Genomic DNA, 57,671 nt, shown 5'->3' with positions numbered 1-57,671 from the left:
AGGCGGCAATGCGGGGACAAATGCGTATGCGGCGATTCTTGCCGGGGGCTCGGGCGCTCGCATGGGCAACCCCGAAAAGCCCAAGCAGTTTTTCATGCTGGGTGAAAAGCCCATACTTATCCATACCGTAGAGAAATTCTGCGCCTTCCCGGATTTTCAAAAAGTACTGGTCATGTGTCCCCAGGTGTGGTTGCAGCAGACGCAAGACCTGATAAGGCGTCATTGCCCGCAGTACGAGGATCGGATCGCGCTTGTGGCCGGCGGTGTCGAGCGTAACGATACGGTGATGAACGCTATCGCTTACGTGGAGCAGAACTGCCCGGCCGACAACGACACTATCTTGGTAACGCACGATGCGGTGCGACCGTTTGTGTCACACCGCATTATCCGGGATAACATTGCAGCTGCGCGCGAGCATGGCGCGTGCGATACGGTCGTGCCAGCTACGGATACCATTGTAGAGAGCATGGACGGTTGCGCTATTTCGGCCATTCCGAACCGAAGCGTGCTTTATCAAGGGCAGACTCCGCAATCGTTCAACTTGCATAAGCTCAAAGAGCTTACCAGTAGCTTGACCGATGAGGAGCGCGCTACGCTAACCGATGCTTGCAAGATATTTGTTTTGCGAGGCGAACGCGTTGTCCTGGTGGAGGGCGACGTTGCGAACATGAAGATCACGTATCCCCAGGATATGCGTGTCGCGACTTCTTTGATGGGCAAGTAGATGCTGAATTGTGCCTACAGATTGGTTGCTCCACGAATGTTCGAGCCCGTGGTTTTGGAGATGCCCATGTTTCCTAACCGGGTGATTGTCAGGCCGACCCATTTGTCTATCTGCAATGCTGATCAGCGCTACTACCAAGGCCGACGCAGCGCCGAAGTGTTGGCGAAAAAGCTCCCTATGGCGCTTGTTCACGAAGGGATCGGCATGGTTGTCGAAGACGCTTCGGGTGTGTATGCGCCGGGAACCAGCGTGGTTATGCTACCAAACAGCCCGCGTGAAAAGGACGACTTCATAGCGGAAAACTATCTTCGTTCCAGCGAGTTTTGCGGCAGTGGCTTCGATGGCTTTATGCAGGAGTACGTAGCTCTTCCGCCTACGCGCGTGGTGCCGCTTCCTGCGGGCGTCAATAAGAACGTTGCAGCGTTCACCGAGTTAGTGAGCGTAGCCGTTCATGCCGTTACCCGCTATGAGGCCATAGCGCACGGTCGGCGCGAAGTCGTGGGTATTTGGGGCGACGGGAACCTGGGGTTCATCGTTGCGCTGGTGTTGCGCATGCTTCATCCCGCGACGTGCCTGGTGGTGTTCGGGCGCAATGTGGATAAGCTGGCTGACTTCACGTTCGTGGATGAGGCGTATTTGACGTACGACGTATCTCGCGCGCCGCTGGTCGATCACGCTTTCGAGTGCTGCGGAGGAGACGGCTCGGCTTCGGCTATCGACCAGATTATCGATCGAATCAAGCCCGAAGGTTCCGTTTCTCTTTTGGGCGTGTCGGAGAACCCCGTCCCCGTGAACACGCGCATGGTTTTGGAAAAGGGCCTGCGTTTGTTCGGCAGCAGCAGAAGCGGCAAGGACGATTTTCAGCGGACGGTACAGATGTACTACGACCATCCGGTGGTTTTGGATTACTTGACGTCCCTGGTGGGGGCGATTCTGCCGGTTGGTTCGACGCGAGATATGGCGCAAGCTTTCGAGGCCGATATCCGCAAGTCCATGGGCAAGACCATCATGCTTTGGGACGTGTAATCGTATGCGCTTTGCACTGAAAGCGGGCATGGGAGAAGCGGTGGAGAAGGCCGTGGTAGCCGTTGCTCGCTTCTCCATCAATGCTTTGTACTTCGCATGCTGCGCCCTTCCGCGCAGAGACGAGGCAGTGTTCGTATCGCGCCAGGCCAATGAGCCATCTTACGATTTCAAGGCGATCGGTCGTGAATTTGAACGCAGAGGGTTTCGCGCGGTGTTTTTAACGCGAAAGCTGCAGAAAAGAACCATCGTAAGGTACGCATTTCATGCGGTGCGCGAGATATACCATCTTGCACGCTGCAGGATATGCTTTGTCGATCGATACGATCCGGTTATCAGCCTGATGAACTTCCAGTGTGAGCCGCAGCCTGCTTCATGCGACATCCCTGTGGGGGTGTATCGCGAGTTCCCTGTTCGACCGGTGGTGGTTCAGCTGTGGCATGCGTTCGGTGCGTTCAAGTGCTTTGGGTTTCAGTCTCACGATACGGTGGAGGGCCATACATCCAAGGCTATGGAGCTTTATCGCATCCATCGCAACTACTCATGGGTTCTCTGCTCGGGCGAGGGGTGTCGCCAGGCGTTTGCACGGGCGTTCAACTGCCCGGTGGAGCGTGTTGTCGCTTTGTTGAGGCCCGGTTATGACGAGTTTGCGCGGTTACGTACGGCGGCTTTTGCCGAGCGCGGTGCCGGAGAAGAGTCAGGGCTTTTGGTGCTGTTCGCTCCCACGCTGCGTAAAAGTTCGGAGTCTCGGCACCCGTTTCGCGATCTTGCTCAGGAGGGCGGTTGGAAGAACTTGTCTGACGTGGCTCGAATCGAGTGGGCTTTTCACCCGCTCGAACAGGAGGGCGTGGCTGCGGGGACGGTGAACCAAACGCTTCTGGATGCGTCGATTGTGGTTACGGATTACTCGTCTATTGCGTATGAAGCGTATTTGCTTGGAAAGCCGGTGGTGTTCTATGTGCCGGATATCGACGAGTACCGCGCGTCTCCTGGCCTTAATTCCGACCCGCTCAAGCTATGTCCGCGTATTGCTTTTACGGACGAGTGGCGCCTGTTTGCGTTTTTGGAGGATTGTTTAAACGATCCGGAGCTGTATCCCTGGGATGCGTTCGAGGCTTTTGCCGGTTCCGCCATCGACGAATGCGATGGTCGTGCGGTCGATGTATTAGTGGAGGCTGCTTTTGGGTGGCTTGGGCGAGGAAGATGCGAGTAGTTTCATGAGTGATGTGAGTGCTCAAAAGAGAAGTGCGTTGAGCAAAGCAAAAGACGCGGTCAAAGGATTGGTGAAAGACGCGACGTTGGGCTTTGCGTTCCCGCGCTCGTACGCCCATGCTGCAAAGGACCCTGTCGATCCTCGCAAAGTGGTGTTCTTGGAATCGAAGCAACAAGAAGTACCGGATAGTTTTCGCGTCCTGCTGGATCGGCTGGACGCCGATCCGCGCTTCGAGGTCTACTATATTTCTTTGGGACAGCATCGTGTATCCCGAGCGCGGTACTTGGCGAATTGCGCCAATGCTTTGAGGCAGATAGCCACGGCTCGATGCGTGTTTTTGAACGACGCCTCCGATGTGGTGAGTTGTGTGGCCTTGAGGCCTGAGACTCGGGTGGTTCAGCTATGGCATGCTTGCGGCGCGTTCAAGAAATGGGGTATGAGTACGGCCGACCTTGAATTCGGGGGTTCGCGCGAACAGATTTTACGACATCCGTTCTATGGGAATTTATCACTGGTGACGGTGAGCAGTCCTGAGGTGATATGGGCGTATACCGAAGCTATGGTGCTAGAGGACCGCCGGGATATCATTAGGCCCTTGGGCGTGAGCAGAACGGATGTGTTTTTTGACGAGTCGTTTCTCTCCTGTGCTCGAGCGCGCGTGTGCGAGGCTGTGCCGCAAGCGCGTAGCAAGAAGGTCATGTTGTACGCCCCCACGTTCAGGGGCCGTGTATCAAAGGCCCTGGGCCCCGATCAGCTTGATATCGAGGCGTTCTGTACAGCATTTAACGATGAGTACGTACTGCTGATAAAGCATCATCCGTTCGTCAAGGAGCGGCCTGCTATCCCTGCAGGATGCGAGTCGTTCGCGTTTGACATCTCAGATGCTGTATCGATAGAGGATGCCCTGATTGTGGCCGATGTTTGCATATCGGACTATTCCTCGCTCGTGTTCGAGTATTCTCTTTTCGAGCGCCCGATGGTGTTTTTTGCGTACGACAAGGAAGAGTACGACGATTGGCGCGGGTTCTACTACGAGTACGAGGACTTGACCCCGGGACCGGTGTTCTGCGAGAACGAACCGATGATCGAGTATTTGCAGCATGTTGAGCAGCGTTTCGATAAAACGCGCGTGGCGCAGTTTCGCCAGCGCTTCATGAGCGCATGCGACGGTCATGCGACGGATAGGATAATCAAGGAGGTATTCGAAATTAAATGACAATAGGGATGTGGAATTGAGATGATGCAATAAGCTTCGTTGATTCACAGTTCTTCTTTGAGTAGTATGGATAGATAAAACTTGCTTTCTGGGCGTTTCTGATGCTTTCGAATGTGATAGGGGAGATACGACCCATAGCGAGGGCTTCGGGAGCAAGCCCACCCAATTCTTTCCGCTGATGACGCATGACGTATGAGGCGTGTTGGCGCAAATGTGCATTCGATCTTTTGTCGACCTATAGGTACAATTTTCTTGGGTGAATGCGGTTTTTGGAGCGGTGATTCAAAGGGGATCGTATGGCGGCAAATGAGTATATTAATTGAAGGAGTTGCTTCGCATGTCGAAAAGTGTTCTCTTGTTGATGATGGGTGGCTCAGGGACCCGCTTTGGATCTGAGATACCGAAGCAGTTTACCTTGGTTTCTGGTCGGCCCATATTTAGTTACATTGTCGAAAAGTATGCAGCTTTAAATGCAGTTGACAGTATGATTTTGGTTTGTCATGAAGAATGGGTTCGCTATTCTGACGATTGGACGAAGGATCTCGAACTCGACGTCCCCGTTCACGTGGTTGCTGGCGGCTCTACTAGGTCGGAATCGGTGAGAAATGGGCTGGAAAAAGCAGCCAGCTTCTCCGACTACTCGGATGTAATTTTGATACATGACGCGACGCACCCTTATGTTGACGAGGAGGGCGTCCTTCGGGTCATTGAGGCTACGCGCAGATGCGGCGGGGCGACTTTGGGCGAATGTCAGTATGACACTGTTTATAAAATGGACCCAGAATCGCATATGATGCAAGAAGTGGTTCCTAGGGAGTCTATTGTGTCGGGTGCAAGTCCAGAGGCTTTCCTGTTTGGACGCATCTGGGAGGTTTATCGATCTACAGCCATACTTGATTTGGGGAAATTCACTTCTGCCGGCGCTTTGGCTTTAGAGTACGGGATTCCCATGGAGGTTGTGCCGACGGATCTGATCAATTTGAAAATTACGTATCGTCGTGATCTAGAAGTGTTTCGGAAGCTATTCCATAATTACTACTTTTAGAAAGGGATCACGATGAAAGCGGCGATATTGCGCAAAACTGGTTCTGTGGTTGTCGAATTCGTGGACAAGCCGGTGCCGAAAGATGACGAGGTACTTGTACGAGTTAGCTATACGGGGATATGCGGATCCGATGTTCCAAGGGTGCTTGAAGGTCGGGTTCATGATTTCCCTATCGTTCTTGGGCATGAATTTTCGGGTACTGTTGAATCCGTAGGCTGCAATTGCGACAGTAATTTAGTGGGAAAGAGAGTTGCAGGCATCCCGTTGGTTCCATGCAGGAAATGCGAAAGCTGCCTTAGTGGCAATTATTCCCTTTGTGATCGATATGGGTTTATCGGTTCGCGTCAAATGGGGAGCATGGCCGAATATGTATGCGTTCAAGCTTCCAATGTGTTTGTGGTTGATGAAGAGGTTTCCGATCTCGAAGCGGCTTTTTTCGAACCCATGACAGTGGCTCTCCATGCAATGAGCCTAGCCGGGTTTGAATCCGGATCCTCCGTTGCGGTTTTCGGCGCGGGAACCATAGGGGTGCTTCTTGCGCAAGCTTTAGTTGCTGAAGGTGCGGAATTAGTTGTCTTGTGCAATCGGAGCGAAGAGAGATTGAGGCGCATCGGGCAGATTCGCGGCGTTTCTTCTTTATCCACTTCTTGCTCCGGTTGGCGAGAAAAGGCTTGCGATCTTTCGGGTGACGGATTTGATTTTGTGTTCGACACCGTGGCTTGCTCAGCTACTGTTGCCGATGCAGGGTTTCTTGCCAAGAAAAAATGTACGGTTTGCTTTATTGGAACCCCTAAGGAGGGTGTTTCTTTAGGGGTTAATGACTGGGAGCGTTTAAACCGGAAAGAACTGACATACATAGGATCTTGGATGTCTTATTCGAATCCATGGCCGGGTTCTGAATGGAAGAAGGCGGCAGAACTGCTTGGTTGTGGGAAAGTTAAAATAGACAATGGTCTGATAGATCGCATATACGGTCTGAATGATACGCAGGTCGCTTTTGATAGATTTAGATCAGGTTCTGCAGTTACAGGTAAGATTCTAATTGATTCCCGGAGGGTTTGAAGTGCATATTGTCCAACGGATAGTTCGTGAGAATAAGCTCGGGCATCATGCTGGCATTTGGTCATGTTGTTCGGCGAATGAGGATGTCATACGTGCGGCACTGCTCAAGGCTAGGAAGACGGGGACTCCCGTGCTGATTGAGTCAACATCCAATCAGGTTAACCAGATGGGTGGTTATACGCATATGACTCCTGCCGATTTCTCCTCCTTCGTTAGGCGCATTGCTCAGGAGGTCGGGTTGGCTTCTTCGAAGGTTATACTTGGCGGAGATCATTTAGGTCCGCTTCCTTGGGTCGATAAGACAGAGGCCGAAGCTATGAAGAATGCTGAGGATCTGGTAAAGGCTTGTGTGGAAGCCGGTTACAGCAAGATTCATCTGGACACTTCGATGAGGGTGGCATCCGACAACCCGAACGAACCCTTTTTGACGAAGGTATGCGCAGTCCGGGGGGCAAAGCTTTGCCTAGCCTGTGAAGTGGCTTTTGAGGAGTATAGAAAGTTTCATCCGGAGGCATGTGCGCCAATTTATGTCATCGGAAGCGAGGTCCCAGTGCCGGGTGGCGATCTCAACTCTGGACTCGTTGACGTTACGGCTCCTGAAGATGCTCTGACAACCATCGATGTTTACAGAGAAGCTTTTGAGGAACTTGGAATAGGCGATGTATTTTGTCGGGTGGTTGGGCTTGTCGTCGAGATGGGGATAGAGTTTCATGAATTTGATCTTGAAGAATACGACAGAAGAAGAACCGTCAGCCTCGTGAAGGCGATGCGAAATGTTCCTCTTTGTATCGAGGGGCATTCGAGCGATTACCAGACAGTGGAAAACCTTGAACGTATGTGTGAAGATGGTGTTGCCGTGCTTAAGGTTGGACCCGCTCTCACGTTCTCGCTGCGGGAGGCGTTGTTTTCTCTCGAACAAATCGAACGAGAAGTGTACGCGGATAAGCCGGAATTGTTTTCGAATTATCGGCAAACGCTCGAGCAGGTTATGCTGGAGAATCCTGTTTCATGGGAGCCGTATTATAGGGGAAGCGGAGCACAGCAAAGAATAGCGAGGGCTTATAGCTTTTATGATCGAAGCAGATATTATCTATCGGATGAGCGAGTAGCTTCAGCTCGTGCGAAGCTACTCGGCAATCTGTCGGGGAATTCCATTCCGCTTTGCTTGTTGAGCCAACATTTACCTACTCAATACTTTAGGGTAAGAAGCGGAGAAATTCGCAACGAAGCGATCGATATTGTTTTGGATAGGATTGGGGATAGGATTGATTGTTATCTGCGGGCTACTAATAATTGCGGGAATGGCGTAGGGTAGCAAGAGGCCGGAGGGGTGCTGATTAATGATTACTGCAGACGAAATGACTCTAGTTAAAGATCAACTAGGGTATTTGGATGCAAAAAGATGTTACGAAGCCTTTGTTAAAGCTGCTGAATTGGCATCTCGAAAGAATGAGGCGGCGAAGCTTCTTGCAGATTTCGATACTTTTTGCTCCGAGGCAGATGTTAAGTACTTCTTGTTTGCGGATTCTTTGAAAGGAGCAGATGTTTACGAGGATTTTATTCCTGGCGAATCGAAAATTCAGATTGGTATTCTGAACTCTCAACTGGATCGTTTGCAAACCTACGCCGAGCAGCCTGTGGGAAAAAATGCCCTTTTGAAGAAGGATATGAATCTATCTTTCTATGGAAATGATTCTTCCGCGAGACGTCGGTTTCCTCTCGTCGAGCGAATATCGACGGTTGAAGTGAGGTTTAACGACGAGAACGTGTTCAATCGGGATTCTTTTCCGATAGAGTTTAAGCCATGTTTTGAATTGTCGATATTTTCAGCGATGCCGGACGATTTTCTTGTAAAGCGTGGATTTGTCCGAGCGATGAGGCGGCGAAACCTCTTGCTTGATCGAGTGCGCAGGGCAAAAAAGGAAGTAAGAGAATCAAAGAGGAAGTTTTTCGGAAGCAATGCCCTGTTCATGCTCTTCTCAGAAAAAATGATCATTGATGCATTGTTCAGATGCTCGATGAGATATGAAGGCCCAGGATCTTCTTGTGTTTCTCGAATGTTCGGGTCGAGAACTAAGCAAGTATCGTTAGAGGCGTTGGGGGAATATCGTAGGGTTTCGTTTCATGGTGTTGAGGCATGGGCGCCGGAAATGCCTACATCTTGGGATGTCGAGCCCCTCGAAGAGCCGACTCCTGAATTGCGACACTTGCAAAATAAGGCTTTGCAAGTAGTTTCGGAGATTCATAGGGTTTGCAAAGTGTTGGGCATTGGTTATTTTGTTTGCGGGGGGACCATGCTTGGTTATGTGCGTCATGGTGGGTTCATTCCTTGGGATGACGACATTGACGTGGGAATGCTTCGCGAAGATTACGACCTATTTCTAAAAGAGGCGCCAGCGATTCTGGATAGAGATCGGTTTTTTTTGCAGACCAGGGGAAGCGATCCCTCTATTCCGTACCTTTTTTCTAAGGTGAGGATGAACGGTACGCTGTATGTAACTGAGTACAATAAAGATAGAGATTTTCATAAGGGAATCTGCGTTGACGTGTTTCCTTTTGATGCTGTCCCGAACGAGGTGTCTCGTCAAAAAGCCATGAGACAAAAGGCGAGATTGCTTGAAAGAAGGCATAATCGCATCGCCAATCACCAGTACACGCGAGAAATGCTGAAACGGGATGAATCCCTTCCGCGTTCTTGGCATAGTGTCCTGGCTCGATTTGTTGGGCTTCTCGCTACGAAATGGTATCAACGAACTCCCCTTTCTAAGACGCAATCGGAGTTCGAGGCATGCGTACGGCAATATAATGATGCTTGCAGCCAAGAGGATTTAAGGTATGTCGCTTGCTTCATTCCTTCGTTTACCATGGTACGTAGGGATGATCTTCTTCCGTACAAGGAAGTTTCCTTTGAGCACACGCAGGTAAATGTGCCCTCTAATCCCCATATTTTTTTGCGCATGCAGTATGGAGACTACGCCGAATTGCCTCTCAGACATCAGTGCGTAGGGCATAGTTTGCTCGAATTTGGAGAAGATGAAGTGGATTAGGGAAGCTCTATCCGGTGCTCTTGGCTTTATGGGAGGTGGTTTTTTGAAGCAGCGTGTCGCATATTACGACAATCTCAAAGGAATCCTTATTGTGCTCGTTGTTGTCGGACATTTGCTGGAGCCTGTTGCGGTGTCGGCCAATATGACGACAATGCAGTTCGTTGATTTCATATACTTGTTTCATATGCCCTTGTTCATATTCGTTTCGGGTCTTTTTTGTAAGAGTATTTGTAAAAAAGGTATTTTCCGAGCTGATGTGGCATTGTTCTATATGACTGTTTGCTTTCTGCTGTATTCCGGCTTGCAGCTCGAGCGAGTTTTGCTGGGCACATTTAAATCGTATGATTTATTTACATTGAGCAACGGGTCTATACCTTGGTATCTCATGGCGCTTGCTGCATATGTTGTTGCGGTTCCATTGTTTTCTCGGATCAAACCTACCGTGGCGCTTGCGGGGGCGTTCTTTTTGGCGATCGCCTCAGGCTTCTCTGATGCGGGGGATTTTTTGACGGCTTCGAGGATTCTTGTGTACCTCCCTTTTTTCCTACTGGGGTTTTACATGCGTCATGAATGGATTCTGCAAAGTTTGGAGCGATTTGAAAATAGCACTTTTCTTTGGTCTAAACTCACGGCTTTGAGAGTTGTGGCGGTTGTGGGACTGGGGATCCTTCTTATTGGATTCTTTATGCTCGATGAAGAAATGCTGGTCTTTTGTAAGAAGTTATTTACGGGCAGAAACTCATACGAATCAATATCCTCATCGTCGGGATTGGATGTATCGGTTGTGGTATGTTGCATCGCGCGTGCGTCCTACTATGTCGTCGTTTGCTTGGCTTCGGCGTGTGTCATGGTCCTCACCCCACGCCGCAAACTCTTTTTGCTGACTGGGACGGGCGCGCATTCTCTTCAGACCTATATCTTGCATCCGTTTGTTTATTATGCTTTGAATAAGTATGGCTTTTCCAGCGGGCTATACAATGCTCTTCCTGATTCCGTAGCGTTTGCTGTCTTGATTGCTATAGGAGGTTGCTTAGCGCTGCTTCTAGGCGCCCCCAGCTTTCCCCAGCGTGTTTTGGATAGATTGAAGGCGTCGATGAAGATGGCTTTGGTGCGATTGCCTGAGAGGCATTGCGAGCGGGTGCTGTAGGAAGGGGCGCGTAGCAGGTGCGCTCGTCTCGCACGGGACGCGCGGTCGCTTCTTCGTTTCGGCGAGGTACGGTGGAGTTTCGGCCTGGGTCGAAACGTGGGGGCGGCTGACGGGCGATTCGTCGGGCTGTAACCATGCTGGATCAAAAGTTTGCTGGGTTGTTGATCCAGCATGGCTGCCAAGCTCCTGGCTGCATTCGGTTGGGATTGATCCCTGCTGTAATGAAAAGAATGCTTTTTTGGTGCGCTTGCTTAAGTAGCAACTGTGATGTTGTGTGCCCGCTATCGTTTTGTTACGCGCGCTGCTTGTTTTCCTATCGATCGATTTCGTACAACCGCATGTTTTCCTCGCTCATAAGGAGCGTGAATCCGGGGGTCTTCTCGTCGATGGATTCGATGCCTTCCCAGTTCTCCTTTTTGTATCGCATGCCAGTGGTCGTGCGGTCGTTGCTTGTGATTTCGTCCAGCAGGAGGACGTATCGTGCGTCCAGTCGATTCACAACGCTGCGCACTTCGTCGGATGTGTCGATGTCGCAAAGTTGCGTTCGGATGATCTTGCTGTCTTCCGCTCCGCTCATGCCGGTGTTTGCCGAGCGGCGGAAATAGGTATTGATCCCTTCCACGCCATAACTCCAGCAGCTGCCATCGCTTGGCACATTGATGACGAGCGCGCCCTCGGGAATCTGGCTCATGATTTCCTTGATGAACGCGTCTTCTTCGCCGGTTAGAATACGATCCCAGGAATAGCGGGCGGCCACTTCGCTGCGAATCTTTGTCAAGCCTGCTGCCAGGTCTACTTTTTCAGTCAGCTTCACGTTGCCGGGAAGGAACTGGCAGGCTGCGAACAGGATGAGCAGCATGCCCAGAGACAGGCCCGCGTTCATGTCTGCGGAGCTGCCTTTGAATACTATTCCTAGCCAGGTTTTCAAGGTTTTCAGCATCCAAGAGAATCCCAAAGCGGCAAGGGGTATGGCGAAGAACGCAGCCATGGCCCCCAAACGGTGATAGTCGGTGTACCAGAACCCCGCAATCACATGCTTGAACACGCCATCGGTCGATATGCTGACAAGATACGATAGCAAGGCGAACGCATAAGCTACACTAAGCCAGAGGTACCGCTTGCTCCTGCACGTGTAGATGATGCCAGCAAGCACGACGACGCTGAGAAAGGGCTGCACGCCGCCTCTTGACGTGAACATGAAGCTCAGGCCGCTTGCAAGCGCCACTGCAGGAGACAAGGTCGCTTCCCAGGTGTATTGAACAACAGTTTGCATGAAGGGAGCGAGGTACAGGATCGCCCAGGCGGCGCATGCCGCGGTGAAAAGCGCAACGGCACCTGCAATGCGCTTGCGAGATAGGTTCGGCTGTTCGCTGCCGGGTGCGTAAAAGATTCGATTCACGCAGTACAACACGACCCAAATTCCGAATGTGAATGCTCCGTTTGGTTGGCAGAGCGCAACGGCTACGAGTCCTACGGTCGATATTGCGGCGAGTTTGAGCTTATCGGACGCGCGCTTCGCCTCAATTGCTTCTGCGAAGGGGATGAACGCTAGGGGTATGAGCATGAACGAGACCATATTCGAAAACAATTGACCGAATACGATGAATCCCCAAGGGAACCCGCAGAACGCTACGGTGAAGAGCGACCCTGTCAAGACGGTGCGTTTGTGTTGCCCGAAGATCTTCAAGAGCAGTAGGCACATGCCCAAAGGAAACACGATAACGACGAACGTCACGACCGAGGCGTTCGCGGCCAGCGCGACATTGTTGTCGAATAGCGATGCGACAACGGCTGTTACGACGTGCCATCCGGCCGGGTAATACCAAGAATCGGGGTTCTGCGCTAAATACGAACTGACATGGAGGGTGGAGTAGGTTCCCGTGTCTAGAAACGAGCGCACCACGGAAAGATGCACAGTGGTGTCGTCGTTTCTGGAGAACGACTCCGGGCCATCGATGGGCAAAAGAAACGTCAGGGTTGCGATCGCGAAGGCCACGGTCAGATAAAGGGCTGCTGTTTTGCATGCTTCTTTGGTATCGCCGACTGTTGCGAGACATTCTCGATTATCGACGCCCCGAACCTTTCTCAAGCACCTCGCACCGAGCATCGCGATTAAGCAGATACCCGCTGTCATTGTAAGCAGGCCGAAGCCGGAAGACGCAACGTCCAGTTCGAAGAGAGCAACGCCTAACACCGTAAAAACGAAGATGGATAGGGCGGGGGCGATAACGGCGGCGGCAAATCGGTCGATCGAGAATGCTCGCGCAAGCATGAAGCCGGGTACGTACAGTGCGATGGCGTAAGCCAAGATGGCAAGGGCAAGCGTAAACCACATGACGGGACTCCTTGAGGGGACGTTCGGTCTCGATCGTAGGAATAGGCGAGACAGAAAGCCATTATAGATGCTCCCATGGATCCTGTCTGCTCTTTTCGTTCTGGAGACTGTATCCAAAACGAAAAGCAGCAAGGATCCCCATGCTATTATGGTTCGTCGGTTATCGGGAAATGCGAGAGGGGTGCGTGCTTGTCTGGTTCGGACAACGGGTCGAGGAGGACGCAGTACCGGATGACGACTGGATCTCCGGGGTTGAACCGCGCTCGAGAAGAGCGTCGGCTCGAAGAATCTTCGCGTGTTTCGCAGGGGGCCTCGCGCCATGCTCTGATGCCTTATCGGCCGAATGCCCGAGTTCTATATCCCGACTACATAAGGAAGCGCAAGCGGAGGAGGATTGCAAAGCGGATCTCCTTGTGCGTGCTTGCGATTCTGCTGGCGGTCGTTTGCGCGACGGGCGGCTACGCGGCTTGGTATTCGTCGGCGCTCGATAGCGCTCTGTCTATGGGTTCCGAGCAAGATGCTTCCGTGGACGAGGCGCTTTCCCCCAGCGTGGCCGATCAGCCGTTCTACGCGCTTGTGCTGGGGTCGGACTCGCGTGAAGGGTCTGGCACGTCCAGCAAAGAGGCGGAGTCGGGTGGTAATCAACGCTCCGATGTGATGATTTTGCTGCGTGTGGACGCACGTGCAAATCAAGTCACTATGGTGTCGATCCCGCGTGATACGCCGTATGCGCTCGACGATGGCAGAGTCGTCAAGGTTAACGAAGTGTACAACATAGGAGGAGCTGCTGCTTCCATCAAGGCGGTTTCCAAGATAACGGGCGTTCCCGTCTCCCATTATGCTGAAATTCATTTTTCCGAGCTTCAGTCCCTTGTTGATAAGCTGGGCGGCGTGACGGTGAACGTGGATGTGGAGTTGTCGTACAAGGATGCTCTTACGGGCGAGAAGGTTACCGTTTCTCCAGGAGTCCAGACTATCACCGGGCAGCAAGCGCAGATATTTGCTCGTGCGCGGCATGAGTACGTTACCGACCAAGATGCCCATCGTCAAAACAATGTGAGGTCGTTGGCGATGGCTATCGTGAAGAAGGTTCTCGACCGGCCTGCTTACGAGCTTCCGGGCACGGTGCTGGATCTGGCCTCGTACGTTGGCACGGACATGAAGACTGGCGATATAGTGTCGCTTGCTCTGGCTTTTTCGAAAGGGTCGGGCGCTCCGGTTATGTACAGCTGTTCAGGGCCGGACAAGGGGGACATCAACGAAAGCGCAGGCGGAATATGGCTGTGTTACGAGAATCCGCAAGGATGGGCCGATCTTATGGCGGTGGTTGATTCTGGCAGGAATCCTGAGGGAATGGACGTGAACGCGACGGCGATCGTTCCCGAATGAGTCGGCGAAGAATTTGAGGCGCCGTGAAATGAAGGCGAAAAGCGTCTCGCCCGAAAGGGCGTAGAGTGATAACCTGATCCGGTTGCTTGTACGAAGGGTGGAATTATATGAGTATTAAGAAGAAGGCTGTCGCGCTTCTAGGGTGTGCGGCTCTCGCATTCTCGCTGGTCGGATGTCAGCAAAGCGAGACAAAAGAGCCTGAGCCAACGGACGTTCAATTGATGCAGGATGCGGGCGATACGCGCATGGATCAGCCGTTCTACGTTCTGGTGGTGGGCAACGATTCGCGCACCGGGACTGTTGAAATCGACAAACCTGATTATGCAGACGGATCCGGCCGGTCGGACACTACGATGCTTGTGCGTGTCGACCCTACCACCTATCAAGTGGGGATCGTCACGATTCCTCGCGATACCGCTGTCTCGCTTAATGGGCAGACCATGAAGTTCAACGAAGCCTATCATGCTGCCGGCATCGAAGAAACCTTGCATCAGGTCAAATTGCTTACCGGCGTCTCTCCTTTGTACTATATGGACATGAGCTTCGTCCAGTTCGAGAAATTCGTGAATGAGCTTGGCGGGCTGACGGCAAATGTGCCCATCGATATGGGGTTGCAAGATATTGTGTCCGGCAGCAAAATCTCGCTTTCCGCGGGCGTGCAGGATCTCGATGGCGCGGAATCGCTTGTTCTGGCGCGCTCTCGCAAGGTGTACGAGGTTGATCAGGATGCTTGTCGTCAGATCCAGGATCGCCAGCTGGTGGAGGTTGGCATTAAGAAAGTAGCGGCTGACCCTGCGGGTGCTGCGGCGCACGTGCAGGCGCTCATGTCCAATGTGAATACGAACTGGCCTGCCGACGATTTGGCTAAGACCGTAGCGGACTTTGCTGCGAATGCGGATAAGATTGCATTTGTATCCGGCACGGGGCCGTACGGCGGCGATATTGATGAAGCGGCTGGTGGTATATGGCTTGCTACGCGTGACGAGGCTGCGTGGAAGCAAGTCATCCAAGCAGTCGAGGCGGGAGAGGATCCCACCACCGTAGTTCCTTTGCCTCAGATTATTGCCAAGAACTAAACCCTTTGCTTGACGAAGGGCGGCCGAAGCGACCGAGAAGGGCGGTTACCGTCCCTCTCGGTCGCTTTTCTTCGCCAGATATTCACGCAGCGTCTTCCAGGTGAATGCGGGTCCGACGTTCTTGAGGTTGTAGCAGCCCTGCTTCACGAGACCCCATGCGTAGGGGAGCTTGCTTGGATTGGGGTCGGGCAAACCGCGGAGCTCTGCGAACAAGCGCTTGCTGCCGGGAGATATTTCCGAATCGGACAGTACCAGATCGGCATTCATGCGTGCGAACATAGAGGCTGCTTCGGCTCGCAGTTCGGGATTGTCGAGGCTTACCTCTTCCAGGACCCCTCCCAGGTACGTGAATCCACGGCTGTTGTGCGCGCGCAAGATACTTTCGTCGTGAACATGCAGGTTTTCCAGCACATCCATCATGTCGTTCCAGCGCGCGAAGGGCAGCATCGTGTTGTTGAGGGCGAACGCCTTCGATTTCTCCGGCGTTTCTTCGCGATAGCAGTAGTAGGGCGTATCCAGGTACCCGATGCGGTCGGTCTGGCATAGGGTTTCCAGTAGGAACGGGTTGTCGGCCCAGCCAGCTCCTGGATATTCGCGAAAGCGTATGCCCCGATCGTCCAGGAAGCTTTTACGATAGATGGCTGACCAGATGGAAGGGTGGTGCGAGAGCAGGTGGGCTGCCTCTCGTATGGCGAAAGGCTGGCGTGCCGGCTTGATGCGGCTGCGGTAACTGCAGTTCAGCTTACGCTGCTCAGACGTGTCGGGCATCCAAATGCGCCAATAGGGAGTTTTCACGATGTCGAGTTCCTCGTTGAACCCGTTGGCGAATGCGAGCATGTCGGCATACATGCCGGCCTCGATCCAGTCATCGGGCTCCACGATGGAGATCCACGTTCCGGTCGCTTCCCTGAGGCCGCGGTTGCACGTTGCTCCGTACCCTTCGTTTTGCTTGTCGATCACGCGAACGCGGTCGTCTTGGGCGGCGTACGCTTGCATGGTCTTCAACGAGTCGTCTGTACTGCCATCGTTCAGACAGATAACTTCAAGGTTGCGATGCGTTTGCGCCAGGATGCTGTCCAGGCACTGCTCGAGGTACGGCCCCGCGTTGAAGATGGGGACGATAACGGAGACCAGCTCGTTGTTCGCGTTATGCATGAGGGTCTTTCCTTCTCTCGTTAGCGATTGGTGCATGCGCCCGAGGCGTCGAATACGTACTGTGTCTCATCGATGATGACGCTGCCTGTAGCCATAGCGCCCGTCGAAGGGTCAAAATAGTACCATGTTTCTCGGTCTTGGAGCCAACCTGTTACCATCCTGCCGGACTCGGGGTCGAGCCAGTACCACGTCCCGCCCAGGCTCAGCCAGCCGGTCTGCATGGCGCCGGAGGCGGCCAGGTGGTACCAGGCCCCGCCCGAGCTCATCCAGCCGCCCGCGCGCATGGCGCCCGACCCCTCGAAGTAGTACCACGTCCCGCTCGAATCCTTCGCCCAGCCCGTTACCATCCTGCCGGACTCGGGGTCGAGCCAGTACCACGTCCCGCCCTGCTTGAGCCAGCCGGTCTGCATGGCGCCGGAGGCGGACAAGTAGTACCAGGAAGCCCCGTCCTTGAGCCAGCCGCCGGACCTCATCGCGCCGGAGCCGTCGAAGTAGTACCACGTCCCGTCGGGCGTCTTCGCCCAGCCCGTGGCCATCCTGCCGGACTCGGGGTCGAGCCAGTACCAGGCCCCGCCCTGCTTGAGCCAGCCGGTCTGCATGGCGCCGGAGGCGGCCAGGTGGTACCAGGCCCCGCCCGAGCTCATCCAGCCGCCCGCGCGCATGGCGCCCGACCCCTCGAAGTAGTACCACGTCCCGCTCGAATCCTTCGCCCAGCCCGTGGCCATCCTGCCGGACTCGGTGAGCCAGTACCATGCTCCGTTCCGCTTCAGCCATGTGCTTTCGGATGCCGCTGCGCTGTTGTCGAACCAGTACCATGAATCGTCAACGTCTCTCCATCCCTGCTGCTTTTGTTTGAGACCCTGATGATAGGCGGCCATGTACGGGGAATGGTTAAATGAGTGGAACGTTGTGCCGTCCTGCATGGTGTTGAGCTTGATGCCGTTTTGAGTGAACGTTGCTATTACGGCTTCGAGACCGCTTGCTGAGGCTTCCGGTGCGGGGAAATACCGGATGCGGAGCGCGTCAAGCGTACTCGTTACGTATTCGGGAAGATTGGCGCCGTACCCGGTTTGGACAGCGTATGTAGGGGAGAGCGCCGCCACATAGCGAGGCGTGTTCGATCCGACGGATCCGTGGTGGGCTAGCTTGAGCAGGTCGACATGACCGATCGCGCCTGCAAGCCGGTCTTCGTCCCCGTCGTAGTTATTGATATCTCCTGAAAGGAATGCGGTCGATTCGTACGTCTGTACCTTAACGCCCCAGGAAAAGTAATTTGCATCGGGAACCGGATTGAACTTGTAATCGTCCCCGTAATTAACGATTTCGATGTTCATGTCTCCCAGTGCGAAGCAGGGATTTCCCGTGGTTGATGGGTTGGGCTCGTGCTCGTGTATAAGGTTGGAGTCATTCGAGCGGGTTACGGAGATGCCGGTTTCGGGTAAAGTTTCGGAGTTGTAGGGATCTCGTTGGTCGGTGGGGTCTATTCCGAACCTTTCGATGATTGCAGCGGCGTCCAGCACGTCGGCTTCGGGCGTGCTCCCAATGGTGCTGAGAGTGCCCTTTTCTTCGCCAGACTCGTTGGACGATGGTTCAATAGGTGCGCTTGGGTTGAGGTTCTGAATGAGGACGGCTCCGGTTTCTTTCGCCGCCGCGATCGCTCTGTCGTAGACGTATTGATTGTCCCAAAGCCGGGTTTCGTCTGATATGAACGAATCCTGATACTCTGGTATATACACGCGTCGGGGGTTGAATTCCCGGATGACCTCGTCAGCGGAGCCTATGTGGTCGCTATGCGGATGCGTTCCCAGGTAAAACTCGAGGTTGCCCGAATTCACCCCAAGGCTTTTTAGATACGAGATCACGCTGTTCTCGACGCCCTCTCCTCTTGTGACGCCTGGGCGAAGCGGGTAGCGGACATCAGTGCCGTCTGGGTAATCGTTGTCTTCCCCGGAATCGACTATACCGAAACGACCATTGCTTTCTAGCACGATGGCGTCCGTGTAAGGGAATGGTAGGATGTGGATTCGCGTGATGTTCTGCGCAGGTGCTTGCGTGCCAAATGCAGCTTGAGGTGTTGTGAATGCCGAGAGTCCGAGTTGCCACAAAAGAGCCAAGGCTATAGCGATGCTCACGAGTTGAGATTTTTTAGAGACGGGATGAAGGGGTCGGTTCACGGTTTCCTGCCTTGTCGGTTTGCGTGTGACTTCCGCTTATTCTTATCGTTCACGTTAAGTATACGCTATCTAAAAGGTGCTTTGGAATTGGCGCGTCGTTTGCTGGTATACTCGGTCATTGCGGAATTTATGAAAGGGTCCACCGTTGTTTTAAAGTACGGAGGTGCGCTATGCACCAGGTTGTATCTAAGTTGGCAAAACTATCCTTGTCTTTGGCGCTCGCCTGCGCGCTTGTTCCGGTTGCGCCTCTTTTGGCGTCCGCTCGTCCTCAGGATGGCGAAGCCGCATCGGGTGCTGTTGATCAGGAGGCGTCGGGTGAACGGGGCGTTTCTGAGGACTTGTCGGGTGCTTTGGACTCGCGGGCGGATGGAACTGTAGCGACTCCTGAGGCTGAAGACGGCGGATTGGGCGTGCAGTCGTCCGAGGCGGTCGCGGTCGACTCCGTTGAGTATCAACGCGTAGGTTTTGTCTATTTCGACCAAAGCTCTCCGTGTGTGGGGGACTCCCAGCTTGTTGTTGTGGCGTTTGACGATGAGTCGATTGCGCTGTCGTCTGCGGAATTAACCCTGATTGCTCCTTCAGGCGAATCGATTAAGGTGGCAGCTTCGGAATTCGTTGGAAACGCAGCGCTTTTTTCTGTGGGGCTTGCGGAATCGGGTGAGTATCGACTTGATCGGATGGGGGCTTCGACGATGTCCGACGGTCGTTCGTTGGCTGTTGATTTGTCTTCATGGGAAGGCGAGCCGTACGCGTTTACGGTCAAGCCTTCGAATGCTTCGGTGTCCTCGCGTGGCGGAGAAGGGGATGCTGCGGATGTGTCTGTTTTTGCGCTTGCCGAAGACGGTCAGCTTGAGGAGGCGGCTTCGTTCGACGAGGCTGTCCAGCTGTCCGCCGAGGGCTCTCCTGCTGTTACGGGGCGGTCTGCGGTTCCCGTAGGTCGTGCCCCTTCGGGAAAGTTCGTTGTCGCCCTGGATCCTGGCCATGGGGGAAGTGAGCCCGGCGCTTCGGGTGGCGGTCTGGTCGAAAAGGACGTCACTTGGAAAATTGCGCAGTATTGCAAGGAAGCGCTTGGGGCGTATGCGAACGTCGAGGTTTATCTGACGCGCGGACAGGACGAGAGGGTGGGTCTCACCGAGCGCGTCAATCGTGCGGTTGCGGCGGGCGCTAATGTGTTCGTAAGCCTGCATGCCAATTCCTCGACCGCTTCTTCGGCGCAGGGGGCTGAGGTGTGGTATCCCAACGACAGCACGTATCGCCAGGAGCTCCATGAAGAGGGCGGGCGTCTTTCTAGCAAGATCTTGGAGAAGCTGACCGCGCTCGGGTTGGCTGACCGTGGCATTAAGGTGCGCGATTCCGAACGCGTGGATGGCGAAGGGCCATTTTATTATCCGGATGGAAGCATTCAAGATTACTACACTGTTATCGAGGCTAGCCGTGAGGCCGGCATCGTGGGAATCATCGTGGAGCACGCCTTCTTATCCAACGGGGACGACAGTGCCAAGCTGAAGGACGAGTCGTTCTTGAGGAAGCTCGGTTACGCCGATGCCGAGGGGATCGCCGAGACGTACAAACTTTCTTCGGCTTGGGAGCTTGATGGCGGTCGCTGGAAGCTGAGGTTGGCGGATGGAACGTATGCTACGAACTGCTGGCAGCAGGTTCAAGGGAAGAGATACTGGTTCGACGCGAATTCGTATGCGGTTGTTGGTTGGCAGACAATAGAAGGAAAACGGTACTTCTTTAACGATTCTTGCGCCATGCAGACCGGGTGGTTGAAGCTGGATGGGGCCTGGTACTACTTAGCGGGTTCCGGCGCCATGCAGACCGGCTGGCTCAAGCAGGGCGGGGCCTGGTACTGGCTCGACCCCGAGTCCGGCAGGATGGCCACGGGCTGGGCGAAGACGCCCGACGGGACGTGGTACTACTTCGACGGCTCGGGCGCGATGAGGTCCGGCGGCTGGATGAGCTCGGGCGGGGCCTGGTACCACCTGGCCGCCTCCGGCGCCATGCAGACCGGCTGGCTGAGCCTGGGCGGGACGTGGTACTGGCTCGACCCCGAGTCCGGCAGGATGGCCACGGGCTGGGCGAAGACGCCCGACGGGACATGGTACTACTTCGACGGCTCCGGCGCGATGAGGCCCGGCGGCTGGTTCAAGGACGGCGGGGCCTGGTACTACCTGTCCGCCTCTGGCGCCATGCAGACCGGTTGGCTCAAGCAGGGCGGGGCCTGGTACTGGCTCGACTCCGAGTCCGGCAGGATGGTAACAGGTTGGGCGAAGGCATCGGACGGCAAGCGGTACTTCTTTGAGAGTTCCGGCGCGATGAGGCCCGGCGGCTGGTTCAAGGACGGCGGGGCCTGGTACTACCTGTCCGCCTCTGGCGCCATGCAGACCGGCTGGGTCGATCTGGGGGATAAGCGCTATTATCTGAATGAATCCGGTGTGATGGCCACCGGAGCCGTGACCATCGATGGCAAAACATATCGATTTGACGCATCGGGAGCGCTGCTTCCTTCGGATTCTGTCATGGGGCCTTCATCCGCTACGGTGCAGCAGATGGTTGCATACTACAGCGCGCAGGGCGTTGCGTACCCTTCGTACAAGTACGCCACAAGAGGAGCTCCCACCATTTCCGATTTCTGCCAGGTTCTTCTTGATCAGGCAAAAGCCGAGAACGTTCGCGTGGAGGTGCTGTTTGCTCAGGCTATGTTAGAGACGGGCTGGCTGCAGTTCGGAGGCGATGTGGACAAGGACGGGAGGATCCAGTGCAATTTTGGGGGAATCGGCGCAACGGGTAATGGCGTTCCCGGGGACTCGTTCCCTGATGTGAAGACCGGACTTTTAGCCCAGGCCCAGCATCTGAAAGGGTATGCTTCGACCGACCCGCTTAATCAACCTTGTGTCGATCCTCGGTTCAAGTACTTGACCGATAAGCGCGGATCAGCGCCGACGGTTAACAAGCTATCGGGTACGTGGGCTGCAGATAAGACGTATGGAGCAAAAATCATGGACTCCTTGGGTAGGCTGCTTTCCTACTGATTGAACTAATTCCAAACGAGTATTGCTTATTCGCGAATGAAGCCTTCCTTTTCGGAGGGCTTCATTACAATTTGTGTTCAAATTTTATGAAAGCACATATTATCTGAACATACCGTTCAAATCGTTTATACTATCTTGAAAAATGAACATTGAATGAATTAATTCACGGGTATGCATGAGAGGATGCACGGTTGATCACAAAGAATGAGTTTTCGGTGCTTGCTGCACTCGATAGGAAGCCGGACATGAGTCAACGTGCAATTTCTGCTCATGCAGGATTGTCGTTGGGGTCGGTTAACACAGCGTATAAAGCACTTTCGGACAGGGGCTTGATTGAGGCTGGGGCACTTACCGATGCGGGTCGAGAAGCATTATTGCCTTATAAGGTTGACAACGCCATCATCTTGGCGGCGGGTCTTTCGTCGCGGTTTGCGCCTATTTCCTACGAAAAGCCCAAAGGATTACTGTATGTTCGCGGAGAGATACTGATCGAGCGTCAGATTCGCCAACTGCAGGAGTCTGGCATCAATAACATAACGGTAGTAGTAGGGTATAAGAAGGAGTACTTCTTCTATCTTGAGGAGAAGTTCGGCGTATCCATCGTGGTCAACGACGAGTATGCTTCTCGCAACAATCATTCGTCTCTCATGGTGGTTCGCGACCGTTTGCGTAACACGTTCATCTGTTCGTCTGATAATTACTTTGCCGAAAATCCCTTCGAACTGTATGTATGGAAGGCATATTACGCGGCTCAGTATCAATCGGGTCCTACAAAGGAATGGTGCATGCGTCTAGGGTCTGGTAATCGCATTGTGTCGGTTGAAATAGGCGGTCGTGATGCGCTCATTATGCTTGGACATGTGTACTTCGACAAAGAATTTTCCGGTACGTTTGCCCGCATTCTTTCAGACGAGTACGACGCCCCTGCTACGGTGGACAAGCTGTGGGAAGAACTTTATGTCGATCATATTGCAGAGTTGGATATGGTTGCGCGCGAATACCCCGCTGGTACCGTATTCGAGTTTGATACGCTTGACGAACTGCGCGAATTCGATCCCTATTTTCTCAGGAACGTTGACTCCGAGGCGTTCGATAATATCGTGTCTGCGCTCGGATGCAGTAAAGACGACATTCACGATGTGTATCCGCTGAAACAGGGGCTCACCAACCTTTCATGCCATATTCGCGTCGGGGATGCCGAATACGTGTACCGCCATCCAGGCATTGGCACTGAGGGCATCATCGATCGTCGGGCCGAGGTAGTTGCTCAAGGAGTGGCGCGTGATCTGGGCCTTGATAGCACGTTTATTGTCGAAGACCCTGAAAAGGGATGGAAGCTGTCTCGCTTCATTCCGAATTGTCGCGAACTTGATCCTCGTGACCCTGCGCAAGTTAAACGAGCCATGGAAATGGCGCGGCGCCTCCATGGGTCAGGCGCGAGTGTTGGCCGGTCGTTCGACTTTTTTGAAGAGGGAAAGCGTTACGAGCATCTGCTTGAGCAGAAGGTAAGTCGAATAGAAGTGCCTGGTTATGCCGAAATGGCTGCAAAGGCGGAAGAGCTCAAGCGCTTCGTTGATAAAGATGATACGCGTGTATGTTTGACTCATAACGACTTCTTCATGTTGAATTTTTTGATTGACGAGCAGGACGAGATGTCGCTTATCGATTGGGAGTATTCGGGCATGTCCGATTATGCCAGCGATTTCGGGACTTTCGTGGTGTGCTGCCAGCTTGATGAGGCTGAGGCTGCTCGTGCTCTTTCCTATTACTTTGGGCGCGAGCCTTCAGCGGAGGAGCGGAGGCATAACTTTGCTTTCGTTGCCCTTGCTGGATGGTGCTGGTACGTATGGTCGTTGCTTAAAGAAGCCGAGGGCGACATGGTGGGCGAATGGCTTTATATTTACTACCGCTATGCGAAAGATTATTTGGATAAGGTGCTGGGTTGGTATCGTCGGGGGAGCGATCGAGGGGGAGTGTCATGAAGGGCTTTGGGAATATGAAATTTGGCTTGACAAGCGGTTTGCTTTGGGGTCTTGACACGGTGATTCTGGGCATGGGCTTGTCTATGGCGCCCTACGTCGGCACTGCTGAGGCGCTTGCGTTTGCAGCCATAGCAAGTGCTGCGCTTCATGATATATTTTGCGCAATTTGGATGTTTGTATACATGGGGGTTAAGGGTCGCTTGGGGGATACGGTTGCTGCTCTTAAGACGCGTAGCGGCAAAGCGGTTGTCCTTGGAGCGTTGCTGGGCGGTCCAGTGGGCATGACCGGCTACGTTATTGCTATTAACAACATTGGTGCGGGCTATACAGCTATTATCTCGTCGTTCTATCCTGCTGTCGGCGCCTTTCTGGCCTTCGTGTTTCTAAAAGAGCGAATGGCCCCCAAGCAGTTTGTCGCGTTGCTGGCGGCTCTTGCTGGCATCATCGTGATGGGATACGTGTCATCTGGCGGTTCCGAGTTGGGAAATCCGCTGTTGGGGTTGTTCGGCGCACTACTATGTGTTTTGGGGTGGGGCTCCGAAGCGGTCATCTGCGCTTGGGGAATGCGCGATGATGTGGTTGACAACGAGACGGCTTTGCAGATTCGTGAGACGACATCGGCTCTTGCATACGCCATTGTCGTGCTGCCCCTGTTCGGTGCCTGGGGCTTTACGGCGATGGCAGCTCCTAGCTTCGCGACCGGCGTTGTGGCGCTAGCTGCTCTTGCAGGTACGATTTCGTACCTGTTCTATTACAAGAGCATCTCTTCGCCTATTGGCGCAGCGAAGTCCATGGCCCTTAACATCAGTTATTCAGCTTGGGCTGTTCTGTTTGCGCTTGTACTGCAGGGTACGGTTCCCACCCCGATATCCATTGTGTGCTGCATTGTTATTTTAGTGGGCACGGTGTTGGCTGCAAGCGATTGGAGCGAATTGTTTGGACGTAAGGAAAAGGCTGACGTGCGGTAAAAGATTCAGGTGGAGCGGGTTTGGCGACTCTTCTTCGGTCGTAGGCTAGAAGGATGGTCGTCAAACCCGCCCCTTGTTTTATTGAAGTGGTTGTTTCGGTTTAGGAAATCTTCCTCAACGCATCGCACACACGGTCGTAGGCGTCTTGGGTGTCGGGCATCAGCTCCCAAGCACCGTCCATATCGCTTGCGTTCAGGACTTCGTTCATCTTGCAGGCTGCTCGGTACAGGTCCTTGAACGAGAGGTTGCCGGCCACCCCTTTGAGGGAGTGCGCCTCTCGCTGGGATCCTTCGATGTCTTCGCGATCCATGGCTTTTTGAAGTTCTGAGAAATGAGGATCGTCAAGAAACTTCACGGCAAGGCGAAGATACAGGTCCTCGTTGTTGCCGAAGCGCTCCATGGCCTCGACATAGTCGATGCCGCTTTTGGCAAGTTCAGTGTTGTCAAGTGCCATGCTCGTCATCCTTCCATCGCGTCGCGTTCGGCTTTGCAAGGAAGGAAGTATACCTTTAAGCGGCTGATCAGGGAGATCTTATCCGTTATTTGTCATGCGAACGTTGCTGGAATGCGACCAGCGGGTAGTTATGACTGCTCGCGCTCGTCTTCCACGAACACGCCTTCCTGCTTGAATACTGCAGAAAACGTTTTAAAGAAGATCTTCACGTCCAACGGAAAGCTCATGGTGCGCACGTACTCGACGTCAAGCGCCAGGCGATCGTGCCACGGCAGCGAATTGCGACCGTACACGGCCGCGTAACCGGTCACGCCCGGTTTGACCGTAAGCTTCAAATGCTCGTCGCCAATGTAAAGCTCGGTCTCGCGGCGCAAGTCGGGACGGGGCCCCACTACGCTCATGTCGCCCTTCAGCACATTGAGAAACTGCGGCATTTCATCAAGCGACGTCTTCCTCATGAATGCGCCTACGCGGGTCATGCGCGGGTCGTCGGCTCCGTTGTACGTGGATCCGTCCTCCATGACCAGATCGGGCGCATTCACCTTCATCGAACGCAGCTTGTACATTTTGAAATCCCGTCCGCCAACTCCCACGCGCGGGGCGTTGTAGAACACAGGTCCTTTGTCTTCGAAATGAATGAACGGCGCCAAGATGGCGATGATCAATAGGACGAAGGGTAGGGCGATTATGCCTACGACCAGGTCGCAGGCTCGTTTTCCGAATCGTGCGTACATCAGACGGCGCCCTTTGCTTCAAGGGCTTCGTAAGAGCGCTTGAACGTTTCCGCAACATAGCGTGCGTCGTCGTCCGAAAGCGAGGTATGCAGCGGCAGCGTCACCTCGTTTTCGAATTGAGCGAACGCGTTCGGGAAGTCGGCGATGTCGAATCCCAGATTGCGGTAGGCGGTCAGCAGCGGCAGCGGCTTGTAGTGAACGTTGGTGGACACGCCCTCTTCGGCCATGCGCTCGATCAGCGCGTTGCGGAATTCCTGCGATTTGCCCGTCAGGCGCACCAGCATAAGGTGTCCGCTCGATGCGAAGTCGTCTCCGTAGTGCTGCAGGATATCCAGATCCATCCCCTCGAAAGCCCGTTCGTACAAACCTATCAGTTCGCGGCGACGTTCCAGCATCCCGGGGTATCGGCGAAGCTGGGCAAGCCCCATGGCGGCTTGGATGTCGGTCATGTTGCATTTCCAGCCCGGAAAAGCAACATCGTACTCCCAAGCGCCCGCTTTGGTTTTCGCGAGGGCGTCTTTGGTCTGGCCATGAAGCGATTGGAGCATGAGGCCGTGGTAGAAATCGTCATCATCGAACAAGCCGGGGCGCCAGGAGAGCGCGCCGCCTTCCGCCGTAGTGAAGTTCTTCACGGCGTGGAATGAAAACGTGGTAAGGTCCGCGACCGAACCGCAGCTTTCGCCATGGTAGCGTGCGCCCAGAGCGTGAGCCGCATCGGCTACTACGGCAATGCGACCGATGGCGGCTTGCCGGTCGTTCGCCGGCGTCCACGATGCGCCTGCGCTCTCGACCGCCTGGAACAAACGGTCGTAATCGCACATGCGCCCGGCTATGTCCACGGGGATGATCGCCTTGGTGCGATCCGTGATCAGGCTGCCAAGCGCGTCGTAGTCCATCTCATAGGAACCGGGGGCGGTGTCGCACAATACGGGAGTCGCACCTACGTGGCAGATGGGGGAGCACGATGCGGTGTAGGTGTAGGCGCAGGTGATGACTTCGTCGCCCGGCCCGATGCCCAGCGCGCGCAGCGCGCACTCGAGCGCAGCCGTGGCCGATGCCAAGCAGGCCGTGCGAGGGGCGCCCACGTACGATGCCAGATCTTGTTCGAGTTGCTTGGTTTTGGGTCCCGTTGTGATCCAGCCGCTTTTTAAGGCGTCCGTTACCTCGGCTATCTCCGCATCCGTGATGTCGGGGGGAGAGAACGGGATATGCTTCTTTTCGGTCAAGAGCGTGCTCCTCGTGTTCCGTGCGATTCCTCGCGCGCTGGTGCGATTGGGCGCGAGAAACCCTATTGTGACGCGACCTTGCCTATTTGGCGAGAGCGCTCAACTAAACATCACAGCAAATTGCGCAGCAGGGTTACGATTTCCCGATAGGATTGCGGCTGGTCGAATTCGCGTTCGGCTACGGCCCGTCCGCGCGCGCCCATGATCTTGCGCAGCGACGCGTTGCCGGCCAGTTCTCCTATGGCGTGCGCAAGGGCGGCTGCGTTTTCCGCTTCGACGTTGAGGCCGATTCCGTCGGAGCTTACCTTTGCGCGGAATTCCGGACTCGATCCGGTGTTGATCAGGGGATTTCCGCTTGCCAGGTAGTCGCCGATCTTGGTGACGATGCTCTGGACCGCCGACTTCACCAGCGAGTTCACCGTGATGTCGGACGCGCACAGGTATGCGGCCATGCTTGCGTAGTTCTGGTAGCCCAGGAAGTCGACAGGCGCTTCCAGCTGGCTGGCAAGGGCCTCCAGCTTGGCGCGATCCGGCCCGTCGCCCAGGATCTTCACGCGCACCGGCGGGTGGGGCCGCTCTTGAGCCGGGCCGTACGTGGTGCGCTCGGATGCATGTCGGGCGGCGTGCTCCAGGCGATCCTTCTCAAGAAGCGCCGACGCTTCGATCAGGGTGGCCAAATCGTAGCTGGCGCCCAGGGTTCCCGCGTACGTTGCCCACACTTCGCCGTCGGGCTTGACGATCTCGTGCGCATGAGCGCGTGCGCCTTCGTCAAAAGCGGCCAGGTCGTTTCCCACGTATACGGTGGCTTTGGGGTAGGGTCGCTCTCGATCTGCGGCGGGGCGGGCGGCGTATTCGTCGGAGGTGCCCACGGCTCCCGACAGCAGACGGTAGACGACCCGCGCATCGCGTGCGAACGGGTAGAACGCGATGTCGCTCACCACCGGAACGTTCACCACCATGCGCATGGCCTCGGGCCAAAGGTCGTTGATGTCGGCAACGAAGGGGATCCCCATCTTGTCGGCGCATTCAGCGCATGCGCGCGCGACGTCGTTCGGGGGAATTTCGGCGTAAATCAGGTCGTATTCGCCTGCCGTGCGATCAAAATGCGCGCGCAGGTTCTTTGCGGCAACGCGGTGGCTGCGAATGCGCGCCAAGTCCAGGTTCTTCGTGTACCCGGGCTCGTCGATGAACACGATGCGGTACGGAAGATCCTGGTAGCACGCCTTCGAGCAGTCTCGATGCGCTTTCTCCCAATGCTGGAACGACGACGTGATGAGGTCGACTTCGAACCCCTCGCGAACGAGCAGATCCGAAAGGAAGCGGAATCGCGTGTAGCCGCGCGTCTCGTCGCCGAGCTTCACGCCCATGGTGACAACGGCGATGCGCTTGCGGTTGCGGTTGCGCGTGCGCGCTTGTTTTTGTGTGGTATCCATGGGTCGCAAGTATAGCAAAGGAGTAGGGGAAATCGCCGCGGCTATACGGCGCTTCTTTGATCCTGCAGATGCACTTCGTAGACAGTGCGTCCGTTTACGGCTTCGCCCAAGGGTGCAAAAGACACTTCGTCGGTCGAGAATAACCCAAGGTCCTGCGTAGATACCAGATAGTCTGCTTCCAGCAATGCGACATCCGAGGGATTGACGTACAGCGTGAAGCTGTCGAATGCGGCGTCTCCGAAGTGAGTTTCGCCGTGCACGACTTCTATCGAAATATGCGCGTAGCGATTGTAGACGTCGTCGTACGAGCCTGTTGGGTCGAAGGCTCGCCATAGGCTCAAGTTGGGATAGACGTTGCACGTGTTGATGACTGCGGCGCCGCTCGTGGCTGCCAGATCGGCGTAAGCGGAGCTATCGTCTCCGGTCACCGCCCAGCGAGATCCGGGATTCGCATCGTTGATCGCGCTCACGGCTGCGCGCGTTTTGTTCTCCAAGATGGGGGCAGCCCCTATTTGCACGGGGTTCACCAGCACGCCCATAAAGAGCGCAAGCGTGGCCAAGTAAGCTACGAGGGCTCCGTCGGCTCCGGCCTTGCTGCGCAGCAGCAGGTACATTCCTCCGATCAGCGCGAGTGCGCATACGGCGAAACTCGCGGCATTGTAGAACCAAGAGAACGCTGCCGCTGACCCCGCCATGATCGCGCCGCTTGCGACGATCGCGACAACTGCTGCGGCTATACGGCTTGGCCGGACCTTCAGGAGCGCGAGGCCTCGTATGAGCAGGAGCAGGTTCGTCAAGCCGAACGCGATGAACGCCTTGGAGTACAGCCCTCCCGTGCTCAGGCTCATGAGCGTAAGCTTTGCCAGGAATTCAGGGAAGCCGACGAAGCAGTACCAGCCCAGAAATGCGCTCAGCGCCAGCAAAGCGATGAGGTACGCATCGTGCGTGCGTTCCCTGAGCACCACCCAAAGCGACAGCAGGATGCCCAGGGGAAAGAAATCGTATACCGAGGCGAAGGCGTCGATGCGCAGGCTGTCGGCGAAGGATCGCAAGGGCGTGAGCGCGTCTAGAGGGTATTGAGCCAGCAAGGGCAGGGCTCCGCCGCCGCAGTCGGCTCGATGGCCCGGATAAGCGGTGCTCAGAACCGTTTGCACGGTGTCCCATGACTTTCCGAACACGTAGGCCATGCCGACGCAGAACAGAAGGAAGAACCCTCCAACGATAAGCGCGTCCTTGCGGCTCAGGCGGGCCGCCCGCCAATGCAGGGCGATGTAGACGGCTGCCATCGTGAAGAAAAGATACGCCATCGGCACCTGAAGGGCCGGGTAGAACGTGAGGACGAAGCATCCTCCGCATACGACGAACGGCAGCCCTAATGCGATGCGTACCCGGTACGAGGACGTTTTCAGGTATCCGGCGATGATAAGCAGCATGACCTCGCACGATACGATCATCTCCACGTATCCGTTGACATCCAGCCACCAGCTGATGACCGGCGCGAACGTCACCAGCAGCGCGAGCCCGCACGCCAAGCCGCGGCGTTGCCGCGCAACGAGCATTCCCACTTCGAACGTGCACATGAACAGCATGACCACGCGTGCGCACCAGAAAAAAGCAAGGCCTCGTTCCGCGCCGAGCAGCAGGTAGCCCCAATGGAAGGGCCGGAAGATCACGGCTGGGTCGGCAACGGGTTGCCCGTACACGATGAACATGTCGCTCGTTGTGCCGCGAAACGTTTCTCCGAAGTAGGGCCATGCTCCCGTGTCATCGAAGCCTTGCGCGAATGCCATGGACGTGTTGACCAGGAATTCGTCCGAACGGCACGAGCGCGCGGTTCCGAACAGGGTCCCGTCCCATCCGCTTCCGTCGTACCACATGCCAAGCGACGAACCCGATATTCCCAGGCACGTCCCGATTCCGATCGCCCCGAGCGCAATCGGCCAACGATACCTGTACAGAAACTCCGTACAGCGTATTCGGTGCGAGAAGATCAGGGCTGCCGCAGCCGTTCCCGCTATCAAGCCTACGCCAACGAGCACGAGGTTGTGCACGAGCGCGAGCCTTGTTGCACAGGAGAGGAAGAACTCGCTCGCCCCCGCATCGGCTTCGATGCTTTCCAGGTTCAGATAGAGAAACGCAAACGTGGTCAGCACGAGAGCGGCGCCGAAGCCGAAGGCCAGGGCGTGTACGCGGGTGTTCTTCACGAAGGGTCCTGTTCGCTTGAGATGGAGGTGTTCGACCATTATAATCTCAGGACTTCGCGTTCGCTATAATGGTCGAACTGCTCCCAAAGGAAGGGACCGCTCCGATGAGGTTTTCCGTTATTGTTGCCGCCTTCAATGTAGAACCCTACATCGCCGACTGCATCGAGTCGCTGAAACGTCAGACGTATCGAGATTTTGAAGCTATCGTAGTGGATGACGCTTCGACGGACGAGACGCTGCGGGTTGCAAGGCTTCATGCCGGGGACGACGAGCGCTTCCTGTTTTTCGAGCAGTCCGAAAATGCCGGGCAGTCTGCTGCGCGCAACGTCGGGCTTCTTCATGCGACGGGGGACTACGTGTTGTTTCTCGACTCCGACGACTACTATCGCGACGATGCCCTGCAGGCGATCGCCGACCGTATAGCGGGTGATGATTTGGATCAGCTTTACTTCGCAGCGGAGACGTTTTACGAGAATCGCACGCTGAGGCGCACGCGTTACGAGGATCAGGAGAGCCGCGTTTCCATCGATGGGGTTATGTCAGGGGTCGATTTGTACGTGGCGTTCGAAAAGACGGAGGCGTTTCGGCCGTCGTCGTGCCTGTATGCCGTCAGACGTTCCGTAATTGAGGACGCTCGCTTGCGCTTTCGCGAAGGGATCATTCACGAGGACCTGCTTTTTCTCATGGAGCTTATGCCGCTGCCTCGACGTGCGGCGTTTTTCAACGAGCCTCTGTATCGCCGGCGGATGCGCGAGGGGTCTACCATGACTTCCGCCTTCAGCATGCGCAACGTCGATGGGCTGTTCCGCGTGCAGCAGGCCTTGCGCGCATGGATCTTGGAGCATGCGTCCGGGCAATCCCAGGATTTCTGCGATGCGTACGCCGCGCGCGTCTTCCATACGTGCGAAGTGGCCGCGCGCTACCTGTTCGAGATTTCCGAAGCGGACATGTACGCCTATCGCCAGGGGCTCAACCTGCAAGACCGTGTTGATTTCGACCTGCATATCCTGGAGTTGCACAAGGCCCTTAAAGGGGTGTACGACGAGCTTGAAGGGTCGCGCACGTATCGATTGGGGCGACTGTTCCTGGCGTTTCCCAGTTGGGTGAAGAGCCGTGTGATCATGCCCCAGGCGAAAAGGAAAGACCAGGAATAGAAAGATCTTCTCTCACCATTCGGTGGGGAGGGCTTTGCGCATGCGTCTTTTTATGGCGATCTTTTCGGAAAGGCTTGCCTGACACCAGGGCTTGAACTTTCCGTAAGGAAGGTCGGCCAAGGGCCCCAGCGGCCCCTGATCGGGGTTGTTGCCGGACCAGTCGTTCAAAGCGGAGGCGTAGCGCGCCATGTTTCGCGGATAGCCGGTGAAGTAGGCGGGCTCGTGGTCGGCCAGCTCCAGCTCCGGAAAACCGTTCGCGCCGAGATGCCGCGCTAGTTCATTGCGAACGGCTTGATCGGACATGGTCTCGATATTCCACAGCGTCCAATCGAGCGCCCAGTTGAGGTAGGGCTGGCGAAGGCTTTGCCATGCGCCGTCGGGCTGCTCCTGCAAAAAGCGCTTCATGCGGCACAGCCCTTCGTAGAAGGCGAAAGGGTCTCGCGTGCGCGAGTTGGACACCGACCCGCCGCGGCCTATGCGGTGCTCGATGAGCACTTCGTTGACTACGGCGATGCGCTGCGCCAGGATTATGGCCTGGTAGGTGAACAGCATGTCCTCGCTATTGGATAGATCGTCGGGAAAGCTCAAACCTGCGGAGCGCGCGAAAGCCGTGCGGTAGAGCTTGTCCCACGGCCAGCCCATGAACGCTGCGAACACGTTTCCGGGCACGTCTCGCCATGAGAACGAGGGGGTTTCGGCAAGGTTGGGAAGCTGACTTTCCTTGAGCGCCCAAGGGGCGGCGGTGCGCTCCCCCGAATTGTGATCGAACTGCACGATGTCGCATACGACAACGTCGGCTTCGCAACGTATCGCTTGGCCATGCAGGGCTTCCAGCATGGTTGGCAGAAACACGTCATCGCCGTCGAGCAGCATGAAGTACGGGGAATCTACAAGGGCAAGGCCATGGTTGCGAGCGCCGGCGGCTCCTAGATTGGATGTATGAACCACGCGGAAACGATCGTCTTGCAGAGCGAATTCGTTGGCGATGCGTGCAGTTTCGTCGCTTGATCCGTCTTCCACCACGATGGCTTCGAAGTCGGAAAACGTCTGCGCGGCAAGAGATGCCAAGCATTCTCCCAGGCATTCTTCTACGTTGTGCGCCGTTACTACGGCGCAAATGCTTGCGGGCCGCTTCGCCATGCGCCCTCCTTTCGACGCAGAAGAGTATAGCGCATGCGAAAGCGGCCCGCTCGTCCGTGCAATCTACTCAGCTATTCGGCGTCTTTCGCCACCAGCACGGGCACTTCGGCCGAGCGCAGCACGCCGTAGCTCACGCTGCCCAGCATGCCGCGCAGCACGCCAAGGCCGCGCGATCCCATCACGATAAGGTCGCAGCCGTGCTCGCGCGCGTAGCGATTGATGCCGTCGACCACGGACGGTTCGTTCACGGCGGCAACGGTCACGTCGTTGGGCAGGCCGTCAAGCATAGAGCCGATGGCCTTGTCCATGTTGGCCTTCTCGCGTGCGCAAGCGTTTTCGACCAGCTTGTCGTACGTGTTGGGATCGATGATGGGCTCGGGAAGGCTTTCGTACGGGTTCGCGTCAAGGCCCATGGCGGGCGGGAACTCGGATACGTACATGACGTCGATAACGTGCAACTTGATGGCGGGATCTTCCTCGGCAAGGCCCTTTGCGATTTCGAGCGCGCGCAGGGCATGCTCCGACGTGTCGAACGGCACGAGGATGTTGGTGAATTTCATGCGGCACCTCCTGGTTGGTGGCTTGTCCGATGGCTTGAGTGTACCATGGGCGCCGTACGTTTCGCGTGGCGCGAACAACGTGCCCTCGATTCGTTATCTGGTATGCCGGCGTGCGGCGATTCGCGCCCGGGTGCAGCCCGTAACGCGTTTGCAACAAGCGGCGGTATAATAAAGCTCGACCGAAAAACGCAGCGTCGCTTGCAGCGGCGAGTCACAAACGAGGAAGGTGCGTATGACCGCGAACCCCCAGCAGGATTTCGTCTTGAAGACCATCAAGGGCCGCGACGTCCACTTCGTCCGGTTCTGGTTCACCGACGTTTTGGGCACCATGAAATCGTTCGCTGTCATTCCCAGCGAGCTGGAGGATGCGTTCGCGGACGGCATGGGCTTCGACGGCAGCTGCATCGAGGGCTTCTGCCGCACGCAGGAATCGGACATGCTGGCTTATCCGGATGCCTCGACGTTCCAGGTGCTTCCCTGGCGCCCCGAGGCCAATGCGGTGGGGCGCATGTTCTGCGACATCCGCACGCCCGACGGCGCGCCTTTCGAGGGGGATCCTCGTCACGTGCTTGCGCGCACCGTGGCGAAGGCCCAGGATATGGGGTACGTGTTCAACGTGGGACCCGAGCTGGAGTTCTACTATTTCAAGGACGCCGAAGGCACCGAAGTGCTCGATCGAGGAGGCTACTTCGATCTGACCAGCCTCGACTACGCGTCCGATTTGCGCCGCGACACCGTGCTCACGCTTGAGAAGATGGGCATCCCCGTGGAGTACTCGCACCACGAGAACGGCCCGTCCCAGCATGAGATCGACCTGCGCTTCACCGATGCCCTGTCCATGGCCGACGCCGTCATGACCTACAAGCTGGTCGTCAAAGAGATCGCCATGAAGCACGGCGTGTACGCGTCGTTCATGCCCAAGCCCATGGCCGACCAGCCGGGCAGCGGCATGCACGTGCATCAGAGCCTGTTCGACCTCGACGGCAACAACGCGTTTTTCGATCCCTCCGATCCGCAGGGCTACGGGCTGTCGAGGGTTGCCAAGCACTACCTTGCCGGGCTCTTGAAGTACGCGCCCGAATTCTGCGCGGTCACCAACCAGCATGTGAATTCCTACAAGCGCCTGGTGGCGGGCGGGGAGGCTCCCATCTACCTTTCCTGGGCGCGCGCGAATCGCTCGACGCTGGTCCGCGTGCCGGGGTACCGTCCGAATCGCGAGATGGCGTGCCGCTTGGAGCTGCGCAGCCCCGATCCCGGCGCGAACCCGTACTTGGCGTTCGCGGTCATGCTGGCCGCCGGCTTGGCGGGCATCGAGGAAGCGCTCGAACTGCCCGATCCTGCCGAAGACCAGGGCCTTCTTGCGCTCTCGCGCCAAGACTTGCGGCAGCGCGGCGTTCGGACGCTTCCGGAAAGCTTGGGGGAGGCCATCGAGCTGTTCGCCGCATCCGATCTTATGCGCGCGACGCTCGGCGATCACATTCACGGCTACCTGGTGGCGTCGAAGCGCGCCGAATGGAACGACTACCTGGCCCATGTTTCCCCTTGGGAGCGCGATCGGTATCTGGCGGTGCTGTAGCATGGGCGCCGTGCGGCCTGCGGGGAATCGGAGGGGTTTCCTATGAGAAAGACCGTCATATTCATAGCCGACAGCCTGGATAACGCCCACAAGTTCCAACAGGTCCTTTCAAGCTTGGACGTGGCGGTTGTGGCCGGTTCGTCCGTGCAGTTCAAAAAGCTGCTCTCGCAGCACGCTTCGTGCGACCTGGTTATCTACGAGGCTCGCAGCGGCTCTTTGTCGAACGTGTCCCAGGTCGAGTCGCTTATGCTGGAGGAGGGGACGGCTTCGCTGCTGGTCATCGTCAACGAGGACCAGTTGGCCGATTTCCGCCTTCCCGTGCAGGTGAAAAGCGACTTCGTGGTGCACGGCGCCGGGCCGGATGAGTGCGCCGCGCGCATTCGGCAGCTGTTGTGGCCGGGAAACGAAGGAACCACCTCCGATGTTCTTGCGGTTGACAACATGACCATCAACCTTGCCACGTACCAGGTGACGATAGGCGGCGACCCGCTTGATCTGACGTATCTGGAATACGCGCTCCTTGCGTTTCTGGTTACGCATCCCGGGCGCACGTATTCGCGCGACGCCCTGCTGCGCCGCGTGTGGGGCTTCGACTACTACGGGGGAAGCCGTACGGTGGACGTTCACGTTCGCCGCGTTCGCGCGAAATTGGGGCCCGACCTCGCGCAGCATTTGGAGACGGTTCGCGGGGTCGGCTATCTTTGGAGCGCGTGATCGCCGGACTTCGCGCGCATCCCGCGCGATTCGGCTTGTAGGCGGCGCGTGGTCGTTTCCCGGTGGACTGCGCGGCGCGAGCGCTTGCGCTATACTAAGCCCTCAAAACACTCGCCGACGGAGGTATTCATGTCGAAGAAGATAGCAGTCATCGACGGCAACTCGCTCATGCATCGCGCGTACCATGCGGTTCCCCCCACCATGAACGCCCCCGACGGGCGTCCCACCAACGCGGTCTTCGGGTTTCTGTCCATGCTGCTGAAATTCATCGACATCGCGGCTCCCGATGCTCTCATCTGCGCGTTCGATGCGGGCCGTCCGGCGTTTCGCATGGAGGCCCTCGAGCAGTACAAGGCGCAGCGCCCTCCTATGGACGACGATCTGAAGGTTCAGTTTCCCATCATCGAGGAGCTTTTGGAGGCCATGGGCGTGCCGGTGGTGCGCATCAAAGGCTGGGAAGGCGACGACGTGCTGGGGACCATCGCCGCGCGCGACGAGGCGCTGGGCTACGAAACGCTGCTGGTGACCGGCGATAAGGACGCCTATCAGCTGGCTACCGACAAGACGCGCATCGTCACCACGAAAAAGGGCATCACCGACGTGGCCATATACGGGCCGGCGGAAGTGCTGGATCGCTACGGCATCAGTCCCGAGCAGGTGCCCGACTACCTTGGCCTGAAGGGCGATTCTTCCGACAACATCCCCGGCGTGCCCGGCATCGGCGAGAAGACCGCCGCGAAGCTTTTGCAGGCGTACGGCAGCCTGGAAGGGCTCTACGAGCATGTCGACGAGCTCAAGGGCAAGCAGAAGGAGCGCATCGTCGAGAACAAGGACGCCGCTTTCGCCAGTCGCGAGGTGGCCACCATCGTGCGTGACCTCGACTTCCCGTTGGATCTGGAGTCGTGCAGCTTCCCGAACTTCGACCCGGAAACCGTGACCGCGGCGTTCGAGGGCGTGCGGTTCAACGCGCACCTGAACCGCGTGCTCAAGCTGGTCGGCAAAGAGCTTGAAAAGAAGGCGGCGCCCCTCGTGGTCGAGCCGGTGCTCTTCGCCGCCGAGGCTGACGCGCTGGTGACCGCCGCCTTGGAGCGCGGCGAGACCCTGGGCGTGTCGTTCGTCGAGCCCAAGCAGGCGTCCCTGTTCAGCGCGGGGCTGCATTGCGCGGTCAACACGAGCGAGGGAACCGCGCTGTACGAGGACGAGGCCGGGCTGGAGGCATTCGCGCGGGTCGTGCGCGAAGGGGCGTTCGCCTCGCTCGACGTCAAGCTGGACGTTCATCGGGTGTACCCGCCGGACACGGCCAAGCGCGCGCTCGTTTCCGACGGCGATCTTTCGAGCATGCGCGCGTTCGATCTGGGGCTTGCCGGTTACGTGCTGAATTCCTCGGTTGCGGAGTACTCCTACGACGCTTTGCTGGACGCGTACTGCGGCGGCGTGCTGCCCGATACGAAGGACGAAGCGTCCTTGGCGGCCGCTCAGGCCGCTGCGGCGCGCGCGCTGGTCGAGCCGCTTACCGAGGCTTTGCAGCGCGAGGGCAGCCAGCGCGCGTACTTCGACATCGATTTGCCGCTGGTGGCGGTTCTGGCCATCATGGAGCGCACGGGCGCGGCGGTCGATTACGATCGCCTGTTCGAACTGGGCGTGCGCACGCAGGTGGAGCTCGACGACCTGCGGGGCCGCATCGTGGAGATGGCGGGGGAGGAGTTCAACCTCGATTCCCCCAAACAGCTTTCGCACATCCTGTTCGAGGTGCTGGGCCTCAAGCCGCTCAAGAAGAACCAGCGCGGCTACTCGACCGATGCGGGAGTGCTCAAGGAGCTGGCGAAGGAGCACGAGCTGCCCGAGCTCGTGCTGCGCTACCGCGAGCTTTCCAAGGTGAAGTCCACCTACATCGATGCGCTGCCGCGCATGCGCGCCGAAGACGGTCGCGTGCATACTACGTTCAACGAGACGGTCACCACCACGGGGCGCTTGTCCTCGTCCGACCCGAACCTTCAGAACATCCCGGTTCGCACCGAGTTCGGCCGCAAGATCAGAGAGTGCTTCATGCCCCTTGAGCAGGGGAGCAAGTTCCTCTCGGCCGACTATTCGCAGATCGAGCTGCGTCTGCTGGCGCACCTGTCCGCCGACGAGCATCTGGTGGCGGCGTTCTGCTCCGGTGCGGACTTCCATGCCGCTACGGCCAGCCGCGTGTTCGGTCTGCCGGTCGAGGAGATCACGCCTCAGCTGCGTAGCCGCGCCAAGGCCGTGAACTTCGGCATCGTGTACGGGCAGCAGGCGTTCGGCCTGTCCCAAAGCCTGGGCATCCCCTTCGGCGAAGCCAAGGAGATGATCGAGCGATACTTCGAGGCGTACCCCGGAGTGCGGACGTACCTGGACGAGACGATCGCCGTGGCCAAGGAAAAGGGATACGCGGAAACCATGTTCGGGCGCAAGCGTCATATCCCCGAGCTCAAGGCCGGCAATGCCAACCAGCGCGGCTTCGGGGAGCGCACGGCTATGAACCATCCCATGCAGGGCAGCGCAGCCGACATCATCAAGCTTGCAATGACCGAAGTCCAGCGTCGGTTGATGGACGAGGGCTTCCGGGCGAAGCTGCTTTTGCAGGTGCATGACGAGTTGGACTTCAGCGTGCCGCAAGATGAGATCGAGCGCCTGTCGGCCATGGTGAAGGAAGTCATGGAAGGCGTGGCCGAGCTGCGCGTTCCGCTGGTGGCCGACGTATCCTTCGGCGACAGCTGGGCGGAGTCGCACTAGGTTTTGGCGGCTTGCCAGCCGCCGGCCCTCGCTGGCTCTGTTGGACCTGCGTGAGAGTTGCTGCATTGCTGCAACTAACAAAAAATTCACACCACGCCGCCGTGCGTAGCTACGAAAGTTCTGCTATCATATAAATGTTGTGCTCTGTGGAGGCACAGCGTAGGAAGAGTGCGATGATACGCGGAGATTGTGCATAAGATCACATTGACTTGCTACGGTCACGCTGTTAAGATATCGCCTTGCGTTTATTTATATCAAGGAGACACTCATGTACGCAATCGTAAAAACGGGCGGCAAGCAGTACAAGGTTGCCCCTGGCGACAAGCTGAACATCGAAAAGCTTGACGCCGAGGTCGGCGCAAAGGTTGAACTCGAGGCAATCTGCGTCGTTGACGGCAAAAAGGTGGAGGCTGATCCTGCGAAGGCAGCTGCCACGAAGGTCACCGCTATCGTTCTTGAGCAGTTCAAGGGCGAGAAGCAGCTGGTCTTCAAGTTCAAGAAGCGCAAGAACTACAAGAAGCTGCGCGGCCATCGCCAGCAGCTGACGCGCGTCGAGATCGAGTCGGTGGGTTCTGCCAAGAAGGCCGCCGAGAAGAAGACCGCTGAGAAGAAGCCGGCTGCCAAGAAGGCCGCCGAAAAGCCTGCGTCGGACGACGCCGAGTAAGCGCAAGGAGGGAACACCATGGCTCACAAGAAAGGTCTCGGGTCTACCCGTAACGGCCGCGACTCCCGCGCGCAGCGACTGGGCGTGAAGATGTTCGCTGGTCAGACTGTGAAGACGGGCAACATCATCGTTCGTCAGCGCGGTACGCATTTTCATCCGGGCGAGAACGTCGGCCGCGGCAAGGACGACACCCTGTTCGCCCTGTGCGACGGCACGCTTGAGTTCACGCGCGGCGTCAAGCGCAAGGTCCACGTGCGCCCCGAGGCGTAAGGGTCTGCTGACTACGACAGCATAACATTCTTATGTTGAGCGGTGCCCCCTGTTCGTCAGGGGGCACTTTTTCATATACAATCCTTTGGGTTGGATACCGGTAGGTCGCACCTCCAAAACGCGAGATGCGAAACGAATACAAAGGAACGCTTTCGTGTTTATCGATAAAGTACGCATTCATGTAAGGGGCGGCAACGGCGGTGCCGGCTGCATGTCGTTTCGCCGAGAGGCCCATGTACCCAAGGGCGGGCCCGACGGCGGCGACGGCGGGCATGGCGGCAACGTGGTGGTCGAAGCCGACGCAAGTCTGTCGTCGCTTATCGAGTACCGCTTCAAGCATCATTTCAAGGCCGAGCGCGGCACGCACGGCAAGGGAAGCCGCATGCACGGCGCTACGGGTGAAGACCTGGTTCTCAAGGTGCCCGTCGGCACGGTGGTTCACGAGTATTTCGAAGACGAAAAGGAAACGGGCGAGCTCATCGCCGACTTGACCCACGACGGCGAGCGCGTGACCGTGGCCGAAGGCGGCATGGGCGGGCGCGGCAACATTCACTTCGTCACGTCCAGAAGGCGCGCTCCAGCCTTCGCCGAATTGGGCGAGCCCGCACAGGAGGGTTGGATCGAGCTCGAGATGAAGCTCATGGCCGACGCTGCGCTGGTGGGCATGCCGTCGGCGGGCAAGTCGTCGCTCATCGCCAAGATGAGCGCCGCGCGCCCCAAGATTGCCGATTACCCGTTCACCACGCTGGTTCCGAACCTCGGCGTGGCGCGTTCGGGCGACCTGAGCTTCGTCGTGGCCGACATCCCCGGCCTGATCGAAGGTGCTCACGAGGGCAAGGGCCTCGGCCATGAGTTCCTGCGCCACATCGAGCGCACGGCGCTCATCGTGCACGTGGTGGACTTGACGGGCGATTGGGAAGGCCGCGATCCTCTCGAGGATTACGAGATCATCAACCGCGAGCTTGCGCTGTACGCCGACGAGCTGGCCAATCGCCCGCGCATCGTCGTGGCCAACAAGATCGACGTGCCGGGCGTGGAGGAGGCGTGCGAGCTGCTGGCGCAGCGCGTGCGCGAGGACTCGCTTGCTGCGGCCGACGGCGACGAGTTCGGACAGAGTTCCATCGATCCGAAGCTGTACTGCATCAGCGCGTTGACCGGCGAAGGCGTTGACGGCTTGAAGGCTGCCATCGCCACGAAGGTGCACGAGCTGCGCGAAGCGGCGCGCGCCCATGCCGAGCAGGACGTGCAGTACGAGCACGTGTGGGAGCTCAAGCGCGAAGCGCGCGACAGAAGGTTCAAAGTGGTTCCCCTGGGCGGCGGCGTGTTCCGCGTGGAGGGTCCGCGCGTCGAGCGCATGGTCGTGCAGACCGACTGGGAAAACGAAGAGGCCATTCTGTTTCTGCAGCATCGCCTGAAGCGCCTTGGCGTGGAGCAGGCACTCGAGCGCGCAGGAGCTGTGGACGGCGACGAGATCCGCATCGTGGGTCGCGCCTTCGAGTTCGAATCGGCGCGCACGGCGGAGGACCTGTACAAGGAGCTTGATCTGTAATGAAAGCAGACCGTGTGGCCGATGCGGCGCATCCGATGCAAGGGAAGCGCCTGGTTATCAAAATAGGGTCGTCGACGCTCACCACCTCGGAAAGCTCGATCGACTATGCGTACCTGCAGAAGCTGGCCGATCAGATAACCCGTGCGAAGAGCGTCGGCTGGCAGCCCGTCATCGTGACGTCGGCCGCCATCGCGTGCGGTCTGGAAGCGCTCGGCATCGCCAAGCGACCTTCGGACATGCCCAGCTTGCAGGCTGCGGCTTCGGTGGGGCAGAGCGCGCTTTCGACGGCCTACGCCGAAGCGTTCGCGCCCCATGGCATCACGACGTCGACCGTGCTGCTCACGCGTCGCGACACGGCGGATCGAAACGCGTACCTGCATGCGCGCGACACGTTGCTGCGCCTGCTCGACCTGGGGGTCGTGCCCATTGTGAACGAGAACGACACGATCTCGGTCGAGCAGATTCGCTTCGGCGACAACGACACGCTCGCCGCTTTGACGGCGTGCCTCATCGATGCGGACCTCATGATCATCTTGTCCGATATCGAGGGCTTGTACGACGCGAACCCGCACCATCATCCCGACGCGCGCCTTATCTCGTGCGTCGAGGCCATCGGCCCGGAAGTCATGGCCGTGGCGGGCGGCGCGGGCACCACGGTAGGGTCGGGCGGCATGATCACCAAGATCAAGGCGGCGCGCGTGCTCATGGTTGCGGGCATCCCCATGGTCATCTGCCATGGCCGCCGCGAGAACGTCATCGTCGACGTGGCTGCCGGCGAAGACGTGGGGACGCGGTTCGTCGCGGCTGAGAAGCCGCACGAGATCACCCCGAAGAAGCTGTGGATCGCGCTTGGGGATTCAGCACGCGGATCGCTGGTGGTGGACGACGGCGCCAAGGCGGCGCTCACATGCAAGGGCAGCTCGCTTTTGTCGGTGGGGGTGCGCGCGGTGGAAGGTCGTTTCGATCCGGGCGACATCGTCGACATCAAAGACGGTGCAGGGCATCTGTTCGCGCGGGGCAAAGCGGCGTTTTCAAGTGACGAGACCGCGCTTGCCATAGGGCGCACGCGCTCGCAGTTGCAGGCGAATCGCCTGCTGGCAAGCTTGGCGGAGCGCCCGCTTGTTCACCGTGACGAGCTTGTGGTGTTCGAGTAGGCCGCTTCGGCTATAGGCAAGGCGGGACAAGGAGGCAACGATATGATCGACGAAACCGTGCGCGACGAGGTGCGTCGCGTTGCTGAGTCTGCTCGGGCCGCAAGCTCGGCGCTGGGGCAGACCACTGCAGGGGAGCGCAATCGGGCGCTCATCGCAATGGCGCGGGCTCTGCGCGAGCATGCGGCGGACATCATAGCTGCCAACGGACGCGACATGGACGCGGCGCGCGAGGCCGGCACCAAGGAGAGCTTGCTCGACCGCCTTATGCTTGACGAAAGCCGCGTCGAGGCTATGGCCTGCGCTCTTGAGGATTTGGTCGTCCTGCCCGATCCGCTCGGATGCGTCCAGGACGAGCGCCAGCTGTACAACGGCATCGAGCTTACCCGGGTGAGCGTGCCCTTGGGCGTGGTCGCCGTGGTGTACGAGGCTCGTCCGAACGTTACGGCCGATGCAGCCGGCATTTGCCTGAAGTCGGGCAATGCCGCGGTGCTGCGCGGCGGCAGCCTAGCCTCCGCTTCCAACGAGGCCGTCGCACGCGTGCTTCACGATGCTGCGGTGAGCGCCGGCATGCCGCAGGGTTGCATCGGGCTGATCGCCTCGACCGATCGCGCTGCGGCCGACGAGCTCATGCAGCTTCACGGGGTGATCGACGTGCTCATTCCGCGCGGCGGGGCAGGGCTTATCCGCCACTGCGTCGAGCATTCCAAGGTTCCCGTCATCGAAACGGGCACGGGCAACTGCCATGTGTACGTGCACGCCACCGCGGACCTGGAGATGGCGCGCGCTATCGTGCTCAACGCGAAATGTCGCCGCTACGGCGTGTGTAACGCGGCCGAAACGCTGCTGATCGATGAGGCTGCGGCGGAGGTCATGCTGCCTCGACTGCTTGCCGACCTGCAGGCAAAGGGCGTGCTGCTGCATGCTGACGAATGCGCCCTTCGCGTGGCGCGCGCTCATGGCATCAAGGCGGAAGCCGCCGTCGAGCAGGATTGGGCTACCGAATACCTGGCGCCCGAGATGGCCGTGAAATGCGTTGGCGGCGTCGACGAGGCCATCGATCACGTGAACCGGTACGGCACGCGGCACTCCGAGGCTATCGTCGCCGACCCCACCGATGCAGAGGGCGCGGCGGCGCTGGAGGCGTTTCTCAATCGCGTTGACGCGGCTGCCGTGTACGCGAACGCTTCGACGGCGTTCACGGACGGCGGGCAGTTCGGCTTGGGCGCGGAGATCGGCATTTCCACCCAGAAGCTTCATGCGCGCGGCCCGTTTGCGCTTGCGGCCCTCACGTCGTACAAGTACGTGCTGCGCGGTACGGGGCAGGTGCGCGCGTAAGTGGCCGTCATCTGCGATAGGTTCGATCAGCTGGGCATGGACGGGCGTCCTGCTCGGCTGGGCATCATGGGGGGCACGTTCGACCCCATCCATATCGGGCACCTTGCGTGCGCCGAGCAGGCGCGCGAGGCTTACGGGCTGGACGGCGTGGTGTTCGTTCCCGCAGGCAATCCGGTGTTCAAGAAGGACAGGAACGTGACTCCTGCCGCGCACCGTCTTGAGATGTGCCGCGTTGCCGTGGACAGCAATCCTGCGTTCGATGTGAGCTCGATCGAGATCGACCGCGGCGGCGACACGTACACGGTGGACACGCTGCGCCAGATGCGCGCGCATTATCCCGCCAACGTGGAGCTGTGCTTCATCACCGGGGCCGATGCGGTGTACCACATCCTGCAATGGCGGGAAAGCGCGGCCATCGCCGATCTAGCTCGTTTGATCGCGGTTACAAGGCCGGGCTACGCGCTGTCCGAATCGCATCGTGCGGCCATCGCCGAGCGAGGGAGCTTCACGGTCGACTATCTGGAAGTCACGGCGCTTGCCATCTCCTCGAGCGATCTGAGGGACCGGGTTGCGGCGGGAAGGTCGATTCGCTATTTGACCATGCAGGGCGTTCTCGACTATATTCAAGCGCATGCGCTGTACCGCGCGCAAGGCTGCGCCGCATGCGGCGGCACGGAAGGAGGGTCGTTGCGATGAGCGAACGGGATACGTCGTGCGCGCCTGCTCCTTATGGGGACGACGCACTTTCCGACGCGTTTTTCGAAGCGCGTAGGCAGGATTTGAAGGCAAGGCTCAAGCGCTCTCGATACGAGCACACGCTGGGGGTGGCCGACACCGCCGTGCGACTTGCGCGTTTGTACGGCGTCGATGAGCGCAAGGCGCGCTTGGCGGGGCTGCTGCACGACTGGGACAAGAGCTTCGATGACGAGGGAATTCTTCGACGGGCCGAAGAGCTGGGGCTCGACGTCGATTCCTCTGCGATCGGGGACCTTCCGGCGCTTTTGCACGGTCCCACGGCCGCGCTCGCGCTTTCGCGGGCGTATCCTTGCATCCCGTGCGATATCGTGCGGGCCATCGAGCTGCATACGACGGGCGCTATCGGCATGAGCGATTTGGATATGGTCGTGTACGTTGCCGATGCCGTCGAGCCCGGTAGAAAATACGATGGGCTGGAAAAGCTGCGCGCGCTGGTTGGCCAGGTCTCGCTCGAAGAGCTGTTCTTGGCAACCTTTCAACATGTTCTTTTCAACCTTATCGATCGGCGTAAGCGGGTGTATCCGCGAACGCTCGAAATATGGAACCATTACCTTGTCCGCGCGCGAGAAGCCGCAGGCGAAACACCGAAGAAAGGAATAGCGTGACCGAAACGAAGAACGAGACCCCCAAGGTGACCTCTCGCGAATGCGCGCTCATCGCTGCGCGCGCCGCCGATGAGAAGAAGGCTACCGACATCATGGTGCAGGAGGTGCGCGATCTTATCGGCGTAACCGATTACTTCGTGATTGCAACCGCGTCGAACAACCGCCAGGTCGAGGCCATCATCGACGAGATCGAGGAGGCTGTTCGCACGCAGGGCCACCTGAAGCCCCTGCATCGCGAGGGAACGCAGGACGGCACCTGGTCGCTGCTCGACTACGGCAGCTTCGTCGTGCACGTGTTCCAGCCCGAAACGCGCGACTACTACCGACTGGAGGCGCTCTGGAACGACGCGCCCGTGGTGGATCTGGCGAAGGAAGCGGGCCTGACCGAGATCGAGTATTCCGATCGCATTGCGAAGATGCTCGGGCGCAACTAGCGGTCGTCCACACGCCATACGGCTTATAGCGAGAAACGGGGCTTCGGCCCCGTTTCTCGTTGACCAGGCTGTTTCGATGCGCACTGGATGCGCGTGGGAAACGTGTTGGATTTTCGCGCGGTCCGCGCTGGATTCGCGTCAGGAGCGCGCTGGATTATTGCTGGGAAGCTGCTGGATCCGCGGCAGGTCGGGTTGGATCCTTGTCGGATATGCGCCATCTGCGCGCTAGATTGCCTCGCTATGCTTTTGCCAAGGTGCTTGACGCGGCAAGTTGTATCCTATAAGATACAAAGGAGCAAAGATGGCAGACGGTTCTGTTCAGGTTTTCAGCACGGCGACGTTCGCTCGGTGGCTCAGGCGGTTGAAGGACGAAAGCGCTCGCGTGGCCATTCTTGCGAGGATCGCTCGCCTGGAGGACGGGCTTTGGGGCGATGTCCGCTCGATCGGGGATGCGGTGGTCGAATTCCGCGTCATGCAGGGGCCGGGCTATCGTTTGTACGGCATGCGGCATGGGTGCAAGGTCGTTCTGCTTTTGTGTGGCGGAGACAAAGGGTCTCAGCGTTTCGATATCGCGCGAGCGAAGCGGCTTGCTCGGCGCATACGGCAGGAAGGGGCTTTCGATGAAGAATCCGTTTAGACGGCCGCTAAAGGTCAAGGAGTTTTGCGTTTCCGACTATTTGGACTCCGAGGACGCGATCGCATCGTACCTCACTGCCGCGCTGGCCGAGGGCGATCCCGAGTTCTTCCAAAGGGCTCTCGGCGACGTGGCGAAGGCGCGCGGAGGAATGGCGCAGGTAGCACAGCAGGCAGGGGTCGGTCGCGAAAGCTTGTACAAGTCGTTATCGGCGGAGGGCAACCCGCGGTTCGGCACCGTTGTCGACGTGCTTTCGGCTCTTGGCTTCAAGCTTGAGGTTGTTCCTGACGCATAGGCCGGCCGGAAACGATTGGAAGCGGTGCGGTTTACGCATGGCTTTTTTCGGTAGTCGTCCGCAGCGCCTTCGGAAGGGGAAGGGCTGCTCCTAATGCGGCTGCGGCGATCATCACCACGACGCCTTTCACCGGGAAGCACAGGAACAGCAGCAGCACGGTCATGAGCGGTTGGCGCATGACGCCGCCGACGAGCGCTGCCGTGCAGGTGCACAGGCAGAACACGGGGTCGGCTCCCGTGAGCGTAGCCATGCCGTAGCCGATGGAGACGCCGGCGAAGATGACGGGGAAGAAGTGTCCGCCGCGCCAGCCGAAGCGGATGCACAGAGGCGTGACGGCCACTTTCACGAATCCCGTCGCAAGCAGCGTGACCGCTCCCATGCTCATCCAAACTTCGTTAAGCTGCTCGGTTTGCACTTCGCCGGCGAACATCGTGAACGGCAACGCGATGCCCATGGTTGCAAGGACAAGCCCCGCGATGATCGCTTTCAGCACCGGGCGATCTCCCATCTTGTCCGACGCCCGCTTGAAGCAGCCGTCGAACGCGCAGAACAGCCACCCGCCTGCCGCGCCGATCAAGGCAAGCGGCAGAAACCAGACCGCTTCGGTTGCGCCGACGTGGATGTCGCTGTAATGCGGAAGCGACATACCCCCGCCGAACAGCGACGACAAGCCCATAAGCGCGCCGAGCGCGCCCGCTATCGCGCAGAAGTACACGACCAGCTTCGAGGTTTTCGGAAGGGTGATGGTCTGCTCGGACCCTTCGGGCTCTCCGCCGTACAGCGGTGCGGCGAACCCGAACAGGGGTGCGGTGAATATGGCGGAAAGCGCAGCCATGGTGCCGACCGAGGTGAGCTGTTTGAAGTCAGATCCGAAGCGCTTCATGCGGTCGCCTACCCAGGTGCAAATGCCGGCGATCGCCCCGGTCAAGCCTGCTTCGGGGCCGACGGAGCCGCCGAAGAACAGCGGAAGAAGCGCCGCGATGGACATGGTTCCCAGCTTGTCGTATTCGTAGCGACCGTCTTGCTTCACTTTGGCCATGACCTCGTTGAGATCTTCCGGGTAAGGGCCGAAGCGCTTGGCGAACAGGCCGATGATCAATCCTCCCACCAGGCAGGCCGCCAGGGGGAAGTACGGCCCGAAATGCGCGGGCATCTTCTCCCATATAAAAGAGATGCCCAGGTTCATGACGAAGAGGAGAAACCACACGAACGCTCCCGCTATGGCGCCGGTCACGATGACCGACGCGACGAACAGGAAACGGTTTGCGAACTTCGCTGCCTTCACGATGGACTCCTAACGCGTGGCGACGTCTCGGGCGCAGGGCAGGCCGTGCGCGCCTTGCGCCGTTTGCACGGCGCGCACGATGGCGCCCTGCATGGCTTCGGTGGCCAGCATGGCCACCAGGTCGTAGTCGGCCTCTGCTTCGCACGAGGAGAACGTGAACACGGTGTCGCCGTCGCCGGACGTGTGGACGGGCTTGATGGCCCGGGCGTACGCGTCGTGGACGGTGGATGATACTTTGGTGGCCTGCGCCTTGGTTATGCGGGCGTTCGTGAGGACCAGTCCGATGGTGGTGTTCGGGCAGGGCCCTTCGCTTGGGACCGCGCGGCTTCCGTCGTCTTGGACGCGGCTTGCAAGCTCGGTCAGTGCATCGAGCGGCTCCATGACAAGGCCGTTGGCTCCTCGGCATCCGGCGATCCAGGTGCCGTCGCTTTCGCAGACGTTGCCGAGCGCGTTCACGGCGACGATGGCCACCGCCACCACGTCTCCCATGCGCAGCCCGCAGATGCCCAGCCCCGCCTTCATGGCCCGATCGCCGCCCAGGAGCTTCCCGACCGTGGCCCCGCATCCGGCGCCGACGTTTCCTTCTTCAAGCGGCTCGGTTGCTTTACGCTCGAAAGCTGCGCGGGCGGCGGCGCGGCCCATGGCCGCATCGGGATGCGCGTTTTTGCCTACGAGCAGGTCGAACAGGCATGCTCCGCATACGATCGGCACCCGCGCGCTTTCGACGGGAAAGCCGATCCCGCGTTCCGCCAGCTCCTCCATCACGCCGGTCGATGCGGCTAGGCCGAAAGCGCTGCCGCCCGAAAGGACAACGGCGTGCACGGCTTGGATCATGTTCTCCGGCTTGAGCAGATCGGTCTCGCGCGTGGCAGGACCGCCTCCGCGCACATCGACGCCGCAGACGCCTCCTTCGGGCGCGATGACCACGGTGCAGCCCGTTGCCGCAGCGGCATCGTGCGCGTGGCCGCACAAGAACGCGGGCAGGTCGGAAAGGGAAGCGGGCTGGAGCATAGCGGTTCCTTCCTGAGGAGACTGGTCATGCAGTAGTCGCATTGTACACCGTTGAAGGAGCCTTCGCTGCCGAAGGGCGCAACCGGGCCGCACCGGCTTCGGTTCGCCGGCGAAAAGATGCCGGGATCGAACTTATGTCGGCTTGCGGCGCCCTCTTCGCAGTGATACGGTGGAAACCCTTTCAAACCGCTGCATCCCTCCCTTACGATGGGAGTGATTCGCATGCCAGATTTTCTGACCAAGACCGCTTGTCGCGGACGTCGTCCGCAGCGATTCGTCTCGGCCCGCCACTACCGGCGCCCCGACCTCATTGCGAAGTTGCTGAGGGAGCGCCATGTTCCCCGGTTCATCGTTGCGCCCGAGGGATTCGGCAAATCGTTCGTAGCGCTGGAGTACGCGGAAACGGTTTTCCGGTTCGAGCACGTGTTTTGGATCGACGCGAAAAGCCCGTGCTTTTTGCGCGATCTCGATGACGGGCGCATTGCCAAGACGCTTTCTTCGGAAGACCGCGCTCCGTTCTTGGCCGTTGTCGAGGACGTGCCCTCGCTGGACCCCCAGCGCGTCGAGTTGCTGTCTCGTGAGGTGGACGCGCTGATCGACCGTGGCTGCGAGGTTCTGGTCACCTGCCTGCCCATGCGCGATGCCTTCCATGGGCAGCGGGACCGCCTCAAGCTGGGGGCCGCGGACTTGCTGTTGACCGATGCCGAGCTTGATGCTTTGCGCACGGCTGCCGAGCGCGAGGCCGAACCCGCCGCCCTCATGCCGACGGCTCGTCGCATCGCGACGCTTGTGTGGGGGACGCCCGACGATCGCGCAGCGTTTCTCGCGTCGGTTGCGAAAGAGGAGCTTCCCGCCGATTTGATGCTCCCCTTGTTTTCGATGCTGTGCCTGCAAAACGGCGCGCTTGCCGACCTTGCGGCGTTCGGTTCCTGCGAGGACGATTCGATTGCGATTTTGTCGGAGCAGTATCCTTACCTGGGAATCGATTGTAGGAAAGAACGCTTCGACGCCGCCTCTTTTTCGATGGACGAGCTGTCGGAGGCGTTTTCGCCGACATTGCCCGGCCTTGCGGAGAGGTCGGTGTTTTCCGACGCCGATGCGCTCGCGACGCACATTGCGGACGCGTTGCTGAAGCGCGAGCAGCTTGCGCGTGCGTGCGATGCGGCTCGCTTGCTGGCATCGCGCAAGGCGCGCGCGGTATGGTTGGCAAGCCGGGGCCGCGAGCTTTCCGACGGGGCCTGCCTGGTCCCCGCGTGCGACGTGTACCGCTCGCTCGGCGGGGAGAAAGCCGGTCTGGCCTGCTTCCTCGACGCCGCGGAGGCCGCGCGGCGCGCCTTGTTGGGGGATCGCGACTCAGCCTGCGCCGTTGCGCGACGGGTGAGCGGGTCTTCTGCCGCCGCGGTCGGATTGCGAGCCGCCGCGGCGCTCGTCTTGGGCCGATGCGCCGAAGAAGGGGAGCGCCGCCGCGCTATTCGCCTGGCCTCGTCGCTGGCCCTTGCTCCCGAAGCCGCGCGCGAGGATGACGGGTTTTTGCCGGATACGGACGGACGGTCTCTTGCGGCGGCAGCTGCCGTGCAGGACGCGCTTGAGACGTCGTGCACGGAAGGAGCGAAAGCGTGGTTGGCCTGGTACGAAGGCGGCGTTCGCGGGCACATGATGGCCTATGCTGCAGCTTGGGTGCTCTCTTGCGCGGAACTTGAAGCGCGCGCCGGGCGATCGCGGGCCGAGGCCTTGCCCTCGGAACCGGTCGACCAGGTGGCTGTCGTGGTGCGAGCGCGCGTTTCGACGCTTGCGCAGGACGCATTGCGGCTTTTCGACGGAATGGCGGGCGCGGGGCTCGAGCGCGCATGCGAAAGCGGAGCGGTGTCGGTGCCTTCCCTTGACGCGCGCTCGTCTTTGGCCGTGCGCCGCGTCGAGATGGCCCTGTTCTCCCAGCGCGCGGATCATGAGCGCATCGAGCGAGAGCGCGCCGAGCGCCGCTTCGTGTTCTCGGCCACCCATCCCGATGCGCTCAGCAGCCAGTCTTGCATGCCCGCGCCGTCTGCGGCCATCGGGGCGGCGCCGAGGCTCACGGTGAATCTGTTCGGCGGCTTGGACGTGCGCATAGGGGGCAAGCGGGTCGACGATGCGCTGTTCAGGAGGCAGAAGGTCAAAACGTTGCTGGCTCTTCTCGTGCTCAACCGGGGGCGCGAATTCTCGCGCGACAAACTGGTTTCGCTGCTGTGGCCGGAAAGCCCGCTGGAAGCGGCGCGCAAGAATTTCTACGGGGTTTGGAGCCTTTTGCGGCGTGCGCTCAAAACGCCGGACGGCACCTGTCCGTACCTGATTCGGCAGCAACGTGGACTGCGCCTTGATGCCGACCTGCTGGACAGCGACGTTGTTCAGTTGGACGACGTGTGCAACAAGCTGTTGTTCGAACAGCCGGGATACGGGGGGTGGGCATACTTGTTTTCGCAGGTGAACGACAGGTTCTCAGACGACATCCTTCCCAGCGAGAATAACAATGACGCCCTTGTGGGCAGGCGGGCCGAATGCCGCGACAAGCTGGTGGACGCCTTGGTGGCGGCTTCGACGCGGCTGGTGGGAGCGGGCGAAGTGCGCGAGGGGCTGTGGTTCGCCCGGGCTGCGCTGCAGCGCGACGGCGGGCGGGAGGATGCGTACGTGGCGCTCATGGAGGCCCAGCTGGGGGCGGGGCAGCGCAGCGCGGCGCTCGAGACGTACTTCGCATGCCGCCGCTACTTGGTGAACGAACTGGGCATCGATCCGTCCATCGAGACCACGCGCCTGTACCGCAGTATCATCGAGAGCGAAGAGGAGCTTGAATGACCGGCCGTCGACCGCAGGGGAAAACGCTGTTTCCGCAGCCCCGCGCGTTGTCGCCCGCATCGGGGCCGGCGGTGCGAAAATGCTGTTGAGATTATTGACCGGCCGATGGCGGCGGGTTCGTTATGTTAGAGTGGTTCGTGCTGTATTCAAACGTTCGACCGCGCGACCGGCGCAGTTCCGGCCGCGAAAAGGATGGCGCATCATGGCTGGATTCCTATCCAAGCTGCTAACGCTCGGTGAGGGCAAGCAGATGAAGAATTACGAGGCGACCGTAGCCAAGGTCAACGCCCTCGAGACCCAGATGCAGGCGAAGACCGACGAAGAGCTGCGCGCGCTTACCGCCGCTTTCCGCGAGCGCGCTCAAGGAGGAGAAGACCTCAAGAGCCTGCTGCCCGAGGCGTTCGCCACCGTGCGCGAAGCGTCCGTGCGCACGTTGGGCCTGCGGCATTTCGACGTGCAGTTGATCGGCGGCATGGCCTTGAATGACGGCCAGATCGCCGAGATGAAAACCGGCGAGGGCAAGACCCTCGTTTCCACGTTGGCCGGCTACTTGAACGCCCTTTCGGGCAACAACGTGCACGTGGTCACCGTGAACGACTACCTGGCCCGGCGCGACAGCGAGTGGATGGGGCAGGTGTACCGCTTCCTCGGCATGGAGGTGGGTCTCATCCAAAACGGCATGCGCCCGGACAAGAAGAAGCCCGCGTACTTGGCTGACGTCACGTACGGCACGAACAGCGAGTTCGGCTTCGACTACCTGCGCGACAACATGGTGACCCGTGCGGAGGCTCGCGTGCAGCGCGGGCATCATTTCGCCATCGTCGACGAGGTGGACTCCATTCTCATCGACGAGGCGCGAACCCCGCTCATCATCTCCGGCGCGGGCACGCAGGCGGCCGAAACGTACAACAAGTTCGCCCGCGTCATGGCCGGCCTTCGCCTTGACGAGGACTTCGAGATGGACGAGGCGAAGAAGACCATCAACGCCACGGAGAGCGGCCTTGAGAGAATCGAGGCCATGCTGGGGATCGACGACATCTACGCCGACCCGTCCGGGCAGCTTCCGAACCACCTCCAGCAAGCCTTGAAGGCCCAGTTCCTGTTCCATCGCGACGTGGATTACGTGGTGGTGAACGGGGAAGTGAAGATCGTCGACGAGTTCACGGGCCGCATCATGGAGGGACGGCGCTATTCCGAGGGCCTGCATCAGGCGCTCGAGGCGAAAGAGCGCGTCCTCGTGCGCGAGGAGAACCAGACGCTGGCCACCATCACGCTGCAGAACTACTTCCGCCTGTACGAGAAACTGTCCGGCATGACCGGTACGGCCATGACCGAGGACGCCGAGTTCCGCGAGATCTACAAGCTGCCCGTCGTGGCCATTCCGCCGAACCGCCCGGTTGCTCGAAAGGACGAGAACGACCTGATCTACCGCACGGTGGAGGCGAAGTTCAACGCCGTGGCCGACGACGTTGCCGAGCGCAACGCGAACGGTCAGCCCTGCCTTATCGGCACGGTGTCCATCGAAAGCTCCGAGAAGCTGTCGCGCCTGCTGGACAAGCGCGGCATCGCGCACGAGACCCTGAACGCGAAGAACCACGAGCGCGAAGCCCATATCATCGCGCAGGCGGGCCGCGTAGGCGCCGTGACCATTGCCACGAACATGGCGGGCCGCGGTACCGACATCCTTTTGGGCGGCAATCCCGACGTGATGGCCGACGACGTTCTGCGCGCGCGGGGCTTCGACCCCGAGCTGGACGCCGATGCCGAGGTGGAAGAGGGCAAGCCGCCCGCGCCTACCGCCGAGCAGCGAGCGGATGCGCTCGCCGAGGCCAAGCGGGTTTGCGCCGAAGAGCACGACGCCGTGATCGCTGCGGGCGGCCTGACCGTCATCGGCACCGAGCGCCACGAGTCCCGGCGTATCGACAACCAGCTGCGCGGCCGCGCCGGCCGTCAGGGCGATCCGGGCGTGACGCAGTTCTACCTGTCGCTCGAAGACGACCTCATGCGCCTGTTCGGCGGCAACCGCATGGACTCCATCGGGCGCATGATGGAGAAGACCGACATGCCCGACGACATGCCCATTCAAGCCGGCATGGTGTCGAAGGCCATCGAGGGCGCGCAGCGCCAGGTGGAGAGCATGCACTTCGCCGCTCGTAAGAACGTGCTTGAGTACGATGACGTCATGAACCTGCAGCGCGCGGCCATTTACGGAGAGCGCAACGCCATCTTGGACGGCAAGGACATGGACGAGCGCATTCCCCAGATCGTGAGCGACGCGGCGGAGGCCGCGGTGCAGGAGAACTGCCCCGCCAAGGCTCCCAGCGACGACTGGGACAGCAAGGCCGTGGAGGCGTGGGCCGCCAACATGACGGGCCGCGACGACTTCCGCGTAAGCGAAGTCGACCACGACGACGATCCGGCGGTTCTGGCCGAAGGCTTGACGGACTACCTCGAGCGCGTGTACGACGAGAAGTCCGAGCAGTTGGGCGAGTCGGTCATGAAGATGCTCGAGAGCCAGGTCATGCTGCGTATCATCGATACGCGCTGGATGGCCCATCTGCAGGAGATGGATTACCTGAAGGCCGGTATCGGCTTGCGCGCGTTCGGTCAGCGCGACCCCCTGGTCGAGTACAAGAACGAAGCGTACAACGCCTTCCAAAGCCTGACGGCGGGCATGTACGAAGACTACCTGCGCACGCTCTTGCGTCTTCAGGTGGCCGTGAAGCAAGACCAGCCCGAACTGGCCGAGGAAAAAAGCCCGCTTGACGGCAAGGTGAGCTATTCGTCGCCCGAGCAGGTGCTCGAGGAAACGGGCGTCGCAGCGGCGCGCAGGCAGGCTGCGGCTTCTGGAGCTCCGGCTGCCGACGGCCAGCCGGCAAGGCCTCCCAAGCCTGCGGCGGCCAAGCCGCAAACCTACGTCAAGGACAAGGACGATCCCTTCGCCGACGTAGGACGCAACGACCCGTGCCCGTGCGGCTCGGGCCTTAAGTACAAGAAGTGCCACGGTAAGAATCTGTAGGAACATGGCTGATAGAGACTTGAAAGACTTAGAGCAGGTGGCCCGTCGCGTGGAAGACGCGCGCGGGTACCTGCACATCGAAGACAAAACGGCGGAGCTCGAAAAGCTCGATGCCGAGATCGCGTCGCCGGGCTTTTGGGACGACGCGTCCCATGCCCAAAGCGTGTCGAAGCAGGCCAGCGTGCTGCGCGACACGATCGGCGAGTACGACGAAGCGGCGGCCCTTCTAGAGGACGCGCGCGCCGCGTTCGAGCTGGCCGCGGAAGACGAGCTGTTCGCCGACGAGGCCCAATCCGCGCTCGACGCGCTCGACGGCATGCTGGACAAGCTGGAGATCAGCTCGTGGTTCTCCGAGCGCTTCGACGGGGGAGACGCCATTTTGACGGTGAACCCCGGGTCGGGCGGCTTGGAAGCCCAGGACTGGACCGAGATGCTGTATCGCATGTACGCCCGCTACGCCGAGGGCAAAGGGTGGAAGGTCACCGTGCTCGACGTGGTTCCGGGCGAGGGCATCGGACTGGACAAGGCCACCATCCAGGTGGAGGGCCGCAACGCTTTCGGCATGCTGAAAAGCGAAAACGGCGTGCATCGTCTGGTGCGCATCAGCCCAACCGATGACAAGAAGCGCCGACACACCACGTTTGCCGGCGTGGAGGTGCTTCCGGTGCTTCCCGACGACATCGAGGTGGATCTCAATCCTTCCGACGTGCGCGTGGACGTGTACCGATCGAGCGGCCCGGGCGGTCAGTGCGTCAACACCACCGACTCGGCCGTGCGCCTCACGCACGTGCCCACCGGCATCGTGGTCACGTGCCAGAACGAGAAATCCCAGCTGCAGAACAAGGAAGCCGCGTTTCGCGTGCTGAAGGCGAAGCTTTACGAGCGCGAAGAGCAGAAGCGGGCTCAGGAGCTGGCCGAACTGCGCGGCGAGCGCATGGACTCCACGTTCGGCAGCCAGATTCGCAATTACGTGCTGTATCCCTATCAAATGGTTAAAGACGTCCGCAGCGGCATCGAGACCGGCAACGTGGACGCGGTCCTCGACGGCGATCTGGACGAGTTCGTGGTGGGCTATCACCGTTGGAGAGTGTCCCAATAATGAAAGGAACAGGAATGACCGAGCTTGAACGGCGGGCGAACGAGATGCGCAAGGACATCGTGCGCATGATCGCGGAAGCGGGCAGTGGGCACCCGGGCGGGTCGCTCTCGTGCGCCGACATCCTATGCGCGCTGTACTTTGGAGGCGTCCTCGAGCACGACTCCCAGAATCCCGACGACGAAGCGCGCGATCGCTTCATCCTGGCGAAAGGCCATGCTGCGCCGGCGCTCTACGCCGTGCTCGCGCATGCGGGCTACTTCCCGCGCGAGGAGCTGCTGACGCTGCGCAAGCTGGGGGGCCGTTTGCAGGGCCATCCCGATTCCAGCTTGGTTCCCGGCGTTGAGGTGTCCACCGGCTCGCTCGGCCAGGGGCTGTCCGTTGCGGCGGGCGCTGCCGCCGGCTTGAAGCTTGACGGGAAGGACCAGACGGTGTTCGCGCTTCTCGGCGACGGCGAGTGCCAGGAGGGCCAGGTATGGGAAGCCGCCATGTTCGCGGCTCACCGCAATCTGGACAACCTGGTGGCCATCGTGGACCGCAACTGCCTGCAGATTGACGGCGACACGGCCGACGTGTGCGATCCGGGCGATCTGGTGGCGAAGTTCCAGGCGTTCGGTTGGGACGCGCGCGAGGTCGACGGACACGACATCGACGCCCTCGTCGAAGCGCTTTCGGCTGCGAAGGCAGATCGTCAGGGCAAGCCCCATGCGTTCATCGCTCGCACGGTGAAGGGCAAGGGCGTGTCGTTCATGGAGCATCAAGCGGGTTGGCACGGCAAGGCGCCGTCGCCCGAGCAGACCGAGGCCGCGCTGGCCGACTTGGCGGCGCTGGAGGAGAAGGAGGCCTGCCGTGGTTAAGCTGGCAGACGAAACGCAGTCCCAGGTCAAGCGCGCAACGCGCGCAGCGTACGGAGCGACGCTTGAAGAGCTTGCCGGCGAGGGCTTGCCGGTTGTTGCCGTGGACGCCGACCTGACGGGTTCGACCACCACCAAGAAGCTGGCCGACGCTGGCTTTGAGGATCGCCTGTTCAACTGCGGCATCGCCGAGCAGAACATGGTCGACGTGGCGGCGGGCCTGGCCATCACGGGGCACGTGGCCTACACGGGCTCGTTCGCCGTGTTCGGCACGGGCCGCGCTTACGACCAGATCCGCAACACCGTGTGCTACAGCAAGCTGGACGTGAAGATCGCCCCCACGCATGCGGGCATTTCCGTCGGACCCGACGGCGGCAGCCACCAGATGCTCGAGGACGTCTCGCTCATGCGCGGGCTTCCCAACATGCGCGTGCTGGTGCCGGCCGACTATGCGGCGGCGCGCGCCGCGATCCGCCTGGCCGCGACCACGCCCGGCCCGGTCTACGTGCGCATGGGCCGCGCGTCCGTCCCCGCCGTCTACGCCGACGGCGTAGAGCTTGAGCTGGGTCGCGCCTACGTGCTGCGCGAAGGATCCGACGCCACCATCGTGGCGTGCGGCGTCGAGGTCGAGCAGACGCTCAAGGCGGCGGACATACTCGCTGAAGAGGGCGTTCAGGTCGAGGTCATCGATGCGTTCAGCGTCAAGCCCCTCGACGAGGAGACCGTCGTGGCGTCCGCGGCGAAGACGGGCCGCGTGGTGGTGGCCGAGGAGCACAGCGTCTACGGTGGCTTGGGATCGGCTGTCGCGGAGGTGCTTGCGCGCACGAATCCGACGCCGGTCGAGTTCGTGGGCATGCGCGATCAGTTCGGCAAATCGGGCGAGTTCGAGGAGCTTCTTGACTACTTCAACCTGGGTTCGCGGGCGATTGTCGAAGCTGTGAAGAAGGTTATGGCCCGATAGCGGTTCTGCTAGAATCAGGCCGTCTCAGTACATCACTATTTGAACGGAGCATTCTGTGACGAACGACATCAGCCAAGGGGTTCCGCCGCGCCCGCAGCGGCGCGGCGGTGCCCATGCGGCGCCGGTGCGGCAAACTGCGTCGCAGCTGTCCGCGTCGCTGCCGGTGCTGGAAGTCGATGACATTCCCCAGCAAACGGGCACCCCGGTCATCACGTTCGACCATGTGACGAAGGTGTACCCCGCGCAGCCGAACAAGCCGGCTCTCAACGATATCTCCCTGCAGATCTACGCGGGCGAGTTCATCTTCTTGGTAGGCCATTCCGGTTCGGGCAAGTCGACCTTCATCCGCATGCTCATTCGCGAGGTGAAGCCCACGCAGG

The 57,671-nt window shown here is 59.0% G+C and carries 46 protein-coding genes (2 of these 46 cut by a window edge); 34 read left to right on the top strand and 12 right to left on the bottom strand.

Annotation, left to right across the window (positions count from 1 at the left end):
* The 9 genes from ACTQZK_RS08695 to ACTQZK_RS08655 all read left to right on the top strand — a co-directional run.
* Positions 1–724 carry the 3' portion of an IspD/TarI family cytidylyltransferase gene (locus ACTQZK_RS08695; RefSeq protein WP_441899361.1) on the top strand. It extends 8 nt beyond the left edge of the window, so the window shows 724 of its 732 coding nt (coding positions 9–732); its start codon lies beyond the left edge, outside the window; it ends in the stop codon at positions 722–724.
* A 66-nt stretch (positions 725–790) separates the two neighbouring features.
* The gene (locus ACTQZK_RS08690) at positions 791–1,750 is read left to right on the top strand and encodes an alcohol dehydrogenase catalytic domain-containing protein (RefSeq protein ID WP_441899359.1); all 960 of its coding nucleotides are present in this window, start codon (positions 791–793) and stop codon (positions 1,748–1,750) included.
* A gap of 4 nt (positions 1,751–1,754) precedes the next feature.
* Positions 1,755–2,960, top strand: coding sequence for a CDP-glycerol glycerophosphotransferase family protein (locus tag ACTQZK_RS08685; RefSeq protein ID WP_441899357.1), 1,206 nt, complete (start codon positions 1,755–1,757; stop codon positions 2,958–2,960).
* 37 nt (positions 2,961–2,997) lie between these two features.
* Positions 2,998–4,176: a CDP-glycerol glycerophosphotransferase family protein gene (locus ACTQZK_RS08680; RefSeq protein WP_441899355.1), complete on the top strand. Its 1,179-nt coding sequence runs from the start codon at positions 2,998–3,000 to the stop codon at positions 4,174–4,176.
* A gap of 337 nt (positions 4,177–4,513) precedes the next feature.
* On the top strand, positions 4,514–5,221 hold the full coding sequence (locus tag ACTQZK_RS08675; protein ID WP_441899353.1) for an IspD/TarI family cytidylyltransferase: 708 nt from the start codon (positions 4,514–4,516) through the stop codon (positions 5,219–5,221).
* A gap of 12 nt (positions 5,222–5,233) precedes the next feature.
* The gene (locus tag ACTQZK_RS08670) at positions 5,234–6,283 is read left to right on the top strand and encodes a galactitol-1-phosphate 5-dehydrogenase (RefSeq protein ID WP_441899351.1); all 1,050 of its coding nucleotides are present in this window, start codon (positions 5,234–5,236) and stop codon (positions 6,281–6,283) included.
* A gap of 1 nt (position 6,284) precedes the next feature.
* The gene (locus ACTQZK_RS08665; protein ID WP_441899349.1) at positions 6,285–7,598 is read left to right on the top strand and encodes a class II D-tagatose-bisphosphate aldolase non-catalytic subunit; all 1,314 of its coding nucleotides are present in this window, start codon (positions 6,285–6,287) and stop codon (positions 7,596–7,598) included.
* A gap of 25 nt (positions 7,599–7,623) precedes the next feature.
* Entirely contained in the window at positions 7,624–9,330 is a 1,707-nt protein-coding gene (locus ACTQZK_RS08660; RefSeq protein WP_441899347.1) for a LicD family protein, read from the top strand.
* Positions 9,317–10,477: an acyltransferase family protein gene (locus ACTQZK_RS08655; RefSeq protein WP_441899345.1), complete on the top strand. Its 1,161-nt coding sequence runs from the start codon at positions 9,317–9,319 to the stop codon at positions 10,475–10,477. The genes ACTQZK_RS08660 and ACTQZK_RS08655 overlap by 14 nt, the downstream gene beginning before the upstream one ends.
* 313 nt (positions 10,478–10,790) lie before the next feature.
* On the opposite strand, the gene ACTQZK_RS08650 is transcribed toward ACTQZK_RS08655, so the two are convergent.
* Positions 10,791–12,812: a DUF6541 family protein gene (locus ACTQZK_RS08650; protein ID WP_441899343.1), complete on the bottom strand. Its 2,022-nt coding sequence runs from the start codon at positions 12,810–12,812 to the stop codon at positions 10,791–10,793.
* Between the two features lie 417 nt (positions 12,813–13,229).
* Between ACTQZK_RS08650 and ACTQZK_RS08645 the strand changes: the two genes are divergently transcribed.
* Together ACTQZK_RS08645 and ACTQZK_RS08640 are read left to right on the top strand one after the other, a co-directional pair.
* Positions 13,230–14,201 (top strand): LCP family protein, encoded by a 972-nt coding sequence (locus tag ACTQZK_RS08645; RefSeq protein ID WP_441899389.1) that lies wholly within the window; start codon positions 13,230–13,232, stop codon positions 14,199–14,201.
* 107 nt (positions 14,202–14,308) lie between these two features.
* Positions 14,309–15,277 carry an LCP family protein gene (locus ACTQZK_RS08640; protein ID WP_441899341.1) on the top strand — a complete coding sequence of 323 codons (969 nt, stop codon included), beginning with the start codon at positions 14,309–14,311 and terminating at the stop codon, positions 15,275–15,277.
* Between the two features lie 45 nt (positions 15,278–15,322).
* On the opposite strand, the gene ACTQZK_RS08635 is transcribed toward ACTQZK_RS08640, so the two are convergent.
* The gene (locus ACTQZK_RS08635) at positions 15,323–16,432 is read right to left on the bottom strand and encodes a glycosyltransferase family 2 protein (RefSeq protein ID WP_441899339.1); all 1,110 of its coding nucleotides are present in this window, start codon (positions 16,430–16,432) and stop codon (positions 15,323–15,325) included.
* Positions 16,433–16,452: 20 nt separating this feature from the next.
* Positions 16,453–18,564, bottom strand: a complete 2,112-nt coding sequence (locus ACTQZK_RS08630; RefSeq protein ID WP_441899337.1) for an MBL fold metallo-hydrolase — start codon at positions 18,562–18,564, stop codon at positions 16,453–16,455.
* Between the two features lie 212 nt (positions 18,565–18,776).
* Between ACTQZK_RS08630 and ACTQZK_RS08625 the strand changes: the two genes are divergently transcribed.
* From ACTQZK_RS08625 to ACTQZK_RS08615, 3 genes are all read left to right on the top strand, one after another.
* Complete coding sequence (locus tag ACTQZK_RS08625) at positions 18,777–21,641, top strand: N-acetylmuramoyl-L-alanine amidase (RefSeq protein ID WP_441899335.1); 2,865 nt, start codon at positions 18,777–18,779, stop codon at positions 21,639–21,641.
* A gap of 191 nt (positions 21,642–21,832) precedes the next feature.
* Positions 21,833–23,623: a phosphotransferase gene (locus ACTQZK_RS08620; RefSeq protein WP_441899334.1), complete on the top strand. Its 1,791-nt coding sequence runs from the start codon at positions 21,833–21,835 to the stop codon at positions 23,621–23,623.
* The gene (locus tag ACTQZK_RS08615; RefSeq protein ID WP_441899332.1) at positions 23,620–24,591 is read left to right on the top strand and encodes a DMT family transporter; all 972 of its coding nucleotides are present in this window, start codon (positions 23,620–23,622) and stop codon (positions 24,589–24,591) included. The genes ACTQZK_RS08620 and ACTQZK_RS08615 overlap by 4 nt, the downstream gene beginning before the upstream one ends.
* Before the next feature lie 100 nt (positions 24,592–24,691).
* Here ACTQZK_RS08615 and ACTQZK_RS08610 read toward each other — a convergent pair whose 3' ends face one another.
* The 5 genes from ACTQZK_RS08610 to ACTQZK_RS08590 form a co-directional block, all read right to left on the bottom strand.
* Positions 24,692–25,045: an Hpt domain-containing protein gene (locus tag ACTQZK_RS08610; RefSeq protein WP_114567607.1), complete on the bottom strand. Its 354-nt coding sequence runs from the start codon at positions 25,043–25,045 to the stop codon at positions 24,692–24,694.
* Positions 25,046–25,173: 128 nt separating this feature from the next.
* Positions 25,174–25,779 carry a sugar transferase gene (locus ACTQZK_RS08605; RefSeq protein ID WP_441899330.1) on the bottom strand — a complete coding sequence of 202 codons (606 nt, stop codon included), beginning with the start codon at positions 25,777–25,779 and terminating at the stop codon, positions 25,174–25,176.
* Positions 25,779–27,005 carry a DegT/DnrJ/EryC1/StrS family aminotransferase gene (locus ACTQZK_RS08600; protein WP_418831423.1) on the bottom strand — a complete coding sequence of 409 codons (1,227 nt, stop codon included), beginning with the start codon at positions 27,003–27,005 and terminating at the stop codon, positions 25,779–25,781. Before ACTQZK_RS08600 ends, ACTQZK_RS08605 begins: the two co-directional genes overlap by 1 nt.
* A gap of 110 nt (positions 27,006–27,115) precedes the next feature.
* A complete protein-coding gene (locus ACTQZK_RS08595) occupies positions 27,116–28,438 on the bottom strand; it encodes a glycosyltransferase (protein ID WP_441899329.1) in 1,323 nt (440 codons plus the stop codon).
* A gap of 41 nt (positions 28,439–28,479) precedes the next feature.
* On the bottom strand, positions 28,480–30,642 hold the full coding sequence (locus ACTQZK_RS08590; protein ID WP_441899327.1) for a DUF7657 domain-containing protein: 2,163 nt from the start codon (positions 30,640–30,642) through the stop codon (positions 28,480–28,482).
* Between the two features lie 104 nt (positions 30,643–30,746).
* Between ACTQZK_RS08590 and ACTQZK_RS08585 the strand changes: the two genes are divergently transcribed.
* Entirely contained in the window at positions 30,747–31,796 is a 1,050-nt protein-coding gene (locus ACTQZK_RS08585) for a glycosyltransferase family 2 protein (protein WP_418831418.1), read from the top strand.
* Positions 31,797–31,808: 12 nt separating this feature from the next.
* Here the strand turns inward: ACTQZK_RS08585 and ACTQZK_RS08580 are convergent, their stop codons facing one another.
* Positions 31,809–32,936: a glycosyltransferase family 2 protein gene (locus ACTQZK_RS08580; protein WP_441899325.1), complete on the bottom strand. Its 1,128-nt coding sequence runs from the start codon at positions 32,934–32,936 to the stop codon at positions 31,809–31,811.
* 71 nt (positions 32,937–33,007) lie between these two features.
* A complete protein-coding gene (locus ACTQZK_RS08575; RefSeq protein ID WP_114567601.1) occupies positions 33,008–33,496 on the bottom strand; it encodes a universal stress protein in 489 nt (162 codons plus the stop codon).
* 232 nt (positions 33,497–33,728) lie between these two features.
* Here ACTQZK_RS08575 and ACTQZK_RS08570 point away from each other — a divergent pair, with 232 nt between their 5' ends.
* From ACTQZK_RS08570 to ACTQZK_RS08510, 13 genes are all read left to right on the top strand, one after another.
* Positions 33,729–35,072: a glutamine synthetase family protein gene (locus ACTQZK_RS08570; RefSeq protein WP_418831416.1), complete on the top strand. Its 1,344-nt coding sequence runs from the start codon at positions 33,729–33,731 to the stop codon at positions 35,070–35,072.
* A gap of 42 nt (positions 35,073–35,114) precedes the next feature.
* Positions 35,115–35,786 (top strand): winged helix family transcriptional regulator, encoded by a 672-nt coding sequence (locus tag ACTQZK_RS08565; protein WP_114567599.1) that lies wholly within the window; start codon positions 35,115–35,117, stop codon positions 35,784–35,786.
* A gap of 129 nt (positions 35,787–35,915) precedes the next feature.
* Positions 35,916–38,543: a DNA polymerase I gene (gene polA / locus ACTQZK_RS08560; RefSeq protein ID WP_441899322.1), complete on the top strand. Its 2,628-nt coding sequence runs from the start codon at positions 35,916–35,918 to the stop codon at positions 38,541–38,543.
* Positions 38,544–38,811: 268 nt separating this feature from the next.
* Complete coding sequence (gene rplU / locus ACTQZK_RS08555; RefSeq protein ID WP_114567597.1) at positions 38,812–39,207, top strand: 50S ribosomal protein L21; 396 nt, start codon at positions 38,812–38,814, stop codon at positions 39,205–39,207.
* Positions 39,208–39,225: 18 nt separating this feature from the next.
* Positions 39,226–39,477: a 50S ribosomal protein L27 gene (gene rpmA, locus ACTQZK_RS08550; RefSeq protein ID WP_114567596.1), complete on the top strand. Its 252-nt coding sequence runs from the start codon at positions 39,226–39,228 to the stop codon at positions 39,475–39,477.
* Between the two features lie 154 nt (positions 39,478–39,631).
* A complete protein-coding gene (obgE, locus tag ACTQZK_RS08545) occupies positions 39,632–41,026 on the top strand; it encodes a GTPase ObgE (RefSeq protein ID WP_114567595.1) in 1,395 nt (464 codons plus the stop codon).
* Positions 41,026–42,180, top strand: coding sequence for a glutamate 5-kinase (gene proB, locus ACTQZK_RS08540; protein WP_225748915.1), 1,155 nt, complete (start codon positions 41,026–41,028; stop codon positions 42,178–42,180). Before obgE ends, proB begins: the two co-directional genes overlap by 1 nt.
* Before the next feature lie 42 nt (positions 42,181–42,222).
* On the top strand, positions 42,223–43,515 hold the full coding sequence (locus tag ACTQZK_RS08535; RefSeq protein ID WP_114567594.1) for a glutamate-5-semialdehyde dehydrogenase: 1,293 nt from the start codon (positions 42,223–42,225) through the stop codon (positions 43,513–43,515).
* Positions 43,516–44,211 carry a nicotinate-nucleotide adenylyltransferase gene (gene nadD / locus ACTQZK_RS08530; RefSeq protein WP_114567593.1) on the top strand — a complete coding sequence of 232 codons (696 nt, stop codon included), beginning with the start codon at positions 43,516–43,518 and terminating at the stop codon, positions 44,209–44,211.
* Positions 44,208–44,876: a bis(5'-nucleosyl)-tetraphosphatase (symmetrical) YqeK gene (gene yqeK / locus ACTQZK_RS08525; RefSeq protein ID WP_441899317.1), complete on the top strand. Its 669-nt coding sequence runs from the start codon at positions 44,208–44,210 to the stop codon at positions 44,874–44,876. The genes nadD and yqeK overlap by 4 nt, the downstream gene beginning before the upstream one ends.
* Positions 44,873–45,310: a ribosome silencing factor gene (rsfS, locus tag ACTQZK_RS08520; protein ID WP_225748918.1), complete on the top strand. Its 438-nt coding sequence runs from the start codon at positions 44,873–44,875 to the stop codon at positions 45,308–45,310. The genes yqeK and rsfS overlap by 4 nt, the downstream gene beginning before the upstream one ends.
* Before the next feature lie 301 nt (positions 45,311–45,611).
* A complete protein-coding gene (locus ACTQZK_RS08515; protein WP_114567591.1) occupies positions 45,612–45,947 on the top strand; it encodes a type II toxin-antitoxin system RelE/ParE family toxin in 336 nt (111 codons plus the stop codon).
* Positions 45,931–46,239 carry an addiction module antidote protein gene (locus ACTQZK_RS08510; RefSeq protein WP_114567590.1) on the top strand — a complete coding sequence of 103 codons (309 nt, stop codon included), beginning with the start codon at positions 45,931–45,933 and terminating at the stop codon, positions 46,237–46,239. The genes ACTQZK_RS08515 and ACTQZK_RS08510 overlap by 17 nt, the downstream gene beginning before the upstream one ends.
* Before the next feature lie 31 nt (positions 46,240–46,270).
* Here ACTQZK_RS08510 and ACTQZK_RS08505 read toward each other — a convergent pair whose 3' ends face one another.
* Positions 46,271–47,524: a chloride channel protein gene (locus tag ACTQZK_RS08505; protein ID WP_441899314.1), complete on the bottom strand. Its 1,254-nt coding sequence runs from the start codon at positions 47,522–47,524 to the stop codon at positions 46,271–46,273.
* A gap of 9 nt (positions 47,525–47,533) precedes the next feature.
* A complete protein-coding gene (locus ACTQZK_RS08500) occupies positions 47,534–48,535 on the bottom strand; it encodes a P1 family peptidase (protein WP_441899312.1) in 1,002 nt (333 codons plus the stop codon).
* Between the two features lie 222 nt (positions 48,536–48,757).
* Between ACTQZK_RS08500 and ACTQZK_RS08495 the strand changes: the two genes are divergently transcribed.
* From ACTQZK_RS08495 to ftsE, 6 genes are all read left to right on the top strand, one after another.
* A complete protein-coding gene (locus ACTQZK_RS08495) occupies positions 48,758–51,361 on the top strand; it encodes an AfsR/SARP family transcriptional regulator (protein WP_441899310.1) in 2,604 nt (867 codons plus the stop codon).
* A 202-nt stretch (positions 51,362–51,563) separates the two neighbouring features.
* A complete protein-coding gene (gene secA / locus ACTQZK_RS08490; RefSeq protein ID WP_114567586.1) occupies positions 51,564–54,380 on the top strand; it encodes a preprotein translocase subunit SecA in 2,817 nt (938 codons plus the stop codon).
* A 4-nt stretch (positions 54,381–54,384) separates the two neighbouring features.
* Positions 54,385–55,479, top strand: coding sequence for a peptide chain release factor 2 (gene prfB / locus ACTQZK_RS08485; protein WP_114567585.1), 1,095 nt, complete (start codon positions 54,385–54,387; stop codon positions 55,477–55,479).
* Positions 55,480–55,493: 14 nt separating this feature from the next.
* Positions 55,494–56,333 carry a transketolase gene (locus ACTQZK_RS08480; RefSeq protein ID WP_114567584.1) on the top strand — a complete coding sequence of 280 codons (840 nt, stop codon included), beginning with the start codon at positions 55,494–55,496 and terminating at the stop codon, positions 56,331–56,333.
* Entirely contained in the window at positions 56,326–57,291 is a 966-nt protein-coding gene (locus tag ACTQZK_RS08475) for a transketolase family protein (RefSeq protein WP_418830867.1), read from the top strand. Before ACTQZK_RS08480 ends, ACTQZK_RS08475 begins: the two co-directional genes overlap by 8 nt.
* A 55-nt stretch (positions 57,292–57,346) precedes the next feature.
* Positions 57,347–57,671, top strand: partial view of a cell division ATP-binding protein FtsE gene (gene ftsE / locus ACTQZK_RS08470; RefSeq protein WP_255616271.1) — the beginning only. It continues 518 nt past the right edge of the window; 325 of the gene's 843 nt are visible here — the first part of the coding sequence; the start codon lies at positions 57,347–57,349; the stop codon falls past the right edge of the window.

Origin of the sequence: Paraeggerthella sp. LCP19S3_G8 (genome assembly GCF_052119225.1) — a bacterium.
GTDB classification, from domain to species: Bacteria; Actinomycetota; Coriobacteriia; order Coriobacteriales; family Eggerthellaceae; genus Paraeggerthella; species Paraeggerthella hominis.
Note: the sequence above shows the minus strand (reverse complement) of the source record. Positions and strands in the feature narration are given on the sequence as shown.

What these genes read in the sequence shown, in the direction of transcription:
- rplU (WP_114567597.1), top strand. Translation starts at nt 38,812, where the DNA reads ATGTACGCAATCGTAAAAACGGGCGGCAAGCAGTACAAGGTTGCCCCT.
- ACTQZK_RS08580 (WP_441899325.1), bottom strand. Translation starts at nt 32,936, where the DNA reads ATGGCGAAGCGGCCCGCAAGCATTTGCGCCGTAGTAACGGCGCACAAC.
- polA (WP_441899322.1), top strand. Translation starts at nt 35,916, where the DNA reads ATGTCGAAGAAGATAGCAGTCATCGACGGCAACTCGCTCATGCATCGC.
- ACTQZK_RS08605 (WP_441899330.1), bottom strand. Translation starts at nt 25,779, where the DNA reads ATGTACGCACGATTCGGAAAACGAGCCTGCGACCTGGTCGTAGGCATA.
- ACTQZK_RS08685 (WP_441899357.1), top strand. Translation starts at nt 1,755, where the DNA reads ATGCGCTTTGCACTGAAAGCGGGCATGGGAGAAGCGGTGGAGAAGGCC.
- ACTQZK_RS08510 (WP_114567590.1), top strand. Translation starts at nt 45,931, where the DNA reads ATGAAGAATCCGTTTAGACGGCCGCTAAAGGTCAAGGAGTTTTGCGTT.
- ACTQZK_RS08495 (WP_441899310.1), top strand. Translation starts at nt 48,758, where the DNA reads ATGCCAGATTTTCTGACCAAGACCGCTTGTCGCGGACGTCGTCCGCAG.
- ACTQZK_RS08670 (WP_441899351.1), top strand. Translation starts at nt 5,234, where the DNA reads ATGAAAGCGGCGATATTGCGCAAAACTGGTTCTGTGGTTGTCGAATTC.
- ACTQZK_RS08595 (WP_441899329.1), bottom strand. Translation starts at nt 28,438, where the DNA reads ATGGATACCACACAAAAACAAGCGCGCACGCGCAACCGCAACCGCAAG.
- ACTQZK_RS08635 (WP_441899339.1), bottom strand. Translation starts at nt 16,432, where the DNA reads ATGCATAACGCGAACAACGAGCTGGTCTCCGTTATCGTCCCCATCTTC.
- ACTQZK_RS08640 (WP_441899341.1), top strand. Translation starts at nt 14,309, where the DNA reads ATGAGTATTAAGAAGAAGGCTGTCGCGCTTCTAGGGTGTGCGGCTCTC.
- ACTQZK_RS08565 (WP_114567599.1), top strand. Translation starts at nt 35,115, where the DNA reads ATGAGAAAGACCGTCATATTCATAGCCGACAGCCTGGATAACGCCCAC.
- secA (WP_114567586.1), top strand. Translation starts at nt 51,564, where the DNA reads ATGGCTGGATTCCTATCCAAGCTGCTAACGCTCGGTGAGGGCAAGCAG.
- ACTQZK_RS08675 (WP_441899353.1), top strand. Translation starts at nt 4,514, where the DNA reads ATGTCGAAAAGTGTTCTCTTGTTGATGATGGGTGGCTCAGGGACCCGC.
- ACTQZK_RS08660 (WP_441899347.1), top strand. Translation starts at nt 7,624, where the DNA reads ATGATTACTGCAGACGAAATGACTCTAGTTAAAGATCAACTAGGGTAT.
- ACTQZK_RS08585 (WP_418831418.1), top strand. Translation starts at nt 30,747, where the DNA reads ATGAGGTTTTCCGTTATTGTTGCCGCCTTCAATGTAGAACCCTACATC.
- ACTQZK_RS08690 (WP_441899359.1), top strand. Translation starts at nt 791, where the DNA reads ATGTTTCCTAACCGGGTGATTGTCAGGCCGACCCATTTGTCTATCTGC.
- ACTQZK_RS08625 (WP_441899335.1), top strand. Translation starts at nt 18,777, where the DNA reads ATGCACCAGGTTGTATCTAAGTTGGCAAAACTATCCTTGTCTTTGGCG.
- ACTQZK_RS08650 (WP_441899343.1), bottom strand. Translation starts at nt 12,812, where the DNA reads ATGTGGTTTACGCTTGCCCTTGCCATCTTGGCTTACGCCATCGCACTG.
- yqeK (WP_441899317.1), top strand. Translation starts at nt 44,208, where the DNA reads ATGAGCGAACGGGATACGTCGTGCGCGCCTGCTCCTTATGGGGACGAC.
- prfB (WP_114567585.1), top strand. Translation starts at nt 54,385, where the DNA reads ATGGCTGATAGAGACTTGAAAGACTTAGAGCAGGTGGCCCGTCGCGTG.
- ACTQZK_RS08515 (WP_114567591.1), top strand. Translation starts at nt 45,612, where the DNA reads ATGGCAGACGGTTCTGTTCAGGTTTTCAGCACGGCGACGTTCGCTCGG.
- rpmA (WP_114567596.1), top strand. Translation starts at nt 39,226, where the DNA reads ATGGCTCACAAGAAAGGTCTCGGGTCTACCCGTAACGGCCGCGACTCC.
- ACTQZK_RS08535 (WP_114567594.1), top strand. Translation starts at nt 42,223, where the DNA reads ATGATCGACGAAACCGTGCGCGACGAGGTGCGTCGCGTTGCTGAGTCT.
- proB (WP_225748915.1), top strand. Translation starts at nt 41,026, where the DNA reads ATGAAAGCAGACCGTGTGGCCGATGCGGCGCATCCGATGCAAGGGAAG.
- ACTQZK_RS08610 (WP_114567607.1), bottom strand. Translation starts at nt 25,045, where the DNA reads ATGGCACTTGACAACACTGAACTTGCCAAAAGCGGCATCGACTATGTC.
- ACTQZK_RS08575 (WP_114567601.1), bottom strand. Translation starts at nt 33,496, where the DNA reads ATGAAATTCACCAACATCCTCGTGCCGTTCGACACGTCGGAGCATGCC.
- ACTQZK_RS08500 (WP_441899312.1), bottom strand. Translation starts at nt 48,535, where the DNA reads ATGCTCCAGCCCGCTTCCCTTTCCGACCTGCCCGCGTTCTTGTGCGGC.
- ACTQZK_RS08570 (WP_418831416.1), top strand. Translation starts at nt 33,729, where the DNA reads ATGACCGCGAACCCCCAGCAGGATTTCGTCTTGAAGACCATCAAGGGC.
- ACTQZK_RS08480 (WP_114567584.1), top strand. Translation starts at nt 55,494, where the DNA reads ATGACCGAGCTTGAACGGCGGGCGAACGAGATGCGCAAGGACATCGTG.
- ACTQZK_RS08615 (WP_441899332.1), top strand. Translation starts at nt 23,620, where the DNA reads ATGAAGGGCTTTGGGAATATGAAATTTGGCTTGACAAGCGGTTTGCTT.
- ACTQZK_RS08655 (WP_441899345.1), top strand. Translation starts at nt 9,317, where the DNA reads ATGAAGTGGATTAGGGAAGCTCTATCCGGTGCTCTTGGCTTTATGGGA.